The 57671-nt window shown below is 52.4% G+C and carries 36 protein-coding genes and 3 tRNA genes (1 of these 39 cut by a window edge); 22 read left to right on the top strand and 17 right to left on the bottom strand.

The window, feature by feature from the left end; translation table 11 throughout:
• Nucleotides 1-7 precede the first annotated feature (7 nt).
• The 3 genes from FYJ24_RS06305 to FYJ24_RS06295 all read right to left on the bottom strand — a co-directional run bounded on the left by FYJ24_RS06305 (nt 8) and on the right by FYJ24_RS06295 (nt 332).
• Nucleotides 8-80, bottom strand: a tRNA-Phe gene (locus FYJ24_RS06305).
• A gap of 32 nt (nt 81-112) precedes the next feature.
• Nucleotides 113-186 (bottom strand) — tRNA-Asp (locus tag FYJ24_RS06300).
• 73 nt (nt 187-259) lie between these two features.
• A tRNA-Glu gene (locus FYJ24_RS06295) sits at nt 260-332 on the bottom strand.
• Nucleotides 333-495: 163 nt separating this feature from the next.
• Between FYJ24_RS06295 and FYJ24_RS06290 the strand changes: the two genes are divergently transcribed.
• Genes FYJ24_RS06290 through FYJ24_RS06275 form a run of 4 tightly spaced genes read left to right on the top strand, consistent with a single transcriptional unit; the run spans nt 496 to nt 4230 of the window.
• Nucleotides 496-1941, top strand: coding sequence for a mechanosensitive ion channel family protein (locus tag FYJ24_RS06290; protein ID WP_154544664.1), 1446 nt, complete (start codon nt 496-498; stop codon nt 1939-1941).
• Nucleotides 1938-2321, top strand: coding sequence for a peptide-methionine (R)-S-oxide reductase MsrB (gene msrB, locus FYJ24_RS06285; protein WP_154544662.1), 384 nt, complete (start codon nt 1938-1940; stop codon nt 2319-2321). Before FYJ24_RS06290 ends, msrB begins: the two co-directional genes overlap by 4 nt.
• Nucleotides 2314-3174, top strand: coding sequence for an EamA family transporter (locus FYJ24_RS06280; protein ID WP_154544660.1), 861 nt, complete (start codon nt 2314-2316; stop codon nt 3172-3174). Before msrB ends, FYJ24_RS06280 begins: the two co-directional genes overlap by 8 nt.
• A gap of 42 nt (nt 3175-3216) precedes the next feature.
• Nucleotides 3217-4230, top strand: coding sequence for a LacI family DNA-binding transcriptional regulator (locus FYJ24_RS06275; protein ID WP_206192550.1), 1014 nt, complete (start codon nt 3217-3219; stop codon nt 4228-4230).
• Between the two features lie 122 nt (nt 4231-4352).
• Here the strand turns inward: FYJ24_RS06275 and FYJ24_RS06270 are convergent, their stop codons facing one another.
• Nucleotides 4353-5945 carry a xylulokinase gene (locus FYJ24_RS06270; protein ID WP_154544658.1) on the bottom strand — a complete coding sequence of 531 codons (1593 nt, stop codon included), beginning with the start codon at nt 5943-5945 and terminating at the stop codon, nt 4353-4355.
• A 276-nt stretch (nt 5946-6221) separates the two neighbouring features.
• Between FYJ24_RS06270 and FYJ24_RS06265 the strand changes: the two genes are divergently transcribed.
• From FYJ24_RS06265 to FYJ24_RS06220, 10 genes are all read left to right on the top strand, one after another.
• The gene (locus FYJ24_RS06265) at nt 6222-6917 is read left to right on the top strand and encodes an L-ribulose-5-phosphate 4-epimerase (protein ID WP_154544656.1); all 696 of its coding nucleotides are present in this window, start codon (nt 6222-6224) and stop codon (nt 6915-6917) included.
• 22 nt (nt 6918-6939) lie between these two features.
• Nucleotides 6940-8448: an L-arabinose isomerase gene (gene araA / locus FYJ24_RS06260; RefSeq protein WP_154544654.1), complete on the top strand. Its 1509-nt coding sequence runs from the start codon at nt 6940-6942 to the stop codon at nt 8446-8448.
• Nucleotides 8449-8587: 139 nt separating this feature from the next.
• On the top strand, nt 8588-9631 hold the full coding sequence (locus FYJ24_RS06255; RefSeq protein WP_154544652.1) for an ABC transporter substrate-binding protein: 1044 nt from the start codon (nt 8588-8590) through the stop codon (nt 9629-9631).
• A gap of 142 nt (nt 9632-9773) precedes the next feature.
• Nucleotides 9774-11303, top strand: a complete 1530-nt coding sequence (locus FYJ24_RS06250) for a sugar ABC transporter ATP-binding protein (protein ID WP_154544650.1) — start codon at nt 9774-9776, stop codon at nt 11301-11303.
• The gene (locus FYJ24_RS06245) at nt 11300-12358 is read left to right on the top strand and encodes an ABC transporter permease (protein WP_206192549.1); all 1059 of its coding nucleotides are present in this window, start codon (nt 11300-11302) and stop codon (nt 12356-12358) included. Before FYJ24_RS06250 ends, FYJ24_RS06245 begins: the two co-directional genes overlap by 4 nt.
• Nucleotides 12355-13431: an ABC transporter permease subunit gene (locus FYJ24_RS06240; RefSeq protein WP_154544648.1), complete on the top strand. Its 1077-nt coding sequence runs from the start codon at nt 12355-12357 to the stop codon at nt 13429-13431. The genes FYJ24_RS06245 and FYJ24_RS06240 overlap by 4 nt, the downstream gene beginning before the upstream one ends.
• A 285-nt stretch (nt 13432-13716) precedes the next feature.
• On the top strand, nt 13717-19617 hold the full coding sequence (locus FYJ24_RS06235; protein WP_154544646.1) for an immunoglobulin-like domain-containing protein: 5901 nt from the start codon (nt 13717-13719) through the stop codon (nt 19615-19617).
• 79 nt (nt 19618-19696) lie between these two features.
• Complete coding sequence (locus tag FYJ24_RS06230) at nt 19697-24406, top strand: family 43 glycosylhydrolase (RefSeq protein WP_154544644.1); 4710 nt, start codon at nt 19697-19699, stop codon at nt 24404-24406.
• Between the two features lie 543 nt (nt 24407-24949).
• Nucleotides 24950-25168 (top strand): hypothetical protein, encoded by a 219-nt coding sequence (locus tag FYJ24_RS06225; protein WP_154544642.1) that lies wholly within the window; start codon nt 24950-24952, stop codon nt 25166-25168.
• 515 nt (nt 25169-25683) lie between these two features.
• The gene (locus FYJ24_RS06220; RefSeq protein ID WP_154544640.1) at nt 25684-26376 is read left to right on the top strand and encodes an IS110 family transposase; all 693 of its coding nucleotides are present in this window, start codon (nt 25684-25686) and stop codon (nt 26374-26376) included.
• Here FYJ24_RS06220 and FYJ24_RS06215 read toward each other — a convergent pair.
• Nucleotides 26326-26826: an ATP-binding protein gene (locus FYJ24_RS06215; protein ID WP_154544638.1), complete on the bottom strand. Its 501-nt coding sequence runs from the start codon at nt 26824-26826 to the stop codon at nt 26326-26328. The genes FYJ24_RS06220 and FYJ24_RS06215 overlap by 51 nt on opposite strands.
• A gap of 61 nt (nt 26827-26887) precedes the next feature.
• Between FYJ24_RS06215 and FYJ24_RS06210 the strand changes: the two genes are divergently transcribed.
• The 4 genes from FYJ24_RS06210 to FYJ24_RS06195 all read left to right on the top strand — a co-directional run bounded on the left by FYJ24_RS06210 (nt 26888) and on the right by FYJ24_RS06195 (nt 39653).
• Nucleotides 26888-27166, top strand: a complete 279-nt coding sequence (locus FYJ24_RS06210) for a hypothetical protein (protein WP_154544636.1) — start codon at nt 26888-26890, stop codon at nt 27164-27166.
• Between the two features lie 210 nt (nt 27167-27376).
• Nucleotides 27377-31249 carry a beta-xylosidase family glycoside hydrolase gene (locus tag FYJ24_RS06205; protein WP_154544634.1) on the top strand — a complete coding sequence of 1291 codons (3873 nt, stop codon included), beginning with the start codon at nt 27377-27379 and terminating at the stop codon, nt 31247-31249.
• Nucleotides 31250-31431: 182 nt separating this feature from the next.
• Nucleotides 31432-36327, top strand: coding sequence for a beta-L-arabinofuranosidase domain-containing protein (locus FYJ24_RS06200; protein WP_154544632.1), 4896 nt, complete (start codon nt 31432-31434; stop codon nt 36325-36327).
• 212 nt (nt 36328-36539) lie between these two features.
• Complete coding sequence (locus FYJ24_RS06195) at nt 36540-39653, top strand: carbohydrate binding domain-containing protein (protein WP_206192548.1); 3114 nt, start codon at nt 36540-36542, stop codon at nt 39651-39653.
• Between the two features lie 378 nt (nt 39654-40031).
• Here the strand turns inward: FYJ24_RS06195 and FYJ24_RS06190 are convergent, their stop codons facing one another.
• The 3 genes from FYJ24_RS06190 to FYJ24_RS06180 all read right to left on the bottom strand — a co-directional run bounded on the left by FYJ24_RS06190 (nt 40032) and on the right by FYJ24_RS06180 (nt 41553).
• The gene (locus tag FYJ24_RS06190; RefSeq protein ID WP_154544628.1) at nt 40032-40322 is read right to left on the bottom strand and encodes a HipA N-terminal domain-containing protein; all 291 of its coding nucleotides are present in this window, start codon (nt 40320-40322) and stop codon (nt 40032-40034) included.
• Nucleotides 40322-40570, bottom strand: coding sequence for a helix-turn-helix transcriptional regulator (locus tag FYJ24_RS06185; protein ID WP_154544626.1), 249 nt, complete (start codon nt 40568-40570; stop codon nt 40322-40324). The genes FYJ24_RS06190 and FYJ24_RS06185 overlap by 1 nt, the downstream gene beginning before the upstream one ends.
• A gap of 251 nt (nt 40571-40821) precedes the next feature.
• Entirely contained in the window at nt 40822-41553 is a 732-nt protein-coding gene (locus FYJ24_RS06180; protein WP_154544624.1) for a FadR/GntR family transcriptional regulator, read from the bottom strand.
• Nucleotides 41554-41699: 146 nt separating this feature from the next.
• On the opposite strand from FYJ24_RS06180, the gene FYJ24_RS06175 reads away from it, so the two are divergent.
• Together FYJ24_RS06175 and FYJ24_RS06170 are read left to right on the top strand one after the other, a co-directional pair.
• Nucleotides 41700-42236 carry a gluconokinase gene (locus FYJ24_RS06175; protein ID WP_154544622.1) on the top strand — a complete coding sequence of 179 codons (537 nt, stop codon included), beginning with the start codon at nt 41700-41702 and terminating at the stop codon, nt 42234-42236.
• Nucleotides 42233-43573, top strand: a complete 1341-nt coding sequence (locus FYJ24_RS06170; RefSeq protein ID WP_154544620.1) for a GntP family permease — start codon at nt 42233-42235, stop codon at nt 43571-43573. Before FYJ24_RS06175 ends, FYJ24_RS06170 begins: the two co-directional genes overlap by 4 nt.
• A gap of 278 nt (nt 43574-43851) precedes the next feature.
• On the opposite strand, the gene FYJ24_RS06165 is transcribed toward FYJ24_RS06170, so the two are convergent.
• The gene (locus FYJ24_RS06165) at nt 43852-46515 is read right to left on the bottom strand and encodes an AAA domain-containing protein (protein WP_154544618.1); all 2664 of its coding nucleotides are present in this window, start codon (nt 46513-46515) and stop codon (nt 43852-43854) included.
• Nucleotides 46516-46673: 158 nt separating this feature from the next.
• On the opposite strand from FYJ24_RS06165, the gene FYJ24_RS06160 reads away from it, so the two are divergent.
• The gene (locus FYJ24_RS06160) at nt 46674-47219 is read left to right on the top strand and encodes a VOC family protein (protein ID WP_154544616.1); all 546 of its coding nucleotides are present in this window, start codon (nt 46674-46676) and stop codon (nt 47217-47219) included.
• 106 nt (nt 47220-47325) lie between these two features.
• On the opposite strand, the gene FYJ24_RS06155 is transcribed toward FYJ24_RS06160, so the two are convergent.
• The 6 genes from FYJ24_RS06155 to FYJ24_RS06130 all read right to left on the bottom strand — a co-directional run bounded on the left by FYJ24_RS06155 (nt 47326) and on the right by FYJ24_RS06130 (nt 52319).
• Nucleotides 47326-47886, bottom strand: a complete 561-nt coding sequence (locus FYJ24_RS06155) for a hypothetical protein (RefSeq protein ID WP_154544614.1) — start codon at nt 47884-47886, stop codon at nt 47326-47328.
• 36 nt (nt 47887-47922) lie between these two features.
• The gene (locus FYJ24_RS13555) at nt 47923-48057 is read right to left on the bottom strand and encodes a MetS family NSS transporter small subunit (RefSeq protein ID WP_154544612.1); all 135 of its coding nucleotides are present in this window, start codon (nt 48055-48057) and stop codon (nt 47923-47925) included.
• The gene (locus FYJ24_RS06145; RefSeq protein ID WP_154544610.1) at nt 48054-49652 is read right to left on the bottom strand and encodes a sodium-dependent transporter; all 1599 of its coding nucleotides are present in this window, start codon (nt 49650-49652) and stop codon (nt 48054-48056) included. Before FYJ24_RS06145 ends, FYJ24_RS13555 begins: the two co-directional genes overlap by 4 nt.
• A gap of 65 nt (nt 49653-49717) precedes the next feature.
• Nucleotides 49718-50374, bottom strand: coding sequence for an HAD hydrolase-like protein (locus FYJ24_RS06140; protein WP_154544608.1), 657 nt, complete (start codon nt 50372-50374; stop codon nt 49718-49720).
• 90 nt (nt 50375-50464) lie between these two features.
• The gene (locus FYJ24_RS06135) at nt 50465-51112 is read right to left on the bottom strand and encodes a response regulator transcription factor (RefSeq protein ID WP_154544606.1); all 648 of its coding nucleotides are present in this window, start codon (nt 51110-51112) and stop codon (nt 50465-50467) included.
• Complete coding sequence (locus FYJ24_RS06130; RefSeq protein WP_154544604.1) at nt 51105-52319, bottom strand: sensor histidine kinase; 1215 nt, start codon at nt 52317-52319, stop codon at nt 51105-51107. Before FYJ24_RS06130 ends, FYJ24_RS06135 begins: the two co-directional genes overlap by 8 nt.
• A 110-nt stretch (nt 52320-52429) precedes the next feature.
• Here FYJ24_RS06130 and FYJ24_RS06125 point away from each other — a divergent pair, with 110 nt between their 5' ends.
• Nucleotides 52430-52987, top strand: a complete 558-nt coding sequence (locus tag FYJ24_RS06125) for a hypothetical protein (RefSeq protein WP_225872036.1) — start codon at nt 52430-52432, stop codon at nt 52985-52987.
• Between the two features lie 12 nt (nt 52988-52999).
• Here the strand turns inward: FYJ24_RS06125 and FYJ24_RS06120 are convergent, their stop codons facing one another.
• Both FYJ24_RS06120 and FYJ24_RS13390 read right to left on the bottom strand, forming a co-directional pair.
• Nucleotides 53000-55186: a YhgE/Pip domain-containing protein gene (locus tag FYJ24_RS06120; protein ID WP_154544600.1), complete on the bottom strand. Its 2187-nt coding sequence runs from the start codon at nt 55184-55186 to the stop codon at nt 53000-53002.
• Nucleotides 55183-57671 carry the 3' portion of a YhgE/Pip family protein gene (locus tag FYJ24_RS13390; protein ID WP_154544598.1) on the bottom strand. Its footprint extends 85 nt past the window's final position, so the window shows 2489 of its 2574 coding nt (coding positions 86-2574); its start codon lies off the right edge, out of view — the gene reads right to left on this strand; the stop codon is at nt 55183-55185. Before FYJ24_RS13390 ends, FYJ24_RS06120 begins: the two co-directional genes overlap by 4 nt.

Here is a 57671-nt window from a genome sequence, read left to right as displayed (position 1 = left end):
ATTCTAGTGGCTCCGAGGGGTATCGATCCCCTGACCTTTCGATTTTCAGTCGAACGCTCTACCAACTGAGCTACAGAGCCTAGTCCGACCACATATCTCATGATCGGCCTAGCGACCCCGACGGGACTCGAACCCGCGACCTCCGCCGTGACAGGGCGGCGCGCTAACCAACTGCGCTACGGGGCCTTGAAAGAAAGACCTTGAGAAGTCTACCAGATCAAGACCTATTCAGTTTTCTCTCAGAGGATTCTGAGAGTCGTACCCCCAACGGGATTCGAACCCGTGTCGCCGCCGTGAAAGGGCGGTGTCCTAGGCCTCTAGACGATGGGGGCCCGGGTTCCGAACACGTTCGGAGACTTGGAAATCATATGCGGGATTGGGGTCCATTTGCAAAACGAGAGAATGCAAGCTGTGTCACGTTTTTTATTTATGCAGGTCAAAATGGTTTCGATTGTGTGGTGTTCACGTGTCGGAATGGGCGATTAGGCTAGAGGCATGGAAGAGTCGGGCGAGACTGACACAGTCGTAGAACATGCCTTCAACGCGCTCAATTTGGCTGCGTGGACATTAGGGGGAGCTGCAGTTGGACTTCTCGTAGCGATAGTCCTACTTTTTGTGGTGCATCTATCAGGCAAGAAGTCCGAATTGATGAACTACATGCACCGCCGTACACGGGCACCGCTGTGTTGGGCTATGGCAGTGTTCGGTGCCTGGGTTGGGTTTGGCTTTTCTGGACAGGAAGAGGCATTGGGGAATCTGTATGGGTTGATTCGCCATGTCCTTTTGCTGCTAGTGATAGCAACCATGGGCTGGTTTGGGGTGGCCCTGGCTGGCCTCATCCAGGACGCTGCGACGATTCGTATCCAAAAGGATGCCCGTGATGCCCAACGTCTCCAAACGCAGAGCCAAGTGGTGCGCAGGGTCCTCCAAGCCATCGTCGTGATTGTCGCGGTGATTGCGGCACTGCTGACGTTCCCTGCCGCAAGGGCTCCTCTCACGTCCATCCTTGCGTCCGCAGGCGTGATCTCAGTGGTTGTTGGTCTCGCGGCGCAGTCCAGCTTAGGGAATGCTTTCGCAGGCCTTCAGCTTGCTTTTACAGACGCAATTCGGGTTGGTGACACTGTCACGATTGGCGTGGGCAATACGTCTGAGGCGGGTGTAGTTGAAGAACTCACTCTTACCTATGTTGTTTTGAGGCTGTGGGATGAACGCAGGGTTCTTTTGCCCTCAACAGAATTCACGACGAAACCGTTTGAAAACTGGTCCAGGCGCGATACGGAACAGCTGGGTACGATTTTCTTGCAATTAGACTGGACTGTCCCTATGGCCCAACTGCGGCAGCAAGTTCAAAAGATTGTGAAAGAGTGTGATCTTTGGGATGGCCGCACGTGGAATGTGCAAATGGTTGCCTCACCTAACACGGTGCCGAATCCTGTGGTGCGAATTGTGGTTTCTGCAAAAAATCCTGGGGACTTACATGACCTGAAGTGTGAGGTGCGGGAGCAAGTGGTGGCATGGATAGTGAAAGAAATTCCGTGGGCTTTGCCGCGAGGACGTAATCAGACGATGGAAGTTCAACAGATTAACCAGGACATTGGTGAAGAACGGGTAGCAGAATTAGCTCAAGAGCTCGCCGATATTTCGGGTAAGACTACTGGACGGTATGGCGTTCCTGACCACGATCCAATACACGCAGCGAGACTGGCTGCGGCGAAACAGAAAACGAAGACTAGGAGGGTACGACGTCGCTCTGTCGTCAATGAAGACTCCACCATGGTTATAACTGGTGGTGAGAGGTTATTTTCTGGGAGCCCTGACGCGGAAGAGCGGCGAAAGATCTACGATGGTCCGGGGGACGAGACGATAAAACGGCGCGAAGAGACGGCCATCATGCAAGCTCTGGACGCGCAAGGAAAACTCAAAGAAACGAAAAGACGATGACTGACGAGAGTACATGGCGAAAGCTGCTCACACCGATGCAATACCATGTGCTGCGTGAGGCGGGCACCGAGCGTCCTTGGACCGGAGAGCTACTGGAAGAGAACCGCAGCGGGACTTATAGTTGCGCTGCTTGTGGACAAGAACTCTTTGAATCGGACACGAAATTTGATGCGGGTTGTGGGTGGCCCAGTTTTTTTCAGGCTAAACCGGACGCAGTTCAATACTTATCAGACACGAGTCTGGGCTACGAACGCACTGAAGTGCGGTGCGCAAAATGCGGGTCACACCTCGGGCACATATTTCCTGATGCCCCCCAAACTCCGACGGGGAACCGCTATTGTATGAACTCGGTTGCCCTCACCTTTACCCCTGATGAGTAGCCGATCGGCACCAATACTCTTTGCGATCTCAGGACTTTCGCAATACCTTGGCGCGGCAATGGGAGTATCACTATTTGCGTTGCTTCCCGCTGGCGGAGTCGCCTGGTGGCGACTGTTCCTAGGAGCTCTCTTTTTAGTACCCCTGTGGCGCCCATGGAAACAAAAATGGTCGGTAAAGAATCTAGCCACAAGCTGCCTCTTTGGGGTGGTACTTGGGCTCATGAATATCTTCTTTTACGAGGCGATCGCACGCATCCCATTGGGGGCCGCAGTCTCTATAGAGTTCATCGGTCCTGTCGTTGTCGCACTTGTTGGAGGGCGAGGCGTCCGTAGTCGCATCGCTGCGATGCTAGCTCTAGCTGGCGTGACTTCCATAGGCGGTTGGGGGATCGATCTGCGCGATACGAGCGTGATCACTGGAGCATTATTCGCACTTGCAGCTGGCCTGATGTGGGCAGTCTACATTGTGCTGGGCCAACGTATCGCTTCTAGACGTTCAGGTGTTGCGTCGCTTGCGGTTGGTTGTCTCTTTGGCGCATTAGTGCTTGCACCTTTCATGGCTCCACAGGCTTTTGGTGTTCAGCTATCGGGCACATTGTTACTTATGTTGGCTGGAGTAGCGTTGCTTTCGACGGTGCTGCCATACTCAGTCGAGGCTGTTGCCCTCGGTCGCCTCAGTCCAGTGGTTTTCGCTCTTCTTACTGCACTTTTACCAGCAACTTCAACAATCGTGGGGTTCATTGTGTTGAAGCAGACGCCAATACCGGGTGAGCTGGTCGGCTTGCTATTTGTGTCGGTAGCCGTGTGGTTAGCTTCGACGGGTCGATCGGATAAACCGTCTGCCCAGGTGTAGCATGTCAGACGATACTTATTCTGGATCTTTTAGCGTGAGGCAATGATGGCGAAACACAAAACTCCGGGACGTCCTCCGGCCATGACGGATGTTGCGGCGTTGGCGGGTGTTTCCCATCAGACGGTTTCGCGGGTAATCAATGACAAGGGAACGGTCCGTCCCGAGACGCGCGAGAGAGTCCTTAGTGCTATTGCGCAGCTTGGATATCGTCCCAATGAAGCTGCACGCGCCCTCGTAACGCGTCGCAGCAGGCTTATCGGGATCATCACAACCCAGTTCGTCAACTATGGTCCCGCCTCAACGCTCTTAGGTGTCCAGGTAGCAGCGAAGCAAGCCGGATTCTATGTTTCTGTAGCCAGTCTTTCGGAGTTTTCTCAAGAGACTTTGCACGATGCTGTCGATCTATTCTTGGGGCAAGGGGTTGCAGGAATTGTCTTGATTGCTCCGGTGATCGAGGTGGCACACGAACTCCACCGGCTTCCGCTCCCTCCGGCAACTGTCGTGATTTCTTCGGCATGGACTGAGGACTCACCTCAAGTGAGTCGGGTTGGGGTTGATCAGCGTGCTGGCGCGCGAAGAGCAGTTCGGTACCTCGTTGAACAAGGATGTAAGAGTATCGTCCACTTTGCGGGCCCCGAAAACTGGTTTGATGCTGAGCAACGCCGTGAGGGATGGTTGGATGCTTTGGCGGAGGCGAAGCTGGAACCATCCTTAGAGTTCAGCGGTGACTGGTCGGCTTCTTCAGGGTACCGAATGGCGCAGGAGCTCTTATCTGCGGAGCTTCCAGATGCCATCTTTGTCGCCAATGACCAAATGTCCCTAGGTGCGCTCCGGGCTTTAGGCGAGGCTGGCGTCCGGGTTCCTGAAGACCTTTTAGTGGTTGGGTTCGACGACGAGCCTGGGTCTGAGTTTTTCCGTCCCGCACTCACTACTGTGCGACAAGATTTCGAGAATGTCGGAACCTCCGCTGTTGAACTGATTACACAGCGCCTTGATGGCAGAGAAGTCGCAGACCGAATAATCCAGCCGGAGCTGATTCTTCGTCACTCTGCTTGAAACCTGCCGCGTATTGCTAGGTCTTGGAAGTGTGTGCCTTCCCAATCAGGTGCTGGTTATGTGCCTGTTATCTTTGGAAAAGAAGGCAAAAATCCAGCACCTGACGCTATAGGTAGGGAAGACTAATGCAGTGCGGCGACGGCAGCCTTTTGGATTTCGAGCCCTGCCACATATTCATCCAGGAATGTGCCGTACCCCTTCACGTCTTCGTCGCGAGGGTCTTCTACTAGGAATTCAACGGAAGCGAAAACGTCGCCCGCTAGGTATTCTCCGAGGTCGGAGTTGTTCTGGTCCAGCATGTATTGGGCTAGTACAGCCATACCCCAGGAGCCACCCTCGGAAGCTGTCGTAGCGATGGATACGGGTGCTCCGACGGCCGCCGCCAAGAACCGCTGAGCAACACCTTGAGTTTTGTAGATACCACCGTGTGCATACATGCGGTCTAAGCGGACGTGTTCTTCTTGGAGGACCCGCATCCCCAGGGTGAGTGTGCCAAACATGGAATACACCTGCGCGCGGGCAAAGTTAGCCAGAGAGAAAGTGGAATCAGGTTTGCGAACCACCAAAGGGCGGCCTTCCTCCAAGCCCGTGATCGGCTCGCCGGAAAGGTAGTTGTAGGCCAACAGGCCACCCGCATCTGCTTCACCTTCAAGGGCGGCATTGAGGAAAGTATCGTAGATCTGTCCGACCGATGCCTCTGAACCGAGTCCGCGTGCGAATGAAATGAAGAGGTCTGCCCAGTCTGCGATTTCGCTAGCACCGTTGTTGCAGTGCACCATAGCGACCAGGTCACCAGCGGGGGTTGTGACCATGTCCAGCTCTGGATGCACCTTGGAAAGCTCTCCTTCCAAGACGACCATGGCAAAGATCGATGTGCCTGTAGAAACATTCCCAGTGCGAGGCAGTACCGCATTTGTTGCTACCATTCCAGTGCCCGCGTCTCCTTCTGGAGGGCACAGGGGAATGCCCGCAGGCAGCGACCCGTCAGGAGCTAGTAAAGCCGCACCCTCCGCGGTGAGAGTTCCAGCAGCTTGTCCGGCAACGAGTGGTCGTGGCAACAGCTGGGCTAAGGGGGTGGTGATGCCGCGTTCACGCAAAAGAGCATCTGTCGCAGCGAGGCGCTTCTCGTCGTAGGTGTGGGTTTGCGGGTCGATGGGGAACATGCCTGAAGCGTCCCCCACGCCCAATACTTTTTCCCCGGTGAGCTGCCAGTGAACGTATCCCGCAAGAGTGGTGAGGAACGATACTTCCGTCACATGTTCCTCTTTATCGAGGACCGCCTGGGTAAAGTGAGCAATCGACCAACGGTGAGGAATGTTGTAGTCAAGAGTGTCGGATAGTAGGTCCACGGCATCGGCGGTGTTGGTGTTTCGCCACGTTCTAAAAGGGACCAGGAGTTTGTTGTTGGAGTCAAAGGCCAAATATCCATGCATCATCGCGGATATGCCAATAGCGGCGAATGTGTCGGGGTTGATTCCGTGTAGCTCTTTAGCGTTGGTGCGAACTTTAGCGACCGCATCCTGAATGCCTGTCCACACCGCCTCTAGTGGGTAGGTCCACAAGCGATTCTCAAAGCGGTTCTCCCATGTGTGCGACCCGCTGGCGATGACCGAGTGATCTGGCGCAACCAGTGTTGCCTTGATGTTGGTGGACCCCAGCTCTAGGCCTAATGTTGCCTGGCCGCTTGAGATGATGTCTGCAGTTGCGTTGCCCATAAGCCGCTCCTTGGATATATGTGCTTGTAAGAACTACCATGTTCGCTGGCATCCAATGTACCGTAGCTGAAGAGAACGTATGACGCTTCTCCGCCTCGAACACAGGGTTGCCCACTGGAACCATTTTTTATGATTTTCATCTAACTGTAGAGAAGTCTCAGTGAGGTGACAAATGAGGGTTGTTAGCGCTAACCTATAGATAACTACTGAGCTGTGGTTGAAGCAATGAGGCCTAGCGTAGAACGAGATGCGTGAGCAAACTGAGAGGCGGAAAAGATGACAGTAACCTGGTCACCGGCTATGGCCGAAGCGATTGAGAAGGCGCGCGTCGAAGTATGCGAACTTCATTCAGAACTCATCAAGTGGGGATTGGTGGTGTGGACTGCTGGCAATGTATCTCAGCGCGTACGCGGCATTGACGGCGCGGACGATGTATTGGTAATCAAACCTTCAGGTGTTACATATGATTCGCTCACACCAGCATCTATGGTCGTCTGTGATTTGGAAGGTAACCTGATTGTGGGAGCGCACTCTCCCAGCTCGGATACTGCAGCGCACGCATATGTATACCGACATATGGACGAGGTGGGGGGCGTTGTTCACACGCACTCGACGTACGCGACGGCATTTGCTGCAGTAGGTAAGCCAATTCCCTGCCACCTCACCATGATGGGTGATGAATTTGGCGGAGAGATCCCTGTCGGCCCGTTTGCTCTTATTGGCGATGATTCGATCGGGCAAGGAATCGTGGAGACCTTGAAAGACTCACGTAGCCCTGCAGTTCTGATGCAAAATCACGGGCCTTTCACCATCGGCAAAGATGCGAAAGCGGCGGTTAAAGCGGCTGCGATGACAGAAGAGGTTGCCAGAACGATGTTTGTGGCTCTCCAACTGGGTGACCCTATCGCGATTCCACAAGAAAAAATCGATTCGCTGTATGCGCGTTACCAAAACGTATACGGACAGCACTAGAGGCAGGAAGAAAGGTAAGAATATGAGTGCGGTTTACGAGGGGCGGGAGGTCTGGTTTCTTGTTGGCAGCCAGGACCTCTATGGTGAGGAAACCCTCCGTCAGGTGGCAGAACAATCGCAGCACGTTGTCGAGGTGCTCAATCGCTCCGGTGATATTCCTGCGAAGATTGTGTGGAAGCCGGTCCTGAAAGATTCCGAAGCAATTCGCAAATGCATCATTGATGCGAACAGCCGTGATGAAGTCCTAGGCGTGATCGCATGGATGCACACATTCAGTCCGGCAAAGATGTGGATCTCTGGTCTGAATGTTTTGGCAAAACCGATGCTCCATCTGAATACTCAAGATAATGTCGACTTGCCGTGGGACACTATCGACTTTGACTTCATGAATCTGAATCAGTCGGCTCATGGAGATCGCGAGTTTGCCTACATCGTCTCAAGGATGCGGATCGCCCGCGAAACGGTCATCGGTCACGTGGAGCATGACGATGTTCGCCAACGTATTTCCAATTGGGTGCGTGCGTGTGCTGGCTGGGCCGCAACGCATAATTTGAACCTGGTTCGCTTCGGCGACAATATGCGCAACGTTGCCGTAACAGAAGGAGACAAGACCGAGGCCGAAAAGGTCTTTGGTGTCTCAGTCAACACGTGGGGAATCAACGATCTGGTCGAGGTGGTTGACGCCGTCTCTGACGAAGATATTGACGCGGTAGTTGCTGAGTACGAAGAAATTTACGATGTTGTTCCCGAGCTGCGCAAGGGTGGAGATCGTCACGACTCCCTTCGCTATGCAGCCCGCGAAGAAATCGGTATGCGCCGGTTCCTTGAAGACCGCGATGCCATGGCCTTCACAGACACGTTTGAGGATTTGGGCGGTCTACGCCAACTACCGGGCATTGCAGCTCAACGGCTCATGGCCGACGGCTATGGTTTCGGCGCTGAAGGGGACTGGAAGACTGCCGTCCTGGTGCGGGCAGTCAAGGCGATGAGTGAGGGACTGCCAGGTGGTGCTTCGCTCATGGAGGACTACACCTACAATCTAACTCCCGGATCTGAGCTGATCCTTGGAGCCCATATGCTAGAAATCTGCCCTAGCTTGACTTCTTCTAAGCCCCGCGCTGAAATCCATCCGCTGGGTATTGGGGGTAAGGAGGATCCGGTTCGCTTGGTATTCCACACTGACCCAGGTGAAGGCCTTCTAGTGTCGTTAGCGGATATGGGAACGCGTTTCCGAATGACGGCAAACGTGGTGGATGTCGTTGAGCCTCCAGCCAAGATGCCGAATCTTCCTGTAGCTCACGCTGTATGGAAACCGCGGCCATCCCTGCAAACCTCAGCTGAATGCTGGCTGCAGTCCGGTGGGGCTCATCATACAGTTCTCACAAATGCGATTGGCCTACCGGTGTTCCGCATTTTTGCCGAATTGGCGGCCACTGAACTCATCGTTATCGACGAAAATACAACAGTATCCGGTTTCATGAATGAGTTGCATTGGAACCAGGCTTACTATCATTTGGCTCGGGGTCTCTGAGGTTAGCACTCAGATTTGTAATGCATTTGTAACAATAAATGTTCAAATCGAACAGGTGTTAGCGCTAACCTAGTACTAAGGGGCGACCCTAATCATGTGTTAGCAGCTGACCGCTGTGAACTCTCAAGGAGGAGTTTTAATGAAGAAATCAATACGCAACATGGCACTGGCAATGTTTGCCGCGGTGTCTATGGTGTCTTTGTCTGCTTGTGGCGGCGACAAACCCGCTGAAAACGCCGCATCGGGCGATACAGCGCAGTCATCTGAAGACAAAGGCGAAGCAACAGGAGACTGCCCTGCAGATCTATCCGGTAAGACAGTTGGCTTTGTGGCAGTTGGTCCTGAAGGTGGCTGGCGAGATGCCAACGAAAAGAACGTGCAAGAAGCATTCAAAGAAGCAGGCGCTGAGGTAAAGTACGCTGGCGATGCAAACAATGACCAGGCATCTCAGCTAAAGGCTTTCGATGACTTCCTCACCGCCGGGGTTGACCTGATTCTCTTGTCTGCGACGGAGGCAACTGGTTGGGAAGAAGCACTCACTAACGCCAAGGATGAGGGTGTCCCCGTCATCCTGATTGACCGCATGATTGAACCTGATGATCCAGAGCTGTACGTTCAACGCTTGGCCCCCAACAATGAAGAAGTCGCTGCAAATGCTGCTAAATGGGCCAATGAAACATTCCCTGAAGGTGCAAACTATGTCACATTAGAAGGTCCTTCTGGGGTCTCTGTTGTGAACGAACGCAACGCTGGCTGGGATTCAGCTATCAATGACAACTTCACCAAGAAAGACGCACAGACTGCCAACTGGTCAGCAGAAGAGGGCAAGACAGTGTTAGCGGCCATGTTGAAGGCCAACAACAACGATATTCAGCTGGTCTTCGCCCAAAATGATGAGATGGGACTTGGTGCAGTCCAAGCTGTTGAAGAAGCAGGTCTAAAGCCTGGAGAAGACGTCAAGATCATCACCATTGATGGAACAGAGCCCGCACTCAAAGCTTTGGCAGAAGGAAAGCTCTCCCTTGTTGCAGAATACAACCCACTGTTTGGTGCGGATGCAGTGAACACTGCTGTGGCAGCGCTATGCGGCGAAGAAGTTGAAAAGAACTTCATCGTGGAAAGCGCGATCTTCGATAGTCCTGAAGCAGCTAAAGCTGCTCTAGAAGAAGGCCGTGAGTTCTAGCCTGCGTCTGTAGAGCACTTGATCCTTTGATCTAGTCGCTGCGTGGTCCATCTGCAAAGATTCTATTTGGGCCACGCAGCATTCACCCCACGTTGTTATTTGTTACAGAACACTCCCTTACCATTACGTTTAGTGAGAGACCATGACTCAAATGGAACCGATCGTGAAGATGGAGAACATCTCGGTCGAATTCCCGGGTGTAAAAGCCCTACAAAATGTTGACTTCCGACTTTTTCCCGGTGAAGTACATGCCCTCATGGGAGAAAACGGTGCCGGCAAATCGACACTCATTAAAGCCCTTACGGGAGTAAATAAGCTTGCCGGTGGCACAATCTATATTGATGACAAACAGGTGCGTTTTACTGGTACAGCCGATGCGCAAGCTGCCGGAGTGGCTACCGTCTATCAGGAAGTAAACCTCCTCACTAACCTATCGATTGGTGAAAACGTCATGCTTGGCCATGAGGTCCGTGGACCTTTTGGTGTTGACTGGCGTAAAACAAATGAAAAGGCGAGTGAGGCCCTCAAGCGCCTCGACATCACTCATCTAGATCCTCGCACACCACTGTCAGAAATCTCCATCGCGATGCAGCAGTTGGTAGCAATCTCTCGGGCAATGGCATTACGGGCTAAAGTACTCATTCTTGATGAGCCAACATCGTCCCTCGACGATAACGAAGTGGCTGGCCTCTTTGCGGTTATCCGCAAGCTTCGTGAAGAGGGAGTGGCTATTCTATTTGTCTCGCACTTCTTGGATCAGGTTTATGAGATTTCTGATCGCATGACGGTATTGCGCAATGGAGAGTTTGTCGGTGAATACATGACGAAGGATTTGCCGCGCAAAGAACTGATCGAGAAAATGATCGGTAAGGAAATGACAGCATTTAGTGAGCTGTCGAAAGAAGCAAAAGCTGATCGCAGGGAAGACACAGGCGCTCCATCTCTCAAGGTATTGCATCTAGGAAAGAAGGGGACACTCAAAGCAACTGACCTGGAACTGTATCGGGGCGAAATCATCGGATTCGCAGGCCTACTCGGGTCAGGAAGAACTGAGTTGGCAAAACTCATCTATGGCGCCGATACCCCTACCGAAGGTTCCCTTGAGCTTGATGGCAAACCGCTCAAACTGCAGAATCCAGCAGTCGCTTTAAAGAACAAGGTCGCGTATTCAACTGAGAACCGCCGTGATGAAGGAATACTTGGCGACCTCACGGTTCGCGAAAACATTATTGTCGCCCTACAGGCGATTCGCGGTTGGGCCCATCCGATTCCTCGCAAAGAACAAGATGCGCTATGTGAAAAGTACATAAAAGAGCTTAATATTCGACCACCAGATCCAGAAAAACTCATTAAGAACCTCTCTGGCGGTAACCAACAGAAGGTCCTTTTGGCGCGCTGGTTAGCAACAAAGCCTCAGGTGCTCATTCTCGACGAGCCAACCCGAGGCATCGACATTGGAGCAAAAGCTGAGATCCAAGAGATCATTCTGCAGTTAGCTTCTGAAGGAATGTCCGTAGTGTTCATCTCTTCCGAACTAGAGGAAGTGGTTCGACTCTCTGATCGCGTTCTCATTCTCAAAGATCGTGCACCGATCGCTGAAATAGAAAACGGCCCTGGAGTCAATGTCGAATCAATAGTGAATGTTATCGCAGCTGGAGGCGATGCAGCGTGAAAGATCTGCTGAAAAATCAGCTACTGTGGGCCGGTGTCGTGTTATTGGTGTTAGTGGGCATCGTCCTTGCTAAGAACCAAACTGGCATCTTCGGGTATGTGAATGGTCGCATTACCAGCCCTCTTATCGATATCCTCCAAGACGCACCACCCATCATGATGATTGCACTGGGAATGACACTAGTGATCGCTACCAGTGGTATTGACCTATCTGTTGGTTCAGTGATGGCCGTGGGCGGAGCAACCGCTATGCAATTCTTGGCTAACAGTGCGAATGGTGATTCGGCCGCAGCTGCAGCTACTGCATTCGTCCTCGCGATAGTTGTTGGGACGGCGTGTGGTGCATTCTCCGGTTTCCTAGTGTCGGTAGTGAGATTGCAGCCCTTCATTACCACGCTGATCATGATGATTTTGGGGCGAGGACTCGCTAACGTCGTCACTGGTGGAAAGAACACTCCCGGTAACTCACCGACGTTCAACTGGATCACGCAGGGAAGACTCTTTGGAATCCCTGTCGGATTCATCATCGCGGTGATAATCCTTCTTGCTGTAGCTGCTTTGGTGCGGCGCACTGCTCTAGGCATGAATATTGAAGCTGTTGGAATCAACCCCGTTGCAGCGGAAATGACAGGTATCCGATCTTCCCGAATTCTGTTCATGGTGTATACAATCTCGGGCCTCTTAGCTGCGATCGGTGGCTGTTTCGCGGTTGCGCAAGTAGGAACGGTAGAAGTTAACTCTTCAGGTACTGGCGCAGCTTTAGAAATGGACGCCATCTTGGCGGTCGTAATCGGCGGAACGTCTCTCGCGGGCGGAAAATTTCACCTGGGAGGTTCCTTCCTTGGGGCACTGATTGTGGTGACACTTACGCCAGCAATGGTCTACCTTGGAGTTCCAGCCCCGGCAGTCCCCGCTGTTAAAGCAGTCGTGATCATCTTTATTTGTCTTCTTCAATCAGAGCGCCTGCGTGGCTGGTTTGTTCGTAGAAAGAAACCGACTGGCAACGGCTCTCAAGCACAAGACAAGGCAACAACTTCGAAGGCGGTGGCAGCATGACCTCGCAAGTTAAGAGACGTCAAAGCTTTCATATTTCACGCGATACGTACACCACGTGGGCTGCTGTCATCTTATTTTTTGTACTGCTTTTTGGCGGTCAAATGGCGGTTGGAAATATTCTTAATGCGGGTACTATTTCCAACCTGCTTATTAACAATGCCTATTTGATTATCTTGGCAGTAGGCATGACGTTCACTATTCTTACCGGCGGTATTGACCTATCAGTCGGTGCGGTAGTGGCATTCAGTACCGTTGCCGGGGTAACTCTGATCCAGGCTGGTTGGAACTCCTGGCTTGTGGCAGTTTTGATGGTTCTCATAGGTAGCGTATTCGGGCTATTTTCAGGTATTTTGGTCCGTTTTTTCAACGTTCAGCCATTCATTGCCACTCTATCGGTGATGTTTCTTGCTCGTGGTCTCGCGGGTGTGCTAACAACTGAGTCATTGGTGATCCCTAAAGACTCAGGGTTCTTAGTTTTAGCTACAAAGTGGACCATTATTGATGGCGCCAAGCGTACTGACAGGTTCTATTTGTCTCCCAATGTTCTTATTGCAATTGTGATTGTGGGTATCGCATTCTTCTTGCTACACAGAACCCGCTTTGGACGTACGGTCTACGCAATCGGCGGTAATGAGCAAGCTGCAGAGCTGATGGGACTCCCAGCACAGCGGTCAAAACTTCTGGTCTACATCGTATCGGGTACCTGCTCTGGACTTGCAGGTGTCGTCTATGCGACGAATGTCGGGTCAGTACAGAACTTTATTGGTACTGGGTGGGAGCTGGATGCAATCGCGGCAACGGTTATTGGTGGAACGTTGCTTACGGGAGGTGTCGGATACGTTCTAGGCTCTGTTGTTGGTGTGTTGATTACTGGCCTATTGGCCACCTTGATCACTGTGTCATCCTTTGAGATTCCCGGCGTACCCGCAGGGTCAACTGCAGGGATTATTACGGCACTAATTCTGCTGCTGTTTGTACTCTTACAAAAGGCAATCACTTTTGCCGGGAGGAGCGGGCCGGCAGGACCAGAAGAATCTGCCCAAATACTTCAAAAAGAAACAGAAAGAGCGTGATATGTTCGTGAGTCCCCGTGGACGACAATAAACTAATGAAGACTATATAAGGCAATGAGTGAGAGCTCTGAGGTTTACTGTAGACACCTCAGAGCTCTCACTTAAGCCACGAAATATTTGTATTTTTGGGGCTGGGGCATAACTTGTTGCCGTAGCTCACAGCATGAGATCCCAACACAAATAGGCCATTTTATGGTGCCACGACGAAGTGGGATAAGAATTATAGTTTATATTTATCGTTTCAGCTAATAATCTGCTTGAGAAATACGACCAAAGGAGAAGTGCGTGAAGCGCAAGCAAATAATAGGCCAACGAAAATGGACTGGAGGTGCAATCTGTGCTGTTTTGGTCGGCTCCATGGCATTTGCGTCAACAGGCAGCGCATTTGGGGCAGAGGCAGAAAGCACGTTGCCAACTAGCGGTCTGATTGTCGACTACGATTTTTCTCAGACAACCGGAATAGAAATTGCCAATAGAGTCGACGGAAGTGACTTTGGCCCTGCTGAGGTAAAAAACAGCAGCGATGAACTGTGGCGTAATGGGGTTCTTAACCTGCCTGGGGGAAACAAAGACACGACACCGTGGGTGCAACTTCCAGAGGACCTTTTGAAGGACAAAGACTCTGCAACAGTTCAGATGGAAGTAAAACTGACAGAAGAAACACTAAACTCGTGGCATTTTCTGTGGAATATTGGCGGTCCAAATAACACACAGTATTTATTTGCTTCGCTTAGCCGCAATGCTGTACCAAAAGTTGTTGTACGTGAGTCCAGTGCTGGCAACGAATTTGTGACTGAAGCGCAGTCGAATCCTGCGCTTGCTGACCAGTGGATGTCGGTTACAGCCGTAATCGACGGTAGTGGCGAAAAAGTCAAAATATCTCTCTACGTCGATGGAAAACTTATTGCAGAAAACGTTGGCGATTACAGTCCGGCCGACGTAACTGATCAGTCGCTTAACACGATTGGACACTCTCCATGGCCAGATCCCAACATTGGTGGTGCGGTGTCTACATTCCGCATTTGGGATCGGGCCATTACAGCTGAGGAGGTTGCGAGTATTGCTGACTTAGACGCGATAGCTCTCAAAGACCAAATCGAAGCGTCCACTCTGGAAATGTTGGGGTCCCTGGGAATTGCGGACGGCCAAGAAGTTGAGGGAGACCTTTCTCTACCGACGCGTTCAGGCGCGATTACCTGGGCGTCTTCGGCACCGGAGGTGATTTCCACCCAGGGAACTGTGACACGGCCCGCCTATGGTGAATCAGCCGTTGACGTCACCCTTACCGCCACCACGACTGTGCGTGGAATTGAGGTGTCACGCGCTTTTGCGGTCGTTGTCCTCCCTGAAGCAACCTCTATCGCTGACCGGCTAGAAGCAGATGCGCAGGCGCTGCAGATCCACAATGCGGAGCAGATAAAGAATGATTTTGGTATTCCAACATTGGGAGCTTCAGGTTCAACTATCTCCTGGGAAATCACTGGGGGAACTGATGTACTAGCCCTGAGCGAAGGGGTGAATGCCAACTCAAAGACCGTCAAAGTTGCGCGCCCTGCCGCTGGAACAGAGGCTGCTGATGCCTCACTTAAGGCCACGCTTAGCCTTGGCGACCAGAGCATAGTCAAAGAGTTGCCTGTTACGGTTGCTCCAATGCCCGGCGTGACTGAAGAAACTGAAGCATATGTATGGGCATTCTTTACTGGTGAAGGAGATGGTGCGGAAAAGGTTAGCCTGGCCGCTTCAAAGGGAAATGATGCGCTGGCGTGGAACACACTCAATGACGGTCAACCGATTTTTGAGTCGACTGAGGGCACTGAGGGCCTGCGGGATCCATTCATCATTCGTTCACATGACGGCGACAAGTTCTATCTCTTGGCAACGGACCTGAAGATTGCGGGCCTTCCAGGAGGGTTCACCACCGCGCAGAGAGAAGGCTCCAAATACATTGAGATTTGGGAGTCTGATGACCTAGTAACATGGTCAAACCAGCGCCACGTGAAAGTATCGTCAGATTATGCTGGAAATACCTGGGCCCCTGAAGCTTACTGGGATGCCGACCGCGGACTCTACGTTGTCTACTGGGCATCGAACCTGTATGACACCGCTGATCCGTCAGATCGCAGCGCTCTTACCTACAACCGAATGATGTACGCAACAACACCGGACTTTGTAACTTTTTCTCAGCCGGAAGTTTGGGTGGATGTAGACCGTCGTGGGCAAGCAGGTGCAGGCACCATTGATGTCAGTGTTGCCGACCTTGACGGCGTCTACTATCGGTTCATCAAAGATGAAGGCAACATGACGTTGCGTCAAGAGAAATCCACCGACCTATTGGCTACGGTTACCGACTCCTTACCCGAGGCCAATGGCCCTGCGGACCAATGGACCTTGGTTAAAAGTGAAGTTGCTGCAGGGCAACCAAATGGGGTTGAGGGAGGCACTTTCCGTCAAGGAGAAGGTCCCAATATTTTCCAGGGCAATGCTGGCGACGTTAACGGTTACAAGTGGTATCTCTTCATTGACCAGCCTGATTACCACGGCGGCCCCAATCATTATGTACCTTTTGCTTCCAATGATCTTACCGACGGTGAATCGTGGGTATCGGTTGCCAATAAGTTGCGCGATAACCTTCCTCAAAATGCCGATGGCGGAAAGCCGCGACATGGCACCGTAATTCCGGTAACCAGAGCGGAGTACCAGAAGGTACTGGAGGAATACCAGCCCGACATTGCTGTAAAGACTGTGGATGCCATTGAGGTTCAAACCAGTATTGGTGTCCATCCGCGCATGCCTAAGGCTCACATGGTTATGGCTGACGGGTCGACTGCTGATGTCGATGTGACGTGGGAAGATATTGCGGATGATAAACTTGCCACCGCGGGAAGTTTCACTCTCAACGGCGTCGCTCAGGATGCCTCACGGATGCCAGTTGAGGCGAGGATTACTGTCACTGATGAGCCCACTGCGGATCTTGAAAGCCTCACTATTGCGGGACGGGAGGTTGATCTCGATGTCGAACCTCTTACCGCTGTAGTCGATAGCATCATCGGTCTTCAACCAAGTGACATCCAGGCGGTGCCTCGCAATGTGGGTATGCGCACTGAAATTGAGATATCAGAGGATACGGTGACAGTCACTGTCAGCTCTGAAGACGCGACAGTCACCCGGGTATATGAAGTTCGACTGATAGCTCCGACTGCTGCATATACTATGACCCACAGTGATGGAAAGCTTGTGGATGTTTCGGGAAATGGAGCGGATGCACCTTTGACCGGACTGGCCGATGATGCTTTCAGCAGTTATGGCGATGCCAATGTTCTTGAGTTCGCCAACAATGGCTATGCGTCTATTCCCTCAGGTCCAATCACCTCTGCGGACAACGACTTCACCGTGGAAATGACTGTCAATGCCTACAGCTCAGCAAACCATTTCGCCTGGGTCATCGGTGATGGAGTGGGAGCGTGGAACACGACAGCTTTGGGAAACCACGTGTTTGTCAACCCCAACAGCGCTCAAAGTGGATACGCCGAGAAAGTTCTTGCCGGTATTCGCGTGAAGTCCGGAGACAATAATGGTGAGACTCGGGTCCCTGAAGGCGGCCCAATGAATCCGGGATTCTCGACTGTGACACTAGTATCCAAGGGGCAAACCCTCACCGTGTACGTGGATGGAGAGAAAATTTCGGATGTCACCCACGACAAGTCACTGAGGGACATCATTCCTTCTGGCGATATCTTGGGATATCTGGGGCGCTCTCTGTATAAAGATGATGCGTTGTTCACCGGCATGGTTTCTGATATGAAGATATGGGATCAAGCATTGACCGCAGCGCAAGTTAAGCAAACAATGCCGACCGGTGAACAGAAGGCTGATCTTAGCTGGGCTGTGATTGAAGACAGCCTAGAAACAACCATGTTGGGAAGTAACGAGTCGGCCGATGCCGTCACAGAAAACCTAGCGTTCCCCTCCTCCATTCGCGGAGTTGCCTTGACATGGACGCCGTCGGATAGCGAAGCGGTCACTGCTGAGGGGAAGATACTTCCCGTCGTTGGCGACCGAAACGTGACTGTTACTGTCAGTGACAATGCTGGACATTCGAAAGAAATATCCATAGTTGTCAAGGGCGAGAGTGAGGAATTGGTTCGGACCAGAATTCAAGCTGATCTTGACGCCATAGTGCTGAAAGATCGCACAACAGAGAATCTGCCGCTTGTCGCTATTGGGCCAAAGAACAGCTCACGAATTACGTGGAACTCTGCCGATCCATCACTCATCAGTGGCACCGATACCGAATACCAAGCGCCAACGGTGGGTGCAGCTGATCCATATCAGGGCGCTGGTATTGTGACTCGTCCCAGTTACGGCAGTGGAGATGCTGAAACGACTGTCACTGCCACCGCGACACTGAGCGGAATCGAGATTTCTCGGGACTACGCGGTCGTGGTTGCTGAGCAGGGCCGTACTGCGCCAGATGCGGGCTACGCTGCCGCATATTTTAAGTCTGATGGGCCTGGTGGTGAGAAGATTTGGATGGATGCTACCACTGAAAATGACTTCTTCACTTTCAAACCTGTCAACGAGGGTGAACCTGTCATTGATCTGCAGGTCGATACCAAGGGGCTGAGAGATCCGTATATTCTGCGTTCTCATGATGGCGACAAGTACTACATGATCGCTACCGATTTGTGTATCGGATGTGGGACTAGCTGGGGAGACGCTCAGTCGAAAGGCAGCCTTAAAGTCCATGTGTGGGAGTCGGTGGATATGGTCCACTGGGACCGCACCAACGGTGAAGACAGTGGAATCGTCGTCAATCAGCCAGAAGCAGGAATGACATGGGCTCCTGAAGCATATTGGGATGACGATTTGCAGGCCTACGTCGTATTCTTTGCGTCACGTCTCTACGGCGATGAGTCGCATACGGATACACCCGGTGGTGGGCATGCGCGGATGTTCTATGTCATCACGCGCGATTTCCAGAGTTTCACTTACCCACCGGTGGAATGGCAGAATACCGGATTTGCTCGTATCGACTCGTCAGTAGCAAAGATTGGTGACTACTATTATCGGTTTACCAAGAATGAAGATGGTGGTGCAGCCGATGGATTGGAACGCGGCAAAGACATCTTCTTAGAAAAGTCAGCTTCTCTGACCGCACCCACTACCCGTTCTGATTGGAATGCTGATCCTCAGGAGACGTGGCAGCTCATTGACACGGCAATGACCGCTCCAAAAACCCGGAATAACGGTGAGGGCCCGGAAATCGTCAAGCTCAACGAGGACGATCCAAATAATACAGATGACGATGACGGATATGTTTTCCTCGTCGACAACTACAGTGCAGGAGGTTATGTTCCATTCCTGACAACCGGAACAGAGATCACCTCTAGTAACAAGGATGACCGTCTGTCATTGCGGGATTCCTGGAACCCTGGCCCCAAAGACGGTTTGCCTGCTAGTCCACGTCATGGCGCGTTTGTGAACGTCCCCCACAACGTTCTTGACGCTATGCATACGTGGGGAGAACGACCGGCAGTGGGGTCGACACTTACCGTTGAAGATGTTGCCGACAGGACAGCAATCATTCGCGTTACCGCTGATGATTTAGGTGATGTTGCGGGAACCGTGACCTTCGTGGCTGGCGAATGGAAGGAGACCGTTGCGCTCAATGTCGGCTCTGGAGATATGGGAGCAACCGCGGCTGTGACTGTTCCAGGCAATGTGGGAGGAACCGTCTTTATCACCTACAACCCGCACGTCGACAAATTGGTGAAGGCCTCTTCAGGACAGTTCGACATTCAAGTTGCACCCGAACCAGTCCAGGTCAACAAGGACCAGCTGGGTAAGGTCATCGCTCTCGCAGAGAGTCTCGACTCGACAGGGTATACGGATGCAAGTTGGGACGTGCTGACAAAGGAACTGAAGGCTGCCAAGAATGTGTTGAATGATCCGCAGGCAAGCCAGATCCTCGTTGATGAAGCCACAGCAAATCTTCAAAAGGCAATTGACAGCCTGGAAAAGATTGCGCCGACAGATCCAGGAAGCTCAGAACCGACTAAGCCTGATAATGCGCCTGACCAGGGATTGGCCATCACGGGTGCGACTATTGGCTGGCTCATTGCAGTCGCCCTGGTCGCGGCTGGATTGGGAGCTGCACTGCTGATTCGGCGTAGACGCACCAGATAGCGGTCAGGGTGGGGCTTCCACTAGGAGGCCCCACCCATAAAAGCCGTTGGACGTACCACGAAAACAATGGAGAAATCGCATGAAACCGGAAAGACAAACATCGCACCGACGGCGGGCGATTATGGCGATAGTTGGGGCTCTTTCTTTGAGCCTCACTGTTGCCCCAGCTGCCGTAGCTGACTCAGCGGAAGGCTCTGATGCCAGCATAGTAGCGCATTACAACTTTACTGACGGGAACGGCGACCGGGTTCGCGACCTGTCTGGTACCTGGTCTGATGCAGAGATTATAGGAGAACCAACCTGGGGTGCCGGGTACTATGCGTTTGCGGGTCAGAGTCATATGAAGCTGCCTGATGATCTTCTCAAAGACAAAGACTCAGCGACGATCGTGGTAGAGACTCTGCCTGACGAGGCGTCTTTGAGTGGCAACAATTTCCTGTGGAATATTGGTGGCACAGCCAGCACAAATGAAGGCACTGGCCAGTTTTTCCTCCACCTACCTGGAAAGAAACTAGCAATTACCAAGACGAATTGGTCTGGAGAAGTTGCCGCTAAGTATCAGGATGTATCCGCAATTCCCCCTGGCCAATGGAGCTCGGTTGCAGCAACTATCGCACCTAACGAGGACGGGGCAACGTCAACGCTGGTTCTCTTCATCAACGGAGTAGAGGTTGCCCGCAACGATAATTCTTCAGTGAACCTCAGAGATTTGGCAAATCATTCGAATAATCTTCTGGGTGGATCCGCATATGCTGCTGATGCCAAATATCGAGGAGGAGTTGCAGATTTACGAATCTATGACGCAGCACTTACTCCTGAACAGGCACAAAGTATCGCGGCTGAAACAGCAGCTGACGTAGCCGAAGCTCAGATCGAGTCTCTGAGCTTGGGGGACACGATTGGATTGCGCGCGAATATTGATCTCCCAACTAACGGAGGAATCACGTGGGAATCTAGCGATCCCTCGGTCATTAACGCCGAAGGAAGAGTATTCCCAGGTAATGAAGAGCAATATGCTGTCTTAACTGCCACCATCAATGTGCGCGGCGAAACTGCGCGCAAGGACTTCGAGGTGACGGTCGCCGCTGCGGCATCAGAGACCGACCTTGCTCAACAGGATCTGAATGCCATAGAGATTCCAGATTCGGAGGCAGTGAGGGGCAACATAACTTTGCCTTCAGTGGGGATCGTCAACGAATCTCCTATCTCATGGGAATCTAGCGATGAAAGCATAATCTCTACAAAAGGAACTGAGGAGATTCCTGCGGGTGTTGTGACCCGTCCGGAGGTTGACACACAGGTCGTTCTGACGGCTACTGTCGCAGGCACAGAAGCGCGTAAAGAGATTACTGTGACGGTATTGGCTGCTCCGGAAAACCTCGACACGGATTACAATGCGGGATATCTTTGGTCTCACTTTGCTGTTGAAGATGGATACGAACGCATCTTCTTTGGTTTTAGCGATGATGGCCTCCACTGGGAAAAGCTCAATGACAACAAGTCAATTCTTTCAAACCTCGGTGGCGACTTGGGAGTTCGTGATCCGCACATCTTCCGATCTGCAGAAGGCGACCGTTATTGGATTATCGGTACTGATCTTCATGCTGAGGGTAGTGGCAGCGGCGGCTCCGGTTGGGACCAGATGAATGCTAGCCAAAACTTGGTGGTGTGGGAATCAACTGACCTCGTGAATTGGAGTGATCAACGCATTGTCTTTGCGGGGTTTGATGATGCTGGTTGTGTGTGGGCACCTGAAGCTTTCTATGACGACATCAGCGGCCAATACTATGTCTATTGGGCGGCCCGTGATAGGAAAGACGCTAACTCCAACAACTGGGCTCTGCGAGTCTACTTGACGAAAACTCGGGATTTCCACAGTTTCACAGAGCCAGAAGTGTGGTTGGATTACAGCGATTCGTCCACCACAAACGATGGTCCAAATATCATCGATACCAGCATCGCAAAAGAAGGTGACACTTACTATCGCTTCTCTACTTCCGACTGGAGAACTGTTGTTGATACAGCAACAAGTCTAGATGGGCCATGGGTAAATGCTATTGCTTTGGGTGAGGATGAAGCTCATGGACTGTCTTCGCGAATGGAAGGTATCACGGTATATCAGCTCCCTGACGGACGTTGGGCGCTCATGGGTGACAACTCAGGCTATAAAGCATTTGTCACAGATAGTCTTGCATCTTTACAGTTCACGCCACTGTCGGTGGGTCCTGAGGCAGATCAGTTCTCCTTCGATGAGAAGTTCCGACATGGAACAGTGCTGCGGCTCTCGCAAGCAGAGCAAGACAGGATACTAGCTGCGTACGCTAACTCCGATCCGGAAGAGCCCCAGGTTCCCGAGGAAGAGCAGGACGCGCCAATCGCCGAGTACACCTTTGATGATGACTCGCTCAAGGATTCACGCGGTGATAATGATCTGACGGCTCACGGAACCGCAAGTGTTACGGAAGATGCCGAGAGAGGCAAGGTTCTCACTCTTGACGGTGAGAGCGGAAATTATGCTTCTTTCCCGAAGGGATTCTTCGACGGGCGTGACACCATGACAGTGTCGATGGATGTCAAGAGTGAATTGAGCTCTGGCAATTTCTTCTCATTCGCATTTGGCCAGAATGATCAAAAGTACTACTTCTTGCGTGCTCGCGGTGGCGAATTGCGTAGTGCTATTACACAAGCATCATGGAACTCTGAATCAGCAGTGGCTGGCTCGATTCCTTCTGGCGTGTGGAATAACGTGAAAGTGGTCTTCGCTGGTGATGTGATGAAGGTATATGTCAATGGAATGCTGCTGGGCGAAGAAACTATCAGTACCTCAGTATCTGACCTTGGTACCGACGTCTTGGGATACTTGGGTCGTTCCTTTTACAGCGGTGATCGTTATTTCAAGGGCAGTTTTGACAATATCAAAATCTATAATCGTGTTCTTTCGGACGCGGAACTCACTGAAGGTGCTCCGTTAGTTTCCTCTGCTCGGCTGGGTACTATTCCAGAAGACCCAGAAAGCACGCAGGGTACCGATGACCACACGGCTGTTGTGTCTCATTTTGATTCTGATGGAAAGACTGTCACCAGCTACGTGCGGAAATCGGCAGATTTATCTGCGCTACCAACCTCCTTCGTTGTTGGCGGATCCGTCAGCATCCTGTTGGATGATGAACCGTTTGAGAATGGCTCAACAGTCGACTATTCGCAAGGCGATCAAAGCTTTACTTTCGTTCGCGAAGGAGATAACGCTGAGACCGAAACGTGGCTTGTAAAACCACCACTACAGGCGGGCAATCCCGTACTTCCCGGGCAGTATGCAGATCCTGATATTGACATTCTCGATGGGAAATTCTGGATTTTCCCGACAACTGATGGGTACTCTGGTTGGGGTGGAAGCCAGTTCCATGCGTGGTCATCAGAGAACTTGGTTGACTGGGTCGATGAAGGTGTAATCCTCGATGTCAAGGATAAGAATCCGGGTGTAAACGCGAAGGGTGTCCAGATCGCTTCGGTTCCTTGGGCAAATGGTAACGGTTGGGCACCGACTATTGAAGAAAAGAATGGAAAGTTCTACTTCTACTTCAGTGGACACTATGATGCTCAGAACGCCAAAGCAATCGGGGTCGCCGTAGCTGATTCGCCTGCAGGGCCATACGTGGCTCAATCCGAGCCACTCATCACCGTGCAGGATATGCGTGATCAAGGTATCTCCTTAGGGCAAGCTATTGATCCATCAATCTTTACTGATGAAGATGGCACCTCCTATGTATTGTTCGGTAACGGGAACCCCGTGAAAGCCGAGCTTGCTGAGGACATGGTCAGTCTGGTTCCTGGAACTGCCAAGAACATTAGCGGCCTGCAGGACTTCCGAGAGTCAGTTGTTGTCACGAAAATTGGAGATACTTACCATTGGACGTGGTCTGTGGACGACACCGGTAGTCCCAACTATCGGGTGTACTACGGAACGTCAACATCCCTGAATGATGCAGTGGAATATCACTATCCATTGCTCCAAAAGGATGAAAGTGCAGGCATCCTAGGAACAGCACACCAGTCGGTTTTGTCTAACGGGAATGACTACTATATTGCGTATCACCGCTTCTACACACCGTTGGGCGTCTACACTTCGGGACTTGGATATCATCGTGAAACCAGCATTGATGTCATAAAACTCGACGAAAATGGACTCATGAGACCGGTGACACCGACAATGGAAGGCGTCGCAGCCACAAGTGTCTATCAGGTACCTGCTGAAACTACACCGTCGATTGCCCTCAGTACGCAGGAAATCACGGCTGGTGAGACTCTCACAGTTACAGGAAGCAACTGGGCACCTGAAGAGGAAATCGCAGTCTCTCTAGAGTCTTCTATCGTAGTACTCGATGCAGGTGTACCTCCTGCGGTCTCGGTGCAAGCAAGCGCTGAGGGGACGTTCTCGGTGGAGATAGTTCTTCCAGGGTCACTCAGTGCTGGACCGTATCGAGTGGTTGCGACTGGAAGTGAAGGCGTAACCGTTTCATCTGGGTTGACTGTCAAGGCGAAGGATTCCTCTGGTGGTGAAGAGCCCGGTGGTGGTGAAGAGCCCGGTGGGACCGACGGTTCGCATCACAACGGTGATGGTCAGAGCGACGGAAAAGACAGTCCCAATGCCGACGATTCGGATGACAAGGGTCAAGGAACTTTGGCTGTCACTGGTGGAGCCGTTGGAATGATGGTTTCGATAATGTTGTTGGCCACCATGTTGGGATTCGCTGTCCTGATTGTTCGTAGGTGGAAGGTCTTGAAGAAGTAGCACTCCTGGCTTGCCAGCTACGCGTTTGAGTGTGGTTTTGTTACAGGCGCAGAAAGGGCTGTAACAAAACCACACTCTCGATTAGTCTCCCGACAGATAAAGATAGTATTTAAACTTGGATTAAAAGCTGCTATTTAATGGAGTGGTCACGAGGCTGCGGAAAATTAGTGAACGTGGACCTATGAGAGCCGGTTTGGATGTCAGTGGAATCTCTGCAGGCTCTAGGACACGTCGCATAATATGTCGGCAAAATATGGAAAGTCTCCATGGAGTGTCCAATAGCAAGCAGGATTGTATACAGTTATAGAAATAATCAGATGGGGCTAAGCTAGATGTTAGCGTTAACCTCTGTATGTGTGTTGCAGGTAAACAAAGCCGTTTAGATTTCTCTTTTGCCACCAAGACGTGAGAGGGAGGAAAGTACTATTTTTGGAATTTCTGGGACTGAAGCCCTACTGCTCGTGGCGATACTTGTGATGATTGTCGGACCTTCGCGTGCCGCAGGTGGTGAAGAGTGCTCGAGGGTTCTACGACCGTGCTCGCGTGATGTGGCAGGAAGTTGAACAGCGCTCGAACCAAACATTGACTGAGGGACTGAAAGAAAGTGGCTTGGAAGAACTAGACCCACGTCAGCTTTGGGAGCGACCGGGTGTTTCACAACGAGAAACTTCCCAATTTATCGCAGTTCCCCCGCCATTGCCTCAAGTTCCCGAGCTGGGGAATGAGTCTGCTGCTGAATATCTTGATGGACGAGGAGGATAGAAAGAAAACGTCCGGTTTGGGGAGTTACAACCGCACCGGAAAGGGATCGCACAGAAAAAAGTGATCCCGATGTTAAGAAGCCCCCCGAATGTTAGCCGGTAAGCACATAGCATTCGGGGGACCCCACTTCAGAGTATCTCATCATTTTTGGTGAGAAGCTCTGTCATGTAACGGAGGATCCCAATTGAAAATGCAGAAGAATAGGAGGCGCGTTGATACTGGTTAGGTAGTTGACCGGGGCGTGACCCACAGCTTGGCTGACGGCCCTTTGGGATACTGGTAGTGGGTCTGGGGTGTGACCCTCCGCTTGACTGACGATTTTTTTGAGGGTCTGTCCTTGACGTGTTTTGTCCGCCCCAAGCCAACTACCTGGAGGCCATGGGAGACATGACCTCATAGGAGCGTGACGCTCCGTGAGTTACTCGCATTTCTCATGGTAGCCGTCTCATCAACCTCTTGTCTGCTCCTTTTGGTCTCCAGTCATATCGCAACAACTGGAGACAAAGGAGGATGTCATGACGATAGCAATGCAAAAGCAGGGTCAGGAAACCTGGCTGGTCAGTGAAGAAGGAGGGGAACCCCGCTTCTATGTGGGTGTTGATACTCATAGTGACACGCACACGATCGCGGTGCTGGACGCCGCTGGCAGGACGCTGATGACCGCTACGTTCCCGGCGACGCCTACGGGTTACCGGAAGGCGATCAAGACGTTGGGTGAGTTTGGTGGCCCCTCCCAGGTCAGCGTGGGTGTTGAAGGCACCAACTCGTATGGGGCTGGTCTTTCTCGCGCTCTTCAAATTGGTGGTTTCACCGTGTTTGAGGTATTGAGGCTCGCCCGCCAGGTGCGGCGCATGGACGGTAAATCCGATCCGATCGATGCCGCCGAGGCGGCCCGCACTCTGATGAGTGGGAAGGGCATTTCGATCCCGAAAACCGGGAGCGGGCCTGCTGAAAGCCTGCGTTATTTGAACGCGGCCAGAGACAAATACGTGTCCGTGATGACTGCTCTATCAAGTGCGATTCTCTCACTGCTTGTCACCGCACCTTTGAACATCCGGCAGAAGTATTCCAAAGGCATAACTGTGTTCTGTCAAGTTTGGGTCGGCCGTTGTGCTGGAGTATTTTCCGGCCGTTGTGTTGGTTTGGGTTTTGGTGTGTTATTTCATGAGGGCGTGTGTTACTCGCCAGGATTGTCCTTGGTGTCGTAGTAGGTGTCCGTGGTGGATTAGTCGGTCGATGATTGCGGCGGCGATGTTATCGTCTGCGAAGATGGTTCCCCAGCGTGAGAACTCAATATTGGTGGTGATTATGAGTGAGGATCGTTCGTAGGTGTTAGAGATTACTTGGAAGAGGAGTCTGGCTCCTTCTGGGTCGATGGGGAGGTATCCGAGTTCATCGATAGTGATTAGGTCGAACTTGGACCAGTTGGTGAGTTCTTTGTCGAGTCGGCCATCATTTTTGGCTTTTCGTAGGGTCATGACTAGATCGGCTGCGGTAGTGAATCTGGCTTTCATGTTGTTTTGGCAGGCCAGGCGGATCAGGGCTGAAGCGAGGTGGGTTTTCCCGCAACCAACATTGCCGTAGCAGATGATGTCTTCATGGCGGGGAATAAAGGGAAGCGGCCACCATAACCGTGGAGGTACTTCCCTATGCAGCATCGCTATCGGGTGACAATTTCTTGTGGGTGTGTCCTACGTGACCCGTGTGTGTGGAAACCCCGTGATCGCACAACTGAGTGAGGACATGACCAGTTTGGTGCCTGGCACAGTACGAAACATTCAGGTGCTTGCTGAGGATCAAGACCCCGGAGATGAACCTGAGGATGAGGAAGCCACTACTCCTGAGTCCGATAAGAATTCACCATCGCAGAAAGAGTCTTCTGCCCAGGGCGGCCTGGCCGTCACGGGGACTGGCGCCATTCTCTGGGTAGGACTAGCTGCGGGCATGCTTATGCTGGGTCTCGTGTTGCTATGGATTCGTAGGAGGCGGCTGATCTAAAGAGTTATCGAAAGAAGAGGAGTCCCCCTTGTAAGCAAGGGGGACTTTTTCGTCGATACGCTTGAATACCGTGAAAGGTAGAGGCCCTTTTGCAGATTTGGGAAAGGGCTTGTGTCCCCGGGACCAAAATGTTAGCGTTAACGCTGTCCATGGTTCAACACTTCAAAGGCTAGCGAAGCCGCTAGCTGTGTGCGAAAGGGATCCGCATCTATGCGAAGAGGCAAAATACGTGTTTTTGCTGCAGGCGCGGTGCTATGTGTGATGGGTACTTCTTTTACCTCTCCCGCATTGGCAGCGTCAGCCGAAGATTTTATATTCGAATCATCTCTGACATCTACAGATAACGCGGATGGCACCTACGACGTGCCATTGCTCAAATCGGACGTTCCTGACGTGTCAGTCACCAGAGTGCCAGCTGATGAGAACGATGAGGGCACTGACATCTACTACATGGTGTCCACGACCATGCACCTGAGCCCCGGCGCTCCGATCATGAAGTCATATGACCTGGTGAACTGGGAGATTGTCAACTATGCGTATGACAGGTTGAGTACGGGCGATGCGTTCTCATTACGCGACGGAAAATCTTCTTATGGGGAAGGTCAGTGGGCAACCTCGATCCGTTATCACGACGGTAAGACTTTTGTGCTTTTCAATACCAACAATTTGGGTGGGGCATACATGCTCTACACAGATGATCCAGAAAACGGAACGTGGGAAAGAGTCCAGTTTGGCCGAGCCATGCACGATCCGACACTGTTTTTTGACGAGGCAAACGACGGTGCCCCGTATGTATTCTACGGCAACGGCAATCAGACAGCGGTGAAGCTAGACCCAGAACAGAACTGGAAGATCGTCGAAGAATATCCTGAGATTTTCAAACAATCAGACTATTCCGCTGAATGGACCAAGGGACTATTTGAAGGTAGTCAGTTAGCCTATATCAACGGAATGTATTACATGGTCATGATTACTTCCGGATCAGGGTGGGCTAGGCAGGTTCTGGTTTTGCGCTCCCCATATCTTTTAGGCCGTTACGATGAACGGTCGGGAGGGAAGAACACCTATGAGGACCATTCTGGACTCAACTCAAACGGCTACGCACAAGGAAGCCTAGTAGAGGTGGACAACGGGGACGGCACCACTACCTGGCACGGGTTCTTCTTCCGTGACACCTATCCGGGCGGCCGCATTCCGGCTCTAATCCCTATCACATGGCCTGAAGAGGGTGAGGGGACTACCCCCGAAGAGACTGTTACGCTCGGTGAGAATATCGTCGACAACGGTTCTTTTGACGAATGTACTACCGATGGCTGGCAGTATGAGTACACAGCTACGCTCAAGGCAATAGAGGACGACCAGCGCGGATGTGTTTTGTCTGTGAGCGAGCGGAAAAACAATGGGTCAGGGCCGTCGCAAAAGATCGGAGATAAGCTCGTTGCGGGGGTAACGTATGATTTCAATGCCAGCTTCTACTATGACTCGGTTAGCTCCGGCGAGGTTCCTGAGAGTACTCGGTTCCAGCTCCTTGTTAAGGGGCCCGCTAATGTTGGTGGCCTCGATCAGTACGGCCTGCTCAAAGTAGGTGAAGTCTCGGCTACGCCTGGGCAATGGGTAGAAGCAGGTGCATCATGGACTGTGCCTGAAGAACTGGTGGGTCAAGATATTAAGTTTGTCGTCGAAACGCCGTGGTCCGCTGATGGGTCATCCAGTCGAATCAACTATCTGATGGATGATGTTTCTATCGTCGGGCACGGAAGTAATGTGTTAGCGGACGTCGAATGGACCGCGCAGAGAGGCGGTACTCTCACTCGGACTGAAAACGGTATCAGGATCACCGATCGTAAGGAGACCTATTCCGGCCCACACGCAGACATAAAGGGTCTTTTGAATGCTGGCGACACGTACCAGTTTTCAGCGAAACTACGCTACACGGATGGTCCTGACACGCAGAAGTTCATTTTCACGCTCTGTGATGAAGGATTCACGGGAGCGTGCCGCGGGGTCCAGCAGGTGGAGGCAACCAAGGGAGAGTGGGTTGACTTCAACCAAGCGATTACGGTTGGAGCGGACTATTCTTGGGCACTATTTGAGGTTCCCTGGAAGTCTGCAGGCACTGCGACTGCCGATGACCTAGTTGACTACGAAGTCGCCGATATTTCTTTGGTGAAGACCGGGGCGGCGTCAGGTGGATCTTCGGATGACAGCTGGCCAGTCTTTGGTCGCAATGGTGTGGTCGGTTATCCAGATACGTTCGACCACCTCATCACTTTGGATACTGCTGAGAGCAATCTGGCCCGTTCCAAGGCAGTTGTCACTTCCGACGATTTCTTCAATGATGCTGGCCGGCAACCATGGACGTATGAGTATGAGCGTTGGGGGCTTGAAGGCGATGCCCTTGACGAAATCGCGTATAACGGATCTGACTTACGGGCACAGTGGGAATGGAATCACGCCCCAGATAACCGCTACTGGTCGTTGACCGACCGTGATGGGTGGCTACGATTGGAGACTCCCTCCGTAGTTACTGGCAAAGCTTCTCACCGAGGTGGGGGAGACAATGCTGGCGGACTGACCTATTTGGAAGAAGCTCGTAATACTCTGGGGCAGAGGGTTGTGTTCCCACGGATGTCAGCCGAAACTCGACTGGACTTCAGTCATCTTGCTGATGGTGACACTGCAGGTTTGGCGATTTATCACCGCGCATTCACTTATGCTGCGGCACGAAATGAAGGCGGCAAGCTAACAGTGGGGTTGGTTGAGCGCACTCCAACGGACGTGAACAACCAAAAGACTGCCATTGATGCAGCTGAAGTTGAGGCATTCAAAGAATCTGTCAAAGTTCCTGAGGGGCAGAAAGATGTCTATCTGCGCGTTGACACCGAAGGCGTTGACGGGCAGTCGATGAAGGCATGGTGGTACTACTCATGGGACGGTAAGACGTGGAAGCCGCTGGGTGGTCAGACACAAACCGCCTTTGGATCATGGCAGCCGACTCACTTCATGGCCCCGCGGGTTGGACTCTTCAACTATGCAACCAAAGATGTGGGAGGCTACGCAGACTTTGACTACCTCTATCTCTCTGACGCCGATCGCACAAAAGAAGTATCTTCTGCCCGTCTGGAGTCAGCTGTTGCGTATGCTGAGTCATTAGACCTCACCGGTGGATCCTGTGAACTGGGAGAAGATGTACAGTTCTGGCTTGGGCAGGCACGCCAAGCACTAGCGGACGGAGTGTCGACCCACACCCAGGCCGACGCGCCAGTTGAACGCCTTCAGCTAGCCATGGCCGAATTCTTAGCAGATGACTCTGGACAAACCTGTACCGAGACGCCAGAGTTCAAAGGTGTGCTCAGTGCCAGTAAGGTCAAGGCCGGTGAAAAGATCGAGATATCCGGTACTGGAGCAACAGGAAAGGTGACGGCATTCCTTGACGATCTTGAAATAGGATCAGGTGCGGGGGACGAGAATGGCGAATACTCCTTCGCAGCAACGATACCGTCGACAACACTTTCCGGGTCACATGAGGTAACAGTGAGGGATGAGTCGGGAGCGACTTGGACCGCGAAGATACAGGTGGAGCCAGCTGGAGAATTACCCAGCGGACAAGTCGCGATCACTGGTACTCCCAGGGTTGGTGAGCTACTCAGCGCATCGGTCACGGATTGGCCAGAAGGCACAGAATTTACCTACCAGTGGTTCGCTTCTGCCAGTGCTGATGGTACAGAATCGAGCATTCTTGAAGGTGCTAACGAGCAATCGTTGCGCTTGTCCGAAGAATACGCTGGGGCGTGGTTGGGTGTTGAAGTCACTGCTTCCCACCCCGAGTTTTCATCTCCGCGCACCGTAGCCTCCGCATTCGTCGGGCCTATCGCACAGGCTTCTGGTGGCGGAACTGACGGCAGCGACAATCCTGGTGAAGGCCAATCTGGTGAGCCAAGTGGAGATAATGGGAGCGAAGGCTCCTCCCAGGAAGACCTGGCTTCCACCGGTGCATCCTCTGTTTTGTGGCTATTGGCGGCAGCTTCGTTACTAAGTGCGGGCACCATATCCATTGGGTGGCTGCGCAAGCGCCAGGGATAAGTAGCTACGTCCATCTGTGGTGGGAGTGAAAGTCTTTCAGGCTAGCACTTCCACCACAGAAAAGCTAAGAGTGCGACCAGATGCAATCGGGCGCTCGCGAAATGCAATAAAGAATAAAAATCAATTTTTTGTCCATGATTTAATATCACATTTGCGTATACGTGAATGAAAAAAGGGGCCAAATGCCGAAAACGGTGAGGGCGCGGCGAAGCGCCAAGTTACGTCGGGGAACAATAGCAACGACTGTCGTCAGTTGCTTAGTGTTAGCCGCGGGTATGCAAGCTCCGTTAGCTTTAGCTGACGGGGTCACGAACCTTATCAGCAACGGTGATTTTGATAGCGGTATTTCACCGTGGCAAAAACAGGGAACTCACCTCAGCTTAGAGTCCAGTGATGACACAGCTGCTGGCGGCAAAAGTATGTTTGTTTCGAATCGCCAGGCTCATTGGAATGGCCCTTTGGTGGCTATCAATGAAGCATTGAATCATGAGGGCAGCTACACCCTGACCGGAAGTGCAAAGAACGCGGGCGAAACCGAGATGACGCTCGTCCCAGCAATCGGAAGTGGAGCCTGGAATCTACAGAATTTGTCCACGGCTGCAACAATTCTCCCGCCGGGAGAGTGGACGGATTTTTCTCTTTCGTTCTCTCCCAGGGACGCTACCGACTACTCCGCTGATATGGCGTACACCAATCTCGGTTTCGTCACTACCGGGTCCGAAGCAGTGGGTGGTTTCGTCAACTCGTTTTACCTTGATGACATCACTTTGGTCGACGATAACGAAATTATAGATACACGAAGATTAAATGAGGATAATCAAGTCCTATGGCTCAATTTCGAAGAGTCTTTGATTGATGATTCCCCGGCCGCTCGAAATGTCAGTCTTTGGGCAGGGGATGAATCCGTAGTTCCAACAGAATCCTACGACCTGGGGGTTCGTGAAGGAACCAGTTCCTTCAGTTTTGACGGGCAAACTGGCATAGATCTGGGGACGTCAGCCGATTTGCAGCCCGAAGACTTGACAGTATCATTTTGGTTCAGTCCAACACAGGTAATGCAAGGTGAACAATTATTCGCTTGGCATAAGGCATCATGGAATACCGATGGCTGGTATTTGGGAAGTCCTAACGATGAACGTCCTCTTGAACTGTCTGTTGGTGCGAGCACAGGGCAGCCATACAAAGTCAGTGCAACAGGTATTTCCAGGTCGGAATTTTTCCCTGTCGATGAATGGACTCATGTTGTTGTTGCATACGATTCCGAGACAAAAGATGTTGCGATCTATCGCAATGGGGTCCGGGTTGAAACGGCAATAGACTATTCGATTTCTAACGATTCACCGGGGACGATCGTTGGTGAGGACGCTTCAACAAAGGTGATTGGCTTCAACGGAACAATTCACAAAGGGTCATACCTTAATGGTCTTCTTGATGACTACCGTATCTATTCGGAGGTTGCCAATATTTCTGATGTTGTAAGCATATACGGCGAAAATAGGGACGATTTTGATCCGGTGTCGGTTGCGCAGCAGGATCTGGACGCGTTGGGCGTGCCAGCCTCCGCATCTAACGATTTTGCTCTGGCGACCTTAGGAAAACTGGGGTCAGAGATTTCGTGGAGATCCTCTGGTGCTGGAATAGAAATTGTCGAGGGGCCGTTGAATGCAAAAGTCAACCGGGGCACCATCGACCGCAAGGTAGTACTAACCGCCACAGCCAAGTATGGTGACATGTTGGGTGTCTCTAAGACTTTCGAAGTTACTATCCCGGCCACAGGAGAGGGACCGGCCAGGGTTGCAATGGATCCTGTCAACGAAATCGAGCTTGACGACTCATACATGGTCAATGCCGAACAAAATACGATCGATTACATACTTTCATTGAGTTCGGCAAAATTTCTCTACCCGTTCTATAAGACAGCAGGTTTGCCCACGCCAACTGAAGACCATTACACCAGTTGGGAGAGTCCGAATCCAGGGTGGCGTTTCACCGGACATTTCTTCGGCCATCGCCTTTCGGCATTGTCTAAAGGCTACTACGGAGGAATTACCGCTGAAGAACAAACCAAAGTAATCGACGAGCTAAAAATTGCTGTAAATGGACTCAAAGAGACCCAGGGAGTGTTCGCTAGCGCCGATCCGCAAAACGCCGGGTATTTGCCAGCATTCCCAGTCAATTGTCTGCCGACAGGCTGTGCAGCTGTTACCGGTGGGGCTGACAATCTCTTGGTTCCCTTCTACAACCTTCATAAGGTTGAGGCCGGACTCATCGATGTCTATACCTACATGTATGACATAGATAGGGATCTCGCCCTCGAAGCTCTCGAAGTTGCGTCAGACTTTGGGTTATTCATCAAAAACTGGGCAGAGCGTCAATCAAATCCCGCCTCAATCCTTAACACCGAATACGGAGGGATGAATGAGGCGCTCTACAATCTTTACCAAATCACTGGCGACCCGGATCACAAGCGCGCTGCAGAGTACTTTGATGAAGTATCTCTGTTCCGTGACCTGGCTGCTGGAAAGGACGTTCTCAACGGGAAGCACGCGAATACCACAATTCCGAAGTTGATTGGAGCAATCACCCGATATAGGACTTTCACCGAAAGAGACGATCTTGCCGAGCAACTGACGCAAGAGGAGAAAGACGAGCTCGAAATGTACCGGTCAGCGGCCGAAAACTTCTGGCAGATTGTCGTTGACCATCACACCTTTGCTAACGGAGGAAACAGTCGAGGGGAACATTTCCGGGAGCCCGATTCCCTATATACCCAAGGAACAACTGGGGATGGTCAAAGCAACTATCTATCGAATGGCACATCGGAGGGCTGCAACGAATACAACATGCTCAAGCTGACCCGGGAACTGTTTGAGCTTACTCACGACAAGAAATACGCAGACTATTACGAGTCGACTTTTATCAATTCCGTGCTGTCGACTCAGAATCCCGAGACTGGGATGATGACGTATTTCCAGCCTATGACAGTTGGTTACGCGAAGGCTTTCGGGACGCCAGAAGGAGAATTCTGGTGCGATCATGGTACCAACATTGAGAGCTTTACCCGCCTGAAGGACTCAATCTATTTCCGCGCTGAAGGCGACGTCTATATCAATATGTTCCGGTCCTCTGTTTTTGAAGATCGTGAGCACGGCTTGCAGCTCAGCGTGGTGGCAGATGTTCCATATTCACCGACAGTATCAATTGCAGTCGATGCTCTGGACGGAGCAATAGAGCCTGGCACGAATCTTAAGCTGCGCATTCCAGACTGGGTGGTTGGTACGCCTGAACTTACAGTCAACGGTGAGACACAAGATGTGGAGGCGTTGACTCAAGATGGATATGTGGTTATTCCCGCTGTCGCAGGGGATCAGTTGACGTACACGCTCAATGCGGAAGTTACGCTTCATGAAGATACAGAGAACCCAAATTGGGTTGCCTTCCACTATGGTCCGGTGCTCTTGGCAGCATCTGTAGGACCCATTGGAGACAACCCAACGTATAAGCACAACGTCAATGTCACCATGAGCCGGAAAGACCAGACGCTTGAAGACACGCTTGGTGTCACAGACATCGCCGCCTGGAAGGCAGGGGTCAAAGACAACATTGTTCGCACCGATGATGCGGAATGTGTCGCTTGTGAAGTAGCAGGAGCTGTTTCTTCCAAGTCATCATCCCTGCGTTTTGAGGTAAAGAATACGGAATCTATGTACGACAATCTCGTGCTGGAGCCCTATTACAGTCTCTATGACGCTCGGTATGGTATTTACTGGACACTGGAGGAAGCGGAGGTACAAAGCCCTGAACAAGAGATACTCAAGGCAAAGCAAGCTCTTCGTGATAAAGAGCTAAAGGTTGATGAGTTCTTCGAGTTTGACGATTCTAATGCGGAAGCTGGGCGCGGCTACAAGAAGAACAATTCGACAACGGGTACCTACAATGGTCGCAAATACCGCGACGGAAGCGTCAAGAGTACTGACACATTCTTCCAGTGGGAAATTGCTGTGCGCCCCGGCGTCGATAACTATTTAGGTGTCGACTACACCGGCGCCGACAGCGGTCGAACTTTTGACGTGTACGTCAACGATGTACTGCTGAAACACGAGACAATAGCGGATGCTGACGGATTCTACACCCAGTGGGACCTCATTCCCGCTGAGATTCTTAATGATATTGAAGTAAACGACTCATACCGAAAAGGCCCCGATGGGGAGTATCTTCTTGACGGAGCAGGCAACAAAATCCCAGCAGTGACAGTTCGTTTCCAGGGTGACGGAACCAGTTTTGTGGGAGGCGTCTACGGGATTAGGGTTCAAACTGCAGTTGAGTATAGTGACGTGGCGAAACTGACGGTGTTAGAGAGTTCCGAGGGTGTAATCACTCCTACTTTGGAAGACGGCACAACAGAGTACACGCTGACTGTTCCAGAAGGTACTCAAGAAACACTGCTGACTCTCTCCCCGGCGGTGCCTTCAGGGCTGGTGTATGTCAACGGGACATTGATTGATGACACAGAACCTTTCAAGGTCAGCTTCGCTTCCGATAGTGGACTTATCGACGTGACGACCTGCGCTCAGGACCACCAGACATGTGTTGCCTACCAGATTATTCACATGGAGGAAACCGATCCTGCTGTCCCTGCGGAGAAAGTCGCCGTCTTATTCAGCGCCAACGGTGGGGTGGGGCAGATGAGAGGGATTGAAGCTGAACGCGGGGAAACGGTAGTTTTGCCGGAAAATGAGTTCACTCGCGCTGGCTACAGCTTCGTCGGATGGAGCACCTCGGCTGACGGAAAAGAAGAAGTGCTTGCCGCTGGTGCGCGGTTCATGGTCCCCGATGAAGATAACCTCACGGCAGTGACGCTCTACGCCCAGTGGCAACAAGACCAGGGTAGTGACCTGGGAGAAGAAACCCCCGGGGAACCTGGCGGCAAAGATGATAACCCGGCAGGATCAGGCGATTCAGCCACAGATGAGAATTTGGCTAAATCGGGCTCAACAGCTGCGGGCCTGCTGGTAGGCGCCATCGCCCTATTGGTGGCTGGAGGAGCATTTATTGTGATTCGGCGCAGGTACGTCTAATGCAATGGTGGGGGTGTCAGTCGTTGGGCGCCCCCACCTAACATGCCGCCAGTCCGTTCGGTAGGAGTTGATACCCAGTGCGATGCTGCCCTTCTAGGAGGCGATGGGTTGGCGAGTTGGCTTATGTCTAAAATCTGGACGAATATCCAAAAAGGAAGTGAAAAATTGTGAAAGTGCGAATAGGTAGTGGAGTTGCGCGAAGGCGGGGTGTCTTGGCTACAGCTGTCACCGGGGTTTTGGTGTGTGGGACTCTCTTTGGCGCCGGGGCTGCAATGGCAGCAGAGGTCGAGCTCGTTGCAAATGGCGACTTTGAGGCCGGCAGTGAAGGGTGGAGCGCCGAAAAGGGTGGCACCTTGCAGGTTATTGATGATGGGTACGGTGGCTCACAGAAGAGTCTGGCAATTGTGGGCCGCACTGCAACTCAATCGAGTCCTTTCTACAACGTCAAAGGTAAGATCGCGGAAGGGGACCAGCTTCATATCAGTGCGAAACTCAAATATGAAGAGGGCGATGCGACTAAAGGATTCAACTTCACGTTGTGTCCTAATAATTTCGACGGAAAAATCTGTAAAGTCATCACTTCAGTAACCGCCACTAAAGGACAGTGGGCGTCCATCGAAGCTGATTTTACCGCCACCACGGATGAGTGGGAATGGCTGTTCTTTGAGAATAATTGGACCCCTTCACCGACTGCAGCCGACATTCCTGACTTCGTTATTGATGATGTTTCGCTGACGGTGCAGCGCAACACTGCTTCTCTTTTACCCGAGGGCAGTTTTGAAGATGGGTTCGAGGGATGGAGTACTGACGCAGAAGTAGTTGGACGGGAGGTCGGGGGGACTCTTTCCCTTGATACGACCAACCCCTACGAGGGGGATTCCAGCCTGAAGATATCTGGCAGGGAAAACACCTGGTCGGGGCCCCACGGAAAACTCACTGAAGAGATCCAGAAGGGCGCAACTTACCAATTCAATGCGGCGTTGCGCTACGACGAGGGACCAGAAACCAAAACCTTCGTCTTCACACTATGTGATGAAGGCTTCACTGGGGATGGATGCAGCAGAGTCCAAGAGGTCACCGCGACGAAGGGGCAGTGGACTACTTTTGATGCCGAATGGGTGGCTCCACAGGAAAACTACGTGTGGGGCGTTTTTGAGGTTCCATGGAAAGCCGCTGGCGAAGCAACTGCGGACGACCTGGTGGATTTCCAGGTTGATGCTGTCTCATTGGTGAAAACCAAAGATGCGCCAGAGGAGCCCAGCGTTCCGGGGCGACTTGCCGTTGAAGACGTCTTGGTCAAGCCAGTAGGTAACCATAATCCAATCAACCCGTGGAAATTTGGGGCCGACCCGCATGGCTTAGTGTGGAATGGTCGCCTCTACGTCTATGCGACCAACGACAATCAGGATTATGTTGGTCGCGACAAGGACAAATATGGATATCCCACCAGTGATGGGCAGTACAATGTTACGACTCTCAACATTCAGTCAACTACCGATATGGTCAACTGGGTTGACCATGGTGAGGTGCCGGTAGCAGGAAGCGGCGGCATCTTGCCATGGGCCGGGCGCTCATGGGCTCCCGCTGCCGTAGCGCGCGAAGTTGAGAATCCAGAAACCGGGGAAATGGAGAGTAAGGTTTTCCTGTACTTCTGCAACGGCGCCTCGGGAACAGCAGTGCTGGTGGGAGATTCCCCTCTGGGGCCATGGCGCGACGTGCGAAGCGAGGCCGGTTACGAAGGGAGTAAAAGAATGCTGATTTCTCAAGGAAATCCGATTCAGTTCCCCGACGGGATGTGGCTGTTTGACCCCGAAATCTTCGTTGACGATGATGGTCAGGCATATCTGTACTTTGGTGGGAACACCATTGGCGATGCCCCCAAACACCCTCGTTCAACTGCGGTGGTGAAGTTGCGCGACAATATGTACGAGGTTGCGTGTGGAAGAGCCGGAGAGGAAAGCTGTGAGGATGCCGTCAAGTTCATTGACGCTCCAGGAATGTTCGAAGCCTCGTCCCTCATCAAACACGATGGTAAATACTATTACAGTTACTCCGCAAACTTCAGTATTTCCTATGAAGAAGGCAAATATCCCACTCCTGGGTCAATTCCCTACATGGTCAGTGAAGACCCGCTCGATTTCCAGCCCGAACACTATAAAGGGGTCGCATTCGAGAATCCGAACAGGTTCTTCAAAGATGCAGGCGGAAATAATCACTCAGATATGATCGAATATAAAGGAAATGCCTATTTCCTCTATCATTCGCGCACGCTTGGAAAGGCGTGGAAGGAGGGGACAGACACTACATACCCGGTGTGGGGAAACCTTCGAAATACCCATGTTGAAGAGATGTTCTTTAACGATGACGGCACCATCAAACCTATAGAGGGTACTCTTGACGGACCTGAACAGATAGAAAACTTCAATCCTTATGGCAAGATCGAAGCGCAAACTTATGCGTGGCAGAAGGGGACCTATTTTGACATCCAAAAGGGTGAGTCCTCTACCGTGTTCCCAGAGCATAACAATGGTGGAAACGTACTGTTGTCTCGTATCCACAATAACGATTGGACAGGACTTTCAGCTGTCGACTTCGGTGATGACGGGGCAGCCAGCTTCACTGCGCGTGTTAAGGCGCTGGTTGAGGGCGCTCAGATCGAGGTTCGTTTGGATGATCCTGAAGAAGGGCCGGTCGTTGCCACTCTCCCTGTTGATAGCGAAATAGGGCAGTGGACGGACCTCACTTCTGAAGTCTCGGGTGCAACTGGCGTTCACGACGTATTCTTCGTATTCGTCGGAGATTCTGAAGATGCACTATTTGAAGCCGACTATTGGGAGTTTTCTCCGGCGGGAGATACTCCCAGTAGCTTTGAGGGCACACTAGGCGCTTCCAGTGTCTTAGCTGGTGGCACAGTCAGTGTTTCGGGATCGGGCGCCCAAGGAGTGGTGACAGTAACTCTTGATGGAACTGTTATTGGTAGTGGTAAGTCCAACGATCAGGGTCTCTATTCCTTCGATGTTACTGTTCCAGAGGGTACTGCCGCAGGAGAATATACGGTGACTGTTTCAGACGAGTCGGGATCTTCCTGGACCGCTAGTTTGCAAGTTTTGGCGGATGAAGAACCTGGTGGTGATGGAGGAGGCCAATCTTCTGACGGGGGTGGCCAGCAATCATCAGATGGCAACACAGCACCTGGTAAATCAACCGGTGGTTCCAATGACCTAGCGCAGACGGGCGCAACTGCCGGACTCTGGGCACTAGGTGCGGTGGTGCTGCTTGGTTCAGGTATCGCCTTGGCGGTCATTGGCAAACGACGCCGTCCGTAAGGTATCTGCTGTTCTAAGAGCACACAGGGAAAGAAATAGGGTGGCGAGGTGCCTGTGGGAATTCGGATTCCACAGGCACCTCGCCGCTTTGTGTGCAGAGATAGCTGATCATCTCAAGTATGAGATTTCCGCCGCGTGGGTAAAGCGAATGCAGCGAGGTACAGTTTTCGTGTTAGTTTTACCCAAACATGAGAGTAAATCTTGTCCAGACTGTCTACAGTTGAGCGAAGTGGTATACCGGAGGCAAAGGCCACGGTACATGTATCACATCTGGGGGCACTACAACCACCAGCCAGGTCTGATCGCCGTCGGTCAAAAACCGTAGGCGTGAAATGGTCAGACGATGTAACCGCCGCAGGTTTTGACCAGGGTAGAATTCTAGCGGGTGACGTACCGTCCGGTGATCCACCGCCCGTTGCGCCGTTCACCAAACTTTGCAGCCCAGCGACTGCGGACCTCTTCAGCGTCAGGCAGCAGATTTGATAACCAGGGCATCACCACATTGGGACCGTGGGCTCGCACGCTCTTGGGCATGCTAACCGACAGGGCTGTTGCGGTGCTGTCATCGCAGTAGGCCTCCTCGTAGAGGAACTCAACGTGTCCCCCCTCCCCGCGCATGATGTTACCGCAGAAGCGTCCATCAACCCAGACATCCAAAACCTCAGGCATTACAGTCCCTCGAAAAGTTGATCGAGCACGGATGATGGTTCATCGTGTTCGATAGAGACGATGTAGCCTAAGGTGGCGGCTACCGATAGAGCAGCACTTAGTGAGGGGTCTACCTTACCCGTTTCCAATGCATGCACCCAACGTCTACTCTTGCCCACGGCTTGAGCAAGGTCATCTTGTGTCATATTTGCATGCAGTCGGTGACTACGAACGAACTTAGCGAATTCCTTTTCAGACAACAATCGCATTGCGCATGCTCCTTGAGCAGTATTGTTCCCACTATCTATATTGAGAACAATAGTGCACTTCTTGTCGGGGGGGGGGGAGTTTTCTTCTCATACGTGCTAAATCGGGGGCGTATCTGAACCAAACCCCGCTAGTAAGCTGGCAACCAGGCAGCAAGCCAGTCCGGATGCGCATAATAGGAATGTCAGTCCCGCTTTAGTCCACGACGCCAGGCCTGTCGCCCAGGGGCGGTACGGAAGACGGGGAAACTGGCTCAGTTGTTGGCTGGGTCGCCATCGAGGCGGGTGCCGAAAGCCTCGCGTACCTCGACAAGAATTGCTTCCATTGCTGATTGGGCGCCTTCGCCATCTCCAAGAAAGACGGCTTCTGCGACGGCTTCGTGTGCTGCCAATGCTTCAGGTTTGGGGCGCTCTGGCATGAGTCCTAACTCGGTGCGTCCTTGCAAGACGACGGATACGACGTCACCCAATGCTGCGAAGAGCTCGTTGCCGCTTTCTTTGAGGATAAGCGTGTGAAAATCGATGTCAAGTTTCATGAATTCAACGAGATCGCCAGCTTCTCCGGTGCGCCGCATTTCTGCGGCCAACGGCAAGAGGAGAGCCCTGGTGTGGATGGAGGCGAGATGAGCGGTGGAGTGCGCGGCCATCGGTTCAACAGCGAGCCGCAACTGTGTTAACGTACGGATTTGCCCTTCGCGTTGTGAAGAGTGAAGACGCCAGTCAATTACTTGGGGGTTAAGAACGTTCCAATGCGACATGGGAAGCGGGTTTAGGCCCATGCGGCGACGAGTCTGGACCATTCCCATCTGCTCAAGGTGACGCGACACTTCCCGCGCAACCGTGCGCGAAACTCCAAATGATTCTTGAATTTCTTCGAGAGTGCGAGCCTCATCGGGGGACCACACCCCGTCAATAATTTCGATGCCAAGTTGCTTGGCTATTCCGTAGTGAAGCGGGTCTTCCCCGATTGACGCTGCCCGTGTCATCAGTCTCCCTGTCTTACATCCACTGAGCGATATTCTCTCACATAACACGCATATTTAAATAAAGACTCTTTAATGCTTGCTTAAGATTACGAAGAACATGTATCGTAGTCCCACATAAAGAAGTGGCGTCCAAGGAAGGACCAAAAATGACAACAACCCACGTGGTTGTCATGGGAGTTGCTGGCTGTGGCAAGACCACTGTTGCCCAGCTTCTCAGTGACCAAATGGGATGGATCCTGATAGAAGGCGATGACTACCATCCGCAAGCAAACATAGACAAAATGGCTCGCGGTATCCCGCTCACCGACGCCGATAGATGGCCGTGGCTGGATACCCTCGCAAACTGGATGGCACAACAAGAAGATGCTGGCAAATCCAGTATTCTCACCTGCTCTGCTCTCAAACGCAAATATCGTGACCGACTGCGAAGTGGTGTGCCTGATGTCCGGTTCATACACCTCGACGGTAGCGAAGAACTCCTAGCTCAGCGCATGCGCGAGCGAACTGGACACTTTATGCCGCCGTCGCTGTTGCCCTCCCAACTTGCAACATTGGAACGCCTCATGCCTGACGAAAATGGCGTCGTTATCGACATTGATACGACACCCGAACACATAGCTGCCGCAGCGGTGCAGTGGCTGCGTGGCCCCTCGAGCACATCTACAACTAGAGGTAGCGCATGACAACTCAACTTATTGTGGCGGCAGTAGCGGGGATTGCCACAATCGTCCTTCTGATTGTGTGGCTGAAAGTCCACCCGTTCCTGTCTCTCATGGCTGGTGCGGCTGTTATGGCGTTGGTTGCAGGAATGCCGTATCAAGACATGTTCTCAAGCTTTACTGCTGGGCTTGGCTCAACTGTTGCCGGTGTAGGCTTGCTGATCACTTTGGGGGCGATCATCGGGACCCTCTTGGTTTCGTCAGGAGGTGCCGACGTCATTGTGGACACCATCATGGCCAAAACCCCGCTGCAGCGATTACCCTGGGCCATTGCACTCATCGCCTTTGTCGTGGGTATCCCACTGTTTTTCGAGGTGGGCGTTGTCATATTGATTCCAGTCGTAATGTTTGCGGCGAAGAAAGCGAATGTCCCTATCGTCCTTCTCGGCATTCCAGCACTGGCTGGGCTTTCAGCCCTACACGGGCTAGTGCCACCGCACCCGGGGCCCCTCATTGCCATCGACTCGCTTGGTGCGAACCTCGGCCTCACCCTCGGATTTGGTCTGCTGGTTGCCATACCGACAGTCATTATTTCGGGTCCACTTTTGGGATCAGTGATGGCAAAATGGGTTCCCAACAAAGTCGATTCGGCTCTTCTTGCCACTGCAAGTGCAGAAAAAGAACTTGATAGAAAGCGACCTTCCTTTGCGTCCGCACTCACCGTAGTGCTACTTCCCGTATTCCTTATGCTGGCTCGCACAGTTGTCGAAATGGTTGGTGCTGAGGGCAGTGGATTCGGGGCGTTCATCGTCTTTGTTGGTGAGCCTCTCAATGCACTCACCATCACCACCGTTGTCGCAATGTTCCTCATGGGTTTCATGCTGTCACGCACCCGCCGTGAAGTCAGCGCAATTGTCGGATCGTCCTTTGGACCCATCGCAGGCATCCTCCTCATCGTCGGTGCTGGAGGCGGATTCAAACAAACACTGGTTGACTCAGGCATAGGCGACATGATCGCTACCGGGCTGGCTCAAGCAGCCCTACCTCCCCTACTGGCAGGGTGGATCGTGGCGGCAGTAATCCGTGTGGCAACCGGCTCAGCTACAGTCGCCACCATCACCGCCGCAGGGATTATGGCTCCGCTTGCGGGTGGACTGACCGACACCCACACTGCCTTGCTAGTCCTAGCAATTGGTGCCGGCTCAGTCTTCCTCAGTCACGTAAACGACGCAGGCTTCTGGCTGGTCAAAGAGTACTTTGGGATGACTGTTGTCGAGACATTCAAAACATGGTCGCTAATGGAAACAGTCCTGTCCCTAGTTGCTTTAGTAGCAGTCCTAGGCCTCAGTGTCGTTGTCTAGTGGTATAGGCGATTCGGCCTAGGCGCGCAGCGCATCTGAGGGCTGAATCGCTGAAGCCCGCCTGAAGCCCGGCATCCTTCAAGATTCCCACGACTTTGAGAGACATGTCATGATTCCCAACTGGTTGGGTCTATGAGGCGACCGGAAAGTAATCGCGTCTTGGCTTCGACTTGCTCTATCCCCTTGAATAAAACAGTGTCCCGGCTACAAATACCACACTGCCACAGGAATTATGACACTGTGATAGAGCAGGAGTAGCAGGAGGAGGGGGTAGGCAGTTAGGAGACAGAGATCAACTGGAAGTGTGGGTGTCCCTTAAGGGCGGCAAGAGTCTGCATTCCCGCAGAGGTGCAGTTCTCAATAAACTGCCAGTTGCCGATGATACATACCCTTTTCCTCGCCCTGGTCAGTGCCATGGTGAGGAACTTTGCGCCCGCGATACTGCGTTTGGGGCCTCTCGCATCTGCCGCAGATATCCAGCGGGGCTGGTCATCCTGCATCAGATCAATCATCACACAGTCGAATGTTGTGAACTGAAAAGTGCCTGTGGTACTGCATGCGGCGGCAATACCCAATTCGAGGAATCTTTCTTCCGCGGCCAGTGCCTGTACTCGGTATGGGGCAACATAGCCTGTGGTGTTGGGTGGTAATGCAGAAGCAAGGTGCGCGGCTACATCCACTGTCGCCGGGCACAATAGCCCTCCATTGTGTTTAGTAATGACAAGGTCTGAAAGGGCAGAAGTGTCGATGAAGGCAACGGTTGATTCCCGTCCGGGCGCTCCTTCTGAGACGTTTTCTAGGAGCCCGTCGTAGCACAAGCGATTGATTGTTTCAGTGACTATCTGCGGTCGATATTGGGCCTTGAGCGTGACACATCGGGGATGGTTCTCAGCGCTTTTGCGGTCGGTTATGCCAACAAGTCCAAAAATATCGCGCTGCTGCCACGCAGTGACATGTGGATTGGAGAAGGCCGCTTTATCGCGATAACTTTCCCCAATGGTGCTGAGGAAATCGCCGATGATCGTCAGTGTAGTATCGGCCAGGGCTGCCGCACACAGTACAGTAGTTGGACGGCTGGCAGCCGCCTCGTCAATAATCACCACGTCAAAGCGGCGGTTGCAGAGTTCGGGACTGGAAGGTATCGCTGCAAGAGTTGTGGCTACGACGGGGGCAGTGGAGATAATCCGTGAGTACTCCCGGTTGTATTCTTCGTCGAGAATATCCTTCAGCTTCTCAATGTGTTTCTTTTCTTCATCCAGAGCCGCCACATGGGAAAGCGCATCGTCGTAGCGGTCAACCAGCTCTGCAGCGTGAACTGGCGGAAATGAAGCTCTATCGCCAGAATTGCTGGATGATCTGACAATTTCTTGGCGTAGATCGCTAATGCGCCGTTGAGTTTCGCAAACCTGTGCTTGCACACCATCGAGTTCTTCGCGCAGCACAGTAATCTGCTGTTGCAGGCCGGCGTGGCGTCTCTGCGCTGCATGGAGCTCTTCATGATAGGCCTGGTAGGCATCCAACTGGTCACGAAAGGCCTTGATGTTCTCTGTTGCCTCATCAAGTTCGCTGAGGGCTTGGAGGCGATCGGCTTCAAGCTCAGCGAGTTCTGCCTCAGCCTCGGCCCGACTTATTTTCCGGCGCCTACCAACGCCGGGAAGCCTCGCGGACAATCCACCTTGGAGGCGAAGCGAGGCCAGTTCGACGCGCGACTTCGCAACACTGATGTGTTGCGAGATAATGGCGACGCGACTTTCTCTCTCTCGCTGCTCGTTCTCCCACCAGTTTTTCCACGTCTGCGTATCAGCCCTGTTGCGCTGAGCGAGTTCCATTGCAGTATCGAGGTCTTCCATGCTGCGGAATTCCTCTTCCAACTCAGCCAGTTGCAGCGTCACCTCACTGAGCTGTTCTTGCCGCGTACTGAGCGCCAATTCTTCCTGAGTTAACTGTGCTCGACGGCGATCATTCTCTCTTTGCGCGTGAACAGCGTCGAGATCGATGGACGCTGCGTGCAATTCATTGCGGAGTTCCACAAGCTCTGATCGCTGTGGGTGAGTTTCGTTGGCCCTCAACGCCTCATCAAGGATTGCGTGAGTCGCCGGTCGGTTGGTAGCGTGATCGGCAGCTTTGCTGGCTAACAGAAAATCGTGACGTCGAATTGAATCGAGTACTTTATCGCCGGAATCGCTGTGCCGGACGATAGTACCCGGGCGCAGTCCCTGGGCATGGGCCACCAGTTTTTCAAGGGCTCGATCGACTGACTCTGAGGTGGACGAGGTGACGAGAACAGATTGTCCGCGAAGCAGGGCCACCTGGATAGCCTGTGAGATCACAGTTGTTTTCCCGGTGCCGGGAGGACCCCATATCAAACCACCTCCGGGTGAGACCATGTGGAGTAAAGCCTGCTGTTGCCCCAAATTGAGGGAGGAAGGAAACGTGAGTTCCTCCGCACCACGATTTTCGTTCGGATGTGCTGCTTTGGGCCATAAATCGGTGACGAGAGGACCGCATTCAAGAGCTTTTAGAGCTTCGTATTCTCGAGATAGCTCCTTGACCAAGTTGGGATCAACTCGGAATACTCTCAGTTTTGTTGCGTCTTCCAGTAACGAGATAACTGTGGGGGAGATGGAGAGGTGGAGGTATCCATCGTCACGGCTATAGTCTCGAAAAGTGACAACATGGCGATTCTTGTAGTGGTATTTGTCAAGAGAACCATCTACTACCAGATAGAAACCTTCGCGCCAGTAGTCAGTCTTGCCCAATCCCACAAATATCTGGAGTTCCCGCTCCCCATTTCTCCAGGGGATGGGGCGGTCAGTGATCTCGAGGCCTTTTTCTTTGCAAAGGGCCAGCTCGAGGGTGGTCCGGGCAGCAGACACGGCTTCGGCATGGATTGCTGTCCATGTCATGGTATCGGCGGTACTTTCCGGGTGGTAAAAGGGCACTTTTAGACGATACCGCAGTGGCGGTTCTTTGCGGAAATTCGTCGTACCTTGACTGAGGATCGCGTGGTCTTCTCAGAGAAACCGGACGTGGGGAAAGGATGCCTGTGTAGGAGTGCCACACTAAAGTAGTTGTGAATTCAACTATGTGGGAGTCGGCTATGGACTCATCTGAAGTGGTTGGTGGCATCGCGCCAGAGACCGCGATGGGAGTAGTAACGCTACACGTCGCAGATATTGACACAATGAGTGCTTACTATGCTTCAGCTTTTCTTATGGAAGTGATGGACGAAAAAGTGAGGGGCAGCCACGTTGTCCATGTCCTAGGGCGCGGGGGGACCCCCTTAATCCGATTAGTGTCAGCCAAAGATCTCCCGGTAGGCAGTCACCACTCAGCCGGCCTGTACCACACTGCATTTCTTTTCGAGTCGCCGCAAACGCTGGCAACCACGGTGTACCGCGCGGCTCAAAACCCATTGAGCAGATTTGTGGGCTCTAGCGACCATACCGTCAGTGAGGCCTTTTACTTCACCGATCCTGAAGGAAATGGTGTCGAACTCTATGCTGATCGCCCTAGAAGCATGTGGCCTATTGTCGATGGAAAAGTTGCTATGGACACCCAGTGGCTTGACCCAAATAACTACTTGGAGCAGCATCTCTTGGGTTGGCGGATGTGGCCATCACGCTACCTGACCAGCAAAGCCTAGAAGATACAAGACGCCGTCTCTACGATCGAAATATCCCCTATAGCAGCAAGGACAACAGCATTCACCTCAGTGATCCGTGGTCCACGTCCATCACGCTGAAAGTGAGTTAAGAGTCGCCATGGAGGTTCTTCGGGCGCACACCTGGACTCTTTTGTGAGGGGTAGCATCGCCATGGGGTGTCATGAGTTGAGGCTAACGTGACAAGCGGAGCTGTGGTGAGATACCGGGCTCCAGCGGCGATTCTCTCTTGCAAAAAGGATAAGACGGTTGTCGCGCTCTGCCCCTCAGGTAACGGGCTGGGCATTTCGATACTGAGGGCAAGAATGATTTCCTGACAGTTCAGCGCTTGTTGGCAAAAGGGAGAGAAAGATTCCCCTAACTTGGCACCGGCGAAAATGCCTGCCAATGTGTCAAAACCCTTTTGGACAATGGTATCTGGCAGTTTTACCGGTATTTCCTTGACTGAAGGGTGAGCGTAGTCCTTGGCTTCTATGAGATAGAGAGTGTGTGCAGCGGGATCAAGGGCAACCACGTCACAGCCTTTAGCTTTGATTGCGCCACCGGAGAGCTGCGAATGCAGAGGCCACTTGTCGTAAATCAGTGCCTGCCACCCGGCAGGAAACTCAAATGTGCGACCGTCAATGGTGACGGTGAGAGCCTCATCCACATATATCAGCGTAGCGTGACAGAGGAGACTACGCTGCTATATAGCCTCGGAATCGCCTGTTTCAATGTGGGAAACATCTGGGTACCTGCGTAGTCGAAGAAGGCTCCATGTGAGCCCACCCCAAAGAATTGTTGCTGAAGTTGCAAGGCAGAGAATCGCAGGTACTGTCACGAGCGTGTCTCCTTTCGAGCTTTACTAGTCAAAATCTCTTGTCTATCGTGGTCCACTTCGGCGGCAAGCGCAAGGCTGTCTTCTTGTGGGATCACATCGGCACCCGGACGCCGATATTTTCCGTAGCTAGCCGCAAAGCTGGCAATAAGGAGAACTGCCAGAGTTCCCCATCCAGCAACCAGCACGAACCACGTGGGTAGACCGCCATAGCCGGATCGTATATATGACAAGGTTCCTGTTACGAGAATTACCGCGAGGATTGCGGGGGTGACTGCCACGATCATCACTTGCCATAGTCGTCCCACTTTGAACGAAGAGACCGCGTTGATATGAGCCGCTAACTCGGGAGTCTTGCGGGCAACTATCCCCACCAGAATGAGTGATACGACAGCCGATCCAACAACGCCGATGTTGTTGATGAACGAGTCGATGACATCGAGAGCGTAGAACCCACTGGTGGTTGCAAAGATGAGCAGCGAGGGGATCGCCACAGCCACGCCGACGGCAATTCCTGTGCGCCGAGAAGTCCAACCAGTTTTGTCCTGTACGGCTGCTGCTATCACCTGAAGAATCGACAGCAGAGAAGAAAAACCGGCTAAGACCAATGAGACAAAAAAGAGGACCCCAACTACGACACCACCGGGCATCTGTGAAAGAAGAGTTGGGTAGGTCATGAAGGCTAGTCCGACGCCTTGAATATTTTCTAGTTCACCTATGGAGGTTCCCTGGTTTGAGGCTAGGAATCCTAGAGTTGCAAATACCCCGATACCGGCGATGATTTCAAAACTTGTGTTGGAGAAGGCAACGACTAGACCTGACCCTGTGAGGTCGCTCTTTCTGCGCAAATATGAGGAATACGTCAGCATGATTCCGAAGGCGACCGAAAAGGAAAAGAATATGTGCCCGTATGCGGCAATCCACACCTGAGGGTCAGCGAGGGCTTCCCAACTGGGGGTAAAGAACGCGTTGAGTCCGTCGATAGCTCCGGGAAGAAAAAGCGAATAGATCACGATGCTGAGGAAGGTGATTGCCAGGAGTGGAAGAGTGATTTTATTGACCCGGTCGATGCCGCGGCGAATTCCCAGCGCCAACGCTGCGATAGTCAAAACCCAGATGAACAGCATGGGGATGAATGCTGCGGGAGCGAAAGAGAGAGTGAAGCCAGGTTGGTCGGCGGTTTGTAAATGTTTGTGTAGGAAGAACCCGACGGCGTCATCGCCCCAAGCTTGAGTGATCGCGTACAGCGAGTACGCTACAGCCCAAGCAATGACGGCCGCATAATATGCTGCGATGACGAAACAGATGCCAACCTGCCACCAGCCAAGGGGTTCGAAGGACTTGCGCATCCGGCGAAACGTTAACGGTGCCGAAGCTCGATAACGGTGTCCCATGGCATAGTCTAAGAACAGCATGGGAAGGCCAGCGGTAAAAAGTGCGATGATGTACGGAACCAGGAATGCCCCGCCACCGTTCTCGTATGCGACCCCGGGAAAACGCCAGATATTGCCTAAACCTACAGCTGAAGAGATCGCCGCAATGATAAATGCTGTTCGCCCACCCCAAGTTTCGCGGGTAGGTGCTGAGGAAGAAGTCATGATCGCAGAGTCTAGTGCACCTATCACTTATGAGGTGCGGTGTATCCGTATCCAAGAAGTGTTGTTTAAAGCAGGATGGTGCGAAGCTCCTCAACCGATGCTGCTTGGGCTATCACAGCAGGCGAAACAAACTCTTCAGCTTCTCCGTAGCCCCACAGTGCAGCGATGGCCTTTATCCCGGTAACCTCAGCCCCTTCCGCATCAAAAATCCGATCGCCGACCAGCACGGCATTGTCAGAGGAGATGTTCTTGTCTGACAAACGCTGCAGCGCATCGATAATCACACTGACTTTAGTGCAGGTTGGGTCGGGTGTAGCGCCTGCAATAACAGTAAAGTATTGGGCGATATCCCAATGTTCCAGTTGCCGTTTTGCTGAACGCTCCATCTTTGAGGTGGCGGTGGCTAACGGGATACCAGCATCGTGGAGGTCACGGACAAGCTCACGGATCCCCGGGTACAGGGGTGGCTCCAGGAAACGGGGTAGATAGTGAGCCCGGTAAATTTCAACGGCTTTTGTGATCTGATCTGTTGGAACTCCACCAATGAGGTTGAACGAAGATGCTAGAGGGGGACCCACAACTTTGCGGAGTTCCGGACCGGCAACCGGTGGCAGGCCGAGCTCTTGAAGTGTCTGGGCGAAGCATTCCATCACTAGATCCCCGGACTGCACTAGCGTGCCGTCGACATCGAATAGGACAGGGCTGAATGGTTTCTTCGACATATATCCACCATAAAGGCTTGAAGGTCAAAGCTGGGATACCTTGTGGCGCGTGGACACAAACGAAACGTAGAACACCTATCTGTGTGCCACTCACATGAACATGAGTTGTCCTAGTTCAACGCGAGAAGTAACTCCTGTTTTACTGTAGAGAGACGCGATATGGGTTTTTACCGTAGTGACACCGATATTGAGATGATCGGCGATTGCTTGGTTTGTCATTCCGGTAGCTACCAGTTCAAGGACTTCTTGTTCGCGCTCGGTGAGAGCCTTATGCAGAGGCGCTTGGCGCATGCCTGAGTGAGGAAGGGCTTTGACTGCGACTAAACGCTCGATGATTCCCCCAGCAACCGCGGGGTCAATGACATGGTGGAACTGTGCGACGTGGCGTACCGCTTGGACCAATTCTGGACCGCTAGCACTCTTGAGTAGATACCCGTGGGCACCGGCGGCAAGCGCCTCGGCCACAAGCTCATCAGAATCGTAGGTGGTGAGTACTAATACTCGAGTGTCTGTGTGCGAGGTGATTCTTTCAGTAGCCCATATGCCGTCAGTTCCGGGCATCCGCAGATCCACTAGTGCAACGTCGGGAGAATACTTGGTGCAGGCTTCAACGGCAGAAAAACCGTCTTCGACCTCAGCCACCACGGATATGGTGGGATCGGTGGCCAGTATCGTCGCGACACCACTGCGAACAGCTTGGTGGTCATCGGCAATGACTACTCGGATTTGCTCAGTCATGGAGGTGGTTCCTTAGTTCTCTTGTGGGGTAGGAACGGGGGATGGCGATGGTGGCTACCCATTGATCGTGTGCTGCTTGGTATCGGGAATCCAAGGTCACTGCAGTTCCTTCGAGTAACATACGTGCTCCGGCTAGGCCAATTCCGCTTCCAGAGGTGGGGTGGTTATCCTTAGCGACGTAGTTGCGGACGGATATTTCTAACATGGCAGAAGGTGTGGAACCGGCAGTGATCTCGATATTTCCAGTGCCGTATTTGCTGGCATTTGTTATGAGTTCTTGGAGAACACGAATGGTGAGGTGCTGCAATGGATCTGGAAGTGCTGAGAGGCCATCTAACAGTTTTTCCTGAGAGGATTCTTGCCACAGAAGTGTGCGCGACAGAGGGAGTCTGTCAGATAGTTCTTCTATCTGATGCCTGGTGGGCGCCTCATGTGAAGTCTCTAGAACTTCAACCGCATTGAGGATTGCTATGAGTCTGCGTAGTTGACGGTCTGCTTCGTGGGTTCCTTTGGCGGCTTGGTCAAGAGCATTTCCCACCTGGCTGGGGGACTGCGTCACCTGCATGCGTCCGGCTTCGATATGCAGGCTTGCTGCGGCGATGTGGTTGGCAACTAAATCATGGAGGTCGTGCGCGATCCTCTTTTGCATGCTTTGTATTGTGCGTAGATGGTCTTGGGTAAGGCGATCTCTGGTGCGGATACCTTCACTGCGAACATTCCACCCCCACGCTGTGGCGATGGCGACAATAAAGGCGTATTGAAGGATGACCGGTACAATACGCAGATTCGCGGGTTGAAAAACGATGAAAACGATCCCCATGATGACAGCAATGCTGAGCATGCAGGTGAAAAGGACTCGTACGGCGCGGTCACTCGAGTATTTGATGGCGCTGAAAACCATATCGGAATAGATCACGATGACGCCGATGCTTCCCCCGCATAGCACATCTACGACGGCAAGTACTGTTCCTGCCCCTAGAGCACTGATGGGGTACGTGGAGCGCGCGGCGCATATGACACTCATGCCACACAGTAGTGCGAAGAATCCCCATGGGCCAATAGAAAAGACGGCGACCGCCTGCCAAATAGGAAACAATCCAAAAGCCAAGAAAAGAGAGCCTAGAATCGCGTAGCACAATGCGATGAGGGCATCTCTCAGGCGCGGGCGGTCGTCTACTTGGCGCCACAACCGGGAGATTTTCCGCATCACCTAACTATTCTCACCCATGTAGGTGAAAGATTTCCTCATCCGATCGAATGAGGAAAAGCGGCCTCTTGCAGGATCAACTTTTGCCGCAATCTTGCAAGACTTGCCCAGTGAATATCATTGTCGCTGGAATTATTGCGTGTGAAATCGGTTTTTGGATAGTCCTAGGCTTAGGATTGGCGACTCGTTACCTATTGCGCGCACGCAAGCTCTCAACGATCCTTCTTGCATGTGTGCCGTTGCTGGATGTGGCTCTGTTATCCTTCATTGTCTGGGACTTGGCAGGTAACGAGGCCACTGCCGATGCTGCCCACGGCCTGGGGGCCCTTTACCTGGGCATAACAGTGGCATTTGGTCACAGCATCATCGCTTGGGCAGATGGGTGGTTTTCTTATCGTTTTGCCGGAGGCCCACGTCCGCAGAAGCCCCCGAAATCGGGTCGCGCATACGTTGAATATGAATGGCGTGAATGGGGAAAAATGCTGCTGTGTGCTGTCATCACTAGTGCGGTGATTCTATTGATCATACTGTTGGTGGGGTACTCGCCTCGAACAGAAGCATTAGCATGGTGGATTCCACGCGTGTGGATGGTCACCGGAATATGGCTGGTCGGTTGGCCCGTGTGGGCCAGTATCCAGTATGGAACCCGGCAGCGTCAGCCTCAGTGAAGGGAACAGTAATCACATGAGCTTTGTTGACTCGACCGCCTCGACCAAATTGTGATTGAAGCGAATCAGAGGCCTGCGCAGCACCAGCCCCAAAATGAGCGTGGGGACCACAAACAGCAGCAGCAGTCCCAGAGAAATCCAGTAGTCACCCTGGTAGATACCGGATGTGGCGGCGCGCATAGCATCGATTGCGTGAGTGGCCGGGAGGAACGGGCTGATGCTTTGGAACCACTGTGGCAAGAGTTGCAGCGGGTAGGCACCCCCAGCTCCAGAAATCTGGATGACCAGCAGAAGTACTGCCAAAGCCTTGCCTGCATTCCCAAAGGCAACCACAAATGTGTAAATGAGCAATGTGAACACTAAAGAAGTGACCATTCCTGCCACAAGGAGTAGGAAAGGGTGTGCTGGTTGGACGCCAATGAAAAGGATCAGGCCCAGCATCACCAGCCCACTTTGAGCCAGGCCCAGCAGAGCAAAGATCCCGTATCTCCCCAGATATTTTTGGGTGGGGCTGAGGTCTGTCTTGCCCGGTAGAGGGTTTTTGCCCACACCAGCTTTGATGGCCACAGTCATCAGTAGCGCCCCCACCCACAATGACAAGGTCGTATAGAGGGGAGCCATCCCAGCCCCAAAACTCACCGTGGGAAATACTGCGATGCGGTCCAATGCGATGGGCTGGGCAAGTGAAGCAGCGAACGTGTGGGGGTCGGTTCCCACAATATCCGCCAAAGCCTGCAAGTCTCCACCATCAGCCGCCGAAGCCAAGGTTTGAGAAATTCGATCAAAAGTGTCAGCTGTCGAGTTCAGTGTCTGAGAGATCGACTGGGTTGCCTGTTGTGTTTGTGTAAGCGCGGAAGATATTCCATCCGATGACCCAGTCAATCCCGCCAGTGCAGTCGACAAGTCTGCTTTCACGGTAGAAACATCGTTTTCTATACTTGTGAGAGTGTTGGAAAGAGCGTCTAGCTGTGGTTTCAAATCTTGCTGGTATGAGTCACCCGCGCTGGTGAGTGCGGTCTTAGCCTCGTTCAACGATTGGGTGATTGCTTGGTGAGTGCTCTGAATTGAGGCATTCCCTGATGCCACGTCCTCGGACGCCTCACGTAGTCGATCTCGCACCGATTCTTGACGGGAAATGATCTGGTCGAGGCGCCCAAGCACCTTTTCGAGAGCTGGCTGGGCGGCTTCGGGCAATAGCGGGCCAACCGTGTCCTTCAGTGTGGTTTGCACATCGGTGTAACTGGCGATTTGTTGGTCGACACGTTGGGCTAGAGTGTCGAGGACAGCAACTTGTGAGGAACTAGTCTGATCTGCATTGGAGAAAAGTTCATCAATACTGTCAGCCACCGCATCATAGCCTGACAGGGTTTGTTCAATAGCTGTTGAGAACGCGTCAGTGGCGGAACCCAAAGTAGTTTTGAGTACTTGGGCAGATGAGATAGCTCCTCCGGCTGCATTGCCAGCATCACTGAGGGCGTCGTGGGTGCCTGCCATCAATGCGCTGGCAGAATCAACCAGCGGAATAGTTGACTGGACCAGCGCAGTGAACATGTCGGCTGTCTGGGCCCCTGCGCGTAGCTGCCCGGATACTTCGGAGACTTTGGCTTCAAGGCGTGTGAGGGCTGCTTTGGCGTCAGCATCGTCTAAGTACTGTGACATGGAAGAGACCAAGCCAAAGGCAATATTGCCCAAAGTCTCTGAAAATGTCTCGCTGATCTTTGTTGATAGTCCTTCGGCGCCCTGTCCGGTGATAGTGGGTGCCAACGCATTTTTCTTCTCATTTGTGTAGTAGGCGATGTCAGCCACTTTGCCTCCGTCGGCAAAGAAAGTCAGCATGTCAGTACTGAAAGAGTGAGGTAGGACCAAGGCCGCGTAGTATTCACCAGATTTCGTGCCGTCGATAGCGTCATCTTCTGAGGTAATGACCCAATCTAGCTGGTCGTTTTCCCGCAGTGCTGCAACTACTTGGTCGCCAACATTAATGGGGATGGGCATCAGTTCACTGGTGTATCCCGCATCGGTATTTGCCACTGCCACTTTGAGATTCCCAGTATTAGAGAAAGGATCCCAACTTGCGATGACATTGAACCAGGTGAAAAGGGAGGGGATAATGACCAGACCGAAAATGACAATGAGAGCCATCACGTTGGACGTTGCGCGGCGAAGGTCCCTGCGCATCAAACGAAAGACATCTTTCATGATGCATCTCCTACAGTGGTAGAAGTACTACCGTGGCGCGGCTCTCGACCAAAAGCCGCCTGACGCAGCTTCGCCTCGTCCAGCTGACTGAGCTCTTCTCCCATATCCAGACTCTGTTTGATGTACTCAAGGACCACTAAAACTGCGATGATCAAAAGACACCAAGCCAACCACGTGCCAAGCATAGTTGCCTTGCCCTCGGGGATTACCCACGCAATGAGTCCCAATATGACCAGGCCAACCAGTCCTACCAGTGCAACGGCTCGAATCAATGAACGATAGTGCTTAGTGAAGATTACACTTCGTCTCTCCACATCTTTTGCAAAGGCACTGCGATCCGATAGGGCGCGAATCACATCCGCTAGCCGATACTGACTGCCTTTGACCTGCACATCTTCGGCAATCAAGAGATCTGTCGAGGCGATTTCTCGGTTGAACATCATATTGAGATGGCTCAGCTGGCGCCTGAGTGCCAGTCCCAGAACAAAAGACAACACGACAAATAGAGTCAAGACTGCCAGAGCGTGCCAGTAGGCCCCATCGTAGAATCCGGCAATCGTCTCGCGCATCGCATCAATCCCATAGGTGAAGGGAAGGAATGGGTAAATCGCGCGGAAAAATCCTGGCATCATCTCAATCGGGTAGAGACCAGATGCTCCCGGGATCTGCATAATCACCAGCAAAATGCATAGGCCGCGCCCGACGTGCCCAAAAGAAACACACAATGCGTAGATGATACTGATATAGGCGATAGCTGTGAATATTCCACTGAAAACAAAGGCAACAGCACTGACCGTCTGCACCCCCAAGACCAGGTCTCCCACGCATACGACTATCGCCTGCACTATCGTGATAACTGCAAAAAGCAGGAAACGTCCCAGATAGGCTTGGCGTACGGTCACGTCCTCGAAGCCTTCAGTGTCCACCTCGGTCTTGAAAATCACCATGAGAACAAAAGCGCCAATCCACAATGACAGATTTGTGAATAGTGCCGCCATGCCAGACCCGTAAGAGTTCACGGGAAAGACGACGTCTTCTTTCACCTCGACCGGAGAAGAAATGAAACTAGCAATCTGCTGAGAGTCCAAGCCAGTAACCTTGTCAAGGTCGCCCCAGATTGAGGCCGTACTCAACGCAACAATATCGGTGCGGGTGCTCTCTAGGCTTGTGTGGATCTGTGAGAGGTTGGCGTTGAGACTGGTCAATGCTGCCTGAGCTGACGTCAGTTGAGTTTCCAGACCTGCTAATAGTTCATCAGCTTGGGTCAGCTGAGTTTTCTGAGACTCCAGCGCTGAAGAGAAAGCCCCCGCATTGGAGGAAAGTGCTGCCATAGCAGCATTGAGCTGCGGAACTGTTTCGGTGAGAGTTGTGCGCATGGATGATGCTGCATCGCGAGCCTCCGCAGTTGCGGATTCCAGGCTATCACCCAACTCTTGAAATGTAGTAAGAGCTGTGGAAGCGTCCGTCGTGAGAGATTCCAAGTCATCAAGTAGTTGCTGGTCGGTTTGGTTTTTTTCTTTGAGAGTTGTGACGGTCTGGGCTATCGTGTCACGAACCGCAGGATCTAACGAACTATCTTCAAGCATCTGCTCTAACTGAGAGAGAATATCCGCTTGTGTTTGCGCTATCTTATGCGCTTCGTCAATGGCCTTGGTGGCCGCCGTGCCGACCTGCTGCAAGGTGCCGGTGAAATCTTTGATGGCTGATTGGGCAGTCGCTGATGCGTCTGCTAATGAGGTTGATGCATCAACATAGGCGGTTGTCAGTGCATCGGTGAAAGTGACTGCAATCTGACCAGCGTCCTCAGCAATCTGTTGCGCCTGGCCGATCGCGGTCTGTACGTCTGTGAGAGTGTCACTAACATCTTCTAGAGAATAGCGAATCTCTGCTATAGATTCCTTGGACGAATCCAGTTTTCCAATAAGCTCACTCACGTCGGCACCTGCATGGGAAACAGCGGAGATGCCAGCGTCAAAAGCATTGAGTGAACGGTATTTGGCATTGTCTAACCCAGCTTCTACATTTTCGCCGGCTTCTTTGAGGGCTTCTACCGCGGCCTTGGCAACCTGGAGAGTGAAAGCGCTGGTGATTTGTTGATCAAGTTGTGTTGCGCCGACGTCAGTGATCTTGGGGGCAATCGCATTAGCCTTTTCATTGACGTAATACTGCAATGTCGGCTGTGTAAACTCTCCAGAAGTGATGCTGATGAGATTACGACTAAAATCTGCAGGGATGATGATAGCCGCATAGGCTACGCCGCTCTCAACTGCTGCATACGCTGCAGATTCGTCCATGAAATCCCAGCCCAGTTGGTGATTGTCTCGAAGCTGTTCTTCGACCTGTGCGCCAACGTTGATGGACCCCGTTATGTCAGAGGATGCACCCTGGTCGCCGTTGAATACAGCAACCTTAATGTTCCCAGTATTTGAGTAGGGGTCCCAAAATGCGCTTATGTTGAACCAAGCGTAGAGAGCTGGGGTGATGA

Source organism: Scrofimicrobium canadense (assembly GCF_009696615.1).
In the GTDB taxonomy this organism is placed as follows: domain Bacteria; phylum Actinomycetota; class Actinomycetes; order Actinomycetales; family Actinomycetaceae; genus Scrofimicrobium; species Scrofimicrobium canadense.
This window is presented reverse-complemented; position numbering and strand designations above follow the sequence as displayed.

Coding starts and splice junctions, on each gene's coding strand:
- FYJ24_RS06240 (WP_154544648.1), top strand. CDS start 12,355: ATGACCTCGCAAGTTAAGAGACGTCAAAGCTTTCATATTTCACGCGAT.
- FYJ24_RS06280 (WP_154544660.1), top strand. CDS start 2,314: ATGAGTAGCCGATCGGCACCAATACTCTTTGCGATCTCAGGACTTTCG.
- msrB (WP_154544662.1), top strand. CDS start 1,938: ATGACTGACGAGAGTACATGGCGAAAGCTGCTCACACCGATGCAATAC.
- FYJ24_RS06250 (WP_154544650.1), top strand. CDS start 9,774: ATGACTCAAATGGAACCGATCGTGAAGATGGAGAACATCTCGGTCGAA.
- FYJ24_RS06230 (WP_154544644.1), top strand. CDS start 19,697: ATGAAACCGGAAAGACAAACATCGCACCGACGGCGGGCGATTATGGCG.
- FYJ24_RS06275 (WP_206192550.1), top strand. CDS start 3,217: ATGATGGCGAAACACAAAACTCCGGGACGTCCTCCGGCCATGACGGAT.
- FYJ24_RS06135 (WP_154544606.1), bottom strand. CDS start 51,112: ATGACTGAGCAAATCCGAGTAGTCATTGCCGATGACCACCAAGCTGTT.
- FYJ24_RS06290 (WP_154544664.1), top strand. CDS start 496: ATGGAAGAGTCGGGCGAGACTGACACAGTCGTAGAACATGCCTTCAAC.
- FYJ24_RS06190 (WP_154544628.1), bottom strand. CDS start 40,322: ATGCCTGAGGTTTTGGATGTCTGGGTTGATGGACGCTTCTGCGGTAAC.
- FYJ24_RS06205 (WP_154544634.1), top strand. CDS start 27,377: ATGCGAAGAGGCAAAATACGTGTTTTTGCTGCAGGCGCGGTGCTATGT.
- FYJ24_RS06185 (WP_154544626.1), bottom strand. CDS start 40,570: ATGCGATTGTTGTCTGAAAAGGAATTCGCTAAGTTCGTTCGTAGTCAC.
- FYJ24_RS06145 (WP_154544610.1), bottom strand. CDS start 49,652: ATGACTTCTTCCTCAGCACCTACCCGCGAAACTTGGGGTGGGCGAACA.
- FYJ24_RS06215 (WP_154544638.1), bottom strand. CDS start 26,826: ATGCTGCATAGGGAAGTACCTCCACGGTTATGGTGGCCGCTTCCCTTT.
- FYJ24_RS06180 (WP_154544624.1), bottom strand. CDS start 41,553: ATGACACGGGCAGCGTCAATCGGGGAAGACCCGCTTCACTACGGAATA.
- FYJ24_RS06130 (WP_154544604.1), bottom strand. CDS start 52,319: ATGCGGAAAATCTCCCGGTTGTGGCGCCAAGTAGACGACCGCCCGCGC.
- araA (WP_154544654.1), top strand. CDS start 6,940: ATGAGTGCGGTTTACGAGGGGCGGGAGGTCTGGTTTCTTGTTGGCAGC.
- FYJ24_RS06140 (WP_154544608.1), bottom strand. CDS start 50,374: ATGTCGAAGAAACCATTCAGCCCTGTCCTATTCGATGTCGACGGCACG.
- FYJ24_RS06265 (WP_154544656.1), top strand. CDS start 6,222: ATGACAGTAACCTGGTCACCGGCTATGGCCGAAGCGATTGAGAAGGCG.
- FYJ24_RS06200 (WP_154544632.1), top strand. CDS start 31,432: ATGCCGAAAACGGTGAGGGCGCGGCGAAGCGCCAAGTTACGTCGGGGA.
- FYJ24_RS06175 (WP_154544622.1), top strand. CDS start 41,700: ATGACAACAACCCACGTGGTTGTCATGGGAGTTGCTGGCTGTGGCAAG.
- FYJ24_RS06255 (WP_154544652.1), top strand. CDS start 8,588: ATGAAGAAATCAATACGCAACATGGCACTGGCAATGTTTGCCGCGGTG.
- FYJ24_RS06120 (WP_154544600.1), bottom strand. CDS start 55,186: ATGAAAGATGTCTTTCGTTTGATGCGCAGGGACCTTCGCCGCGCAACG.
- FYJ24_RS06270 (WP_154544658.1), bottom strand. CDS start 5,945: ATGGGCAACGCAACTGCAGACATCATCTCAAGCGGCCAGGCAACATTA.
- FYJ24_RS06170 (WP_154544620.1), top strand. CDS start 42,233: ATGACAACTCAACTTATTGTGGCGGCAGTAGCGGGGATTGCCACAATC.
- FYJ24_RS06160 (WP_154544616.1), top strand. CDS start 46,674: ATGGACTCATCTGAAGTGGTTGGTGGCATCGCGCCAGAGACCGCGATG.
- FYJ24_RS06220 (WP_154544640.1), top strand. CDS start 25,684: ATGACGATAGCAATGCAAAAGCAGGGTCAGGAAACCTGGCTGGTCAGT.